We start from the raw sequence: 56438 nt of genomic DNA, 5'->3' as shown, positions 1-56438 counted from the left end.
ACCGCCGCGTTGCCCCAGTACACGCGCCGGTACTGCCGAGCGAGGAGCGGCACGGGCGCCTTCCGCCAGTGCTCGTTCTCGTCGTCGACCCGCAGGTGCTCGACCACGCGTCCGTCGTCGAGCACGACCGCCGGGCCGTAGCCGCACGTCGTCACGTCGTGGTCCTGCGCGAGCATGCGCACCTGCTTGAGCACGCGCGCGTCCGACGCGATCGGCGAGAACGACAGGATCAGCAAGGTCGGGCGGACGGTCATCGTGCACCTCCCTCGGCCGGCGCCGCGACGAGCGCGTCGACCGCCCGCTCCCACACGAGCACCTGCTGCTCGGCACTCAGCTCCCGCGCGACCGCGTGTGACGCCGCCCGCTGCTCCGCGACCTTCTCCGGCGTGAGGCCGTCGAGCACGTCCGCGAGCGAGCGCGCGTCGAAGCCCGACGCGACCGACCCGATACCGTGCCGCTCGACCGCGGCCGCCATCTCGGGCGTCGGGCCGACGACGAGCGCGAGCCGCGCCTGCACGTAGTCGAACAGCTTGTTGGGCAGCGCGTTCGCGTTGTTGAAGTTCACGGGCGGCAGCACGTGGATGCCGACGTCGTACCCGGCGAGAGTGTCCCCGAGCCGCGCGTACGGCACCGGGTCGAGGACACGCACGCCGTCGATCTGCGCCGCGCGGTCGCGCAGCTCGGCGATGTACGCCGGGTCGTTCGGCATGAGGAACAGATCGAGCGTGACGGGCGTCGTCGTGAGCGCGACGGCGTCGAGCAGCACCATGAGGTCGCGGTTGCGCAGCGCGGCACCCGAGTGGACGAGCCGCAGCGGCAAGCCGACCTCGGTAGGCGTGCGCTCGGCGTACGGCGCGGCGTTCGTCACGACCTGCGCCCGCACCCCGACCTCAGACGCGTACGCCTGTGCGAGCCCCTCCCCGACCGTCGTCGCGGACGCCGCGCGTCGCACGTAGCGGCGGCACAGCCACCGCACGTACGGGCCGATGCGCCGCGCCCACGCCGGGTTGTCGTCGTGCAGCCGCGGCGAGTACTCGTGCAGGTCCGCGTGGACGGGCGCGCGCAGGCTGAGCGCGAGCGGGACGGTCTCGACGTCGTTCGCGAGCACGACGTCGAACCGGCGGCCCGCGAGCGCGGCCCGCGCCGCGACGACGGCTGGCGTGCGTGTGTAGACGAGCGGGTAGGCGCGCAGCGTGATGAGGCGCCCGTCGAGCTTGATCGTCGCGTCGTCCGGGAGCTGCAGGTGCTCGACGACGCCCGCCGGCGCTGGCCCGTAGCCGCACGTCGTGACGTCGTAGCGGGCCGTGAACAGCTCGACCTGCTTGAGGACGCGGGCGTCCGACGCGATCGGCGAGAACGACAGGATCAGCAGGCGCGGGCGGTTCGAGGCAGGCACCCGTCCATCCTTCCAGGTGCCGCGGTCTGGTACCGCGCCACGGCGCGGCGCGTCAGTGCGTGCGTCGTCATGCCGCGTCAGTGCGCGGCGGCGTCGGCCTCGTCCGGCTCGACGCCGAGGAACGGCGCGAGCACGCGCGCGGACGCCGCGCCGTCGTGCAGCACCCGCACGAACTCCGGACCCAGGCGCGCCGCGCGCCCTCCCGCGCCCGCACGATCGTCGAGCAGCGCGGTGAACACCTCCGCCAGGTTGTCGGGCGTGCCCTCGAGGATCGGCAGGTCGAGCCCGCTCACGGCCCGCGCGGCGTCGCGGGACTGCTGCGTCACGTGCGACACGACGACGCGCCCCGCGGCCATCGCCTCGCACGCCGCGACGCCGTAGCTGCCGAGCGCAAACTGGTCGAGCACCACGTCTGCGTCGCGGTAGAGCGCAGGCATCTGCGCCGAGGTGAGCCCCTCGAGGCGGCGATAGGTGATCCAGCCACGCCGGTCGAGCTCCTGGAGCACCGGCTCGACCAGCTCGGTGCCCTTGAGCCTCGAGGCCGACGGCGCGTGCACGACGAGCGGCACCGTCCGCTCGAGCGGCGGGGCGTCCGTGCGCCACGCCTCCGGGTCGACGACGACGGGCAGCCACGTCGCCTCCGGCTGGTCGAGCAGCAGGTCGGCGGTCGAGACGAACGTGGGGATGCCCGCCGCGCGCAGCTCGACGAGCGCAGCCTCCGCGTCGCGCGTCTGCCGCTCGAGGTGCCCCACGAGCTCCCAGTCCGGGTCGCCGAACGGCGACCACGGCGTCGCGCCGGCGAGGTGGCGCGACGGCACGCGGATGTCGGAGCCGTGGCACAGCATCGCGACCCGCGTGCCGCGCGCCGCGAGAGCGCGGGCCTCGGCGTACGCACCGTTGCGCTGCCGCGCGGTCGCCATGAGCGTCCCGAACAGCGCACGCTGCGCCTCGACGACGACGTGCGTGAACTTCTCGACGTACGCCTTCTGCCGGCGCTGCCATCGGCGTGACGACCCGTAGACCGCGATCGGCACCGGGTAGTCGGTCGCGAAGCCGAAGCCGCCCGGGCGCTGCGCCGTCATGCTGACGGCGCCCACGCCCGGGAGCCGCTCGGCGGCGCGGGCCCACGCGTAGCCCTGGCCCGCGTAGTTCGCCGGACCGAGGTACAGCCGCACAGGTGTCGCGGGCACGGGCGGCGTCGGCGGGACGTCCTGCGGGCTGAACGGCAGGAGGCTCGGTGCGAGCCGGTGCAGCACGGGCTCCGGCACGCGGCGCACGACGGCGCCCGCGAGTCGTGAGACGGGAGCGGGGAGCTTGGGGGTCACAGCACGGTCCTTGTCACCACGGCATCCGGTAGCGGACGTACCGGCGCAACGTGCTCTCGGGGTCGAGGACGTCGGGCAGGTCGCGCGGCAGGAGCGTCGCGACGCGTCCGGCCTTCGCTCGTCGTTGCGCGGCCGCGGTGAACGCGTCGGCGAGCACGCCGTCGTCAGGCTCGACGCTCACGGACTCAGGGCCTACGAGCGTGTCGAGGGCCGCGCGGTCGGCACGCGCGAACGCGTGCACCGCCGTCAGCGCGAGGTCGAGCCATGCGCGCGCCGCAGCGCGCAGGGCGGTCGCGTCACCGTCGCGCCAGTCCTCACGGCGCGAGCGGCGCGACAGCGCCCCGAGGACGTGGATGCGCAGCACCTTCACGGCGAGCGCCCGGCGCTCGGACGGCCGCATGCGGTCGGCGAGCCCGCCGTCGCGCAGGACGCGCACGAGCAGGTCGTCGAGCGCCGCGAGCTCGTCCGCGACGGGGCGGACCACCTCGGTCACGCGGTCCTGAGCGCTCCCGCCGACGACGTACGCCGGGCCCGCCGGCACCATGTCGATGCGCGCGCCCGAGAACCACAGCGGCACGGAGAACGCGAGGTCCTCGCCCGTCGCGAGCCCCTCCGTGAACCGCAGACCGAGACGTCGCACCGTCGCCCGCCGCAGCAGGCCGAGCGGAGCGGAACGGTAGGCGAGCCGGTCGGCGACCGGGTCGAGCGGCGTCGCCGCGCGCCGCCCCGCGCGCCCGGTGCCCGGACGCACGAGCGGGTTGCGCAGCCGCTCGCCGTCCGGGCCGCGCAGCGGCGCGAGCACGACGTCGGAACCTCGCTCGCGCGCGACGTCGAGCCACGCGCGGACCGCACCGGGCTCGAGCACGTCGTCGGACCCGAGGACCGCGAAGAGCTCGGCGGAGGTGTTGTCGAGGCCGAAGTTGAACGGGCCGGCAGGGCTGCGGACGTGGTCGCTGTAGCCGAGCAGCCGCACGTGCTCGTGCTCCTCGGGCGTGAGCGCGAGGCGCTCCTCGATCGTCGTGATGCCGACGTCGTGGCACACGACGGTGACACGCACGAGGCCGTCCGAGCCTGCGAGGGCGCTCCGGACGGCCCGCTCGACCGGCCGCGCCGGGGAGTGCACCGCGATCACCACGTCGACCGCGTGGTCAGCTCTCATCGTCATCCCCCTCCATGTCCTCAGCGTCGTCGACGAGACCCGCGAGCGCCGCCTGGACCTGGAAGTCCGGCACCTGCGCGACGAGCTCGTCGAACGTGCCCCGGGCGGCGATCGTGCCGTCCGCCATGAAGCACACCTGGTCCGAGTGTCGGATGGTCGACAGGCGGTGCGCGACCGAGATGAGCGTGACCTGCCCGCGCAGGCCGGCGATCGCCGCCGAGACGCTCGCCTCCGTCTGCGTGTCGAGCGCGCTCGTCGCCTCGTCGAGGACGAGCACGAGCGGGTCGGAGTACAGGGCGCGCGCGATGCCGAGGCGCTGGCGCTGCCCGCCCGAGAGCGCCATGCCCCGGTCGCCGATGCGGGCGTCGAGGCCGCCGGCACGCGCGTCGACGACGTCGAGGAGCTGGGCGCGCGCGAGGCAGTCCCGCACCCTCTCGCGGTCGATGTCGTCGGTCCACGTGAGGGCGACGTTCTGCGCGACCGTCCCGTCGAAGAGCGACACGTCCTGCGGGACGTAGCCGACGCGGGCGCGCCACGCGCCGAGCACGTCCTCGAGCCGCTGACCGTCGACGTCGATCGAGCCTTCCGACGGCACGAGCAGGCCGAGCAGGATGTCGACGAGCGTCGACTTCCCCGCGCCCGAGACGCCCACGAGCGCGAGCGAGGAACCCATGGGCAGGTCGAGGTCGACGTCGCGCACCGCAGGCTCGGCGCTGCCCGGGTACGTGAACGCGACACCGCGCAGGCGCAGGTGCTGCGGCTCCTGCGCGAGCGGCTCGCGCCCCGTCTCCTCGGCGCGGCGCAGGTAGCCCTCGGCGGCCTCGATGTCGGTGATGACGGCCTCGACGTTGGGGATGTTCGCGGCCGTCGTCGCGATGACCGACTGGAAGCTCGTGATCGCCGGGACCATGCGGAACCCGGCGACGCCGAACATCGCGAGCGCGGCGAACGCCTGCTCGGGGCCGTCCATGAGGTACGCCGCGCCGCCGACGAGGACGAAGCCCCCGACGACCGCCGACTCGATCACGTACCGCGGCACGGCCGACAGGAACGACAGGTTCGCGCGGGCCCGGACGGTGTGGCGACGGTTGCTGCGCACGACGTCGGCGACCTCACCGGCCTTGTCGCGCAGCGTGATCTCCTTGAGCGCCCCGACCATCTCCGTCATGAGGCGCGCGACCTTGAACGAGTAGTCGCGGTTGACGAGCCCCGCCTGGATCGAGCGGCGCGACACGAACACGTACATGACCGCGCCGATGAGGCCCAGGTACACGAGCGTGATCGCGGCCGTGACGGGCTGCGCGACGACGAGGACGACGAGGACCGAGCCGAACGTCGCGCCGAGCGCGGGCAGGCCCGCGACCGGCAGCAGGAAGCCCGCGGTCGCGTTCGCGATGCCGACGTCGGCGAGCCGCACGAGCTGCGACGTCGAGCGCGACAGGCGGTCCGTCCAGGGGGCGCGGATGTACGCGTCGAAGAGCCGGTCGCCGATCTCGAGCTCGTACCTCGCGAAGCGACGCGTCGCGACCCACTGGAGCGCGACCGCGAGGATGCCCTTGACGACGATGAGGCCCGAGACGACGCCGATCACGGCGACGTTCCCGACCTCGCCGAGCAGCGGGAGCGACGCGGTGCCGCCACCGCCCGTGAGCATGGGCGTGAGCGCGAGCGCCAGGAGGCCGAGGGCCGCGACGTCGAGCAGCGACAGGCACGCGCTCGCGACCATGTACCAGGTCAGGAACCGGCGCGCGCGGCCCGGCAGGAGCGGCATGAGCCGCGCCCACGTGCGCCAGATGACCTTCACGGCGTGCTGTCCCCGTCCTGCGTCGTCCTCGCGGCCGTGGCCGCACCGTCGCGCCATCGTCGCACGTGGGCGGCGACCGCCTCACCCACGCGGGCGATGCTCGCGTTGTCGCGCGCCCACGCGGCGAGGCGCTCGCGCTGCGCGGCGCGCGCGTCGTCGTCGGTCTGCAGGACGGCGACCATCGCGTCGGCGACGGTCGCGACGTCGTGCTCGACGGCGTGGCCGAGGTCGTTCTCGCGGACGATCGGCACGGCGGGCCCGGGGCCTGCGAAGACGACGGGGGTGCCGCACGCGGCGGCGGCGAAGGTCTTGGTCGGCAGCGCCATGTCGTAGCCGACACCAGGGCGCACGCTCACGAGCGCGCCGTGGGCGGCGCCGAGCCACGCGGCGGCCTCGGCTGCGGGGACGAGCCGGCGGACGTGCACCGCGCCCGGCGCGAGCTCGGCTCCGAGGGCGGCGAGGTCGTCCCAGTCGCTGCCCTGTCCCAGGATCACGAGCTCGGCGTCCGGCACGGCGTCGCGGACCTTCGGCATCGCACGGACGAACACGTCCGCTCCCTGCCATGCCGACGTCGTGCCCGCGTAGACGAGGTAACGCCCAGGCCCGTCGTCGGGCCGGGGCAGCCCTGGCCGGAACACGTCGGTGTCGACGCCGTTGCGCACGACGACGACCTCCGGACGGCGGCGCGCAGCCGCACGCGGGCGACGCTCGACGAGCGCCTCGACCCGTTCGGCGACCTCGGGCGACACCGCGACGATCCCGGCGGCGCCCCGCATGGCCCAGCCCTCGACCACCGCGAGCAGGCGCGAGACGAGGCCCGGCGTCGTGCCGTCCCCCGCCGTCGCGTCCGACCACACGTCAGCCGCGTAGTACACGTACGGCACGCGGCGCAGCGCGCACACGACGCGCACGACCGCACCCGTCGTCGGCGGCGGCTCGCACACGGCGACGTCGGGGCGCGGCTCTGCGAGCAGCCGCACGAAGGCGGGCACGTCGAAGCTCAGGTACGGCAGGTACCCGCGGACGTAGCCGGTGCGGTCGCGCAGGACCGGCGCTCGGTCGACCTCGACGCGCGCCTCACGCAGGTCCTCGTCGACAGCGGCCGCCGCGGCGCGCAGGTCGCGCCGCGCCGACGTCGTCAGGACCGACACCCGGGCGCCCGCGCGCCCGAGGGCGCGTGCGAGCGCCTCGAGCCGGAACGACGCCGCGGCGGGCTCGGGCGCGAAGATGCGGGTGACGAGGGCGACCCGCAGGCGAGACGCCGCCGTCACAGGCGGACGGTCTCCTGGGTGACGGCCGAGCGCTCGATCGCCTCGGCGACGCGGATTGTCGCGAGGCCCTCGGTCATCGACACGGTGCGGTCCTCGAGGCCGAGCACCGCGTCACGGAAGGCCTCGGCCTCGGCGCGCAGCGGCTCGCGCTTGCCGATCGCGTACCGGATGACGTCGCCCTCGGTCACGCCGCGGAAGTTCGCCATCGAGTCCCACTCGGTCTGCACGGTGCCGTTCTCGAAGAACGTCACGTCCGCCGTCGACGTGTCCGCGATGAGCGTGCCGCGCTCGCCCGCGACGATCGTCACGCGCTCCTTCATCGGGGAGAGCCAGTTGACGGTGTGGTTGGCGTTGATGCCGCCTGCGAGGCGGCCGGTGACGAGCACCATGTCCTCGTGCTCGCGGCCCGAGCGGAACGCCGTCTGGGCGGCGACCGACTCGTAGGAGCTCTGCGTGACCCATGCGGTGAGGTCGATGTCGTGCGTCGCGAGGTCCTTGATGACGCCGACGTCGGCGATGCGTGCGGGGAAGGGTCCCTGGCGGCGCGTGGAGATCTGGTAGACCTCGCCGAGCTGGCCGTCGGCGATGCGGCGGCGCACCTCCTGGATGGCGGGGTTGAACCGCTCGATGTGGCCGACGGCGCCGATCAGGCCGGCGTCCGTGAACGCGGCGGCGAGGCGCTCGCCCGCAGCCGTGTCGACCGCGATCGGCTTCTCGACGAGCGTGTGCACGCCCGCCGCCGCGAGGGTGAGCGCGACCGGCTCGTGGAACTTGGTCGGCACGGCGACGACCGCCATGTCGATGCCCGCCGCGACGAGCGACTCGACGTCGCGGAGCACCTCGAGCGGGCCGGCGACGCGGTACGGGTCGCCACCTGGGTCCGCGACCGCGACGACGTCGACGCCGTCGATCTCGCGCAGGACGCGCACGTGGTGGCGGCCCATGGCCCCCAGGCCGATGACCCCGGCCCGCAGCGCGGCACCCATCACGCACCCGCCTTCGCGACGGCGGCGACGGCCGAGACTATGCGCTCGAGGTCGGCCTGAGTCAGGGACGGGTGGACCGGCAGGGAGACGACCTCGCGCGCGGCGCGCTCCGTCTGCGGCAGGTCGAGGTCCGGCGCGTACTTCTCCAGGCTCGCCAGGCGGTGGTTCGGGATCGGGTAGTACACGCCCGCGCCGACGTTGTGCTCGGCCTTGAGGGCCGCGACGAACGCGTCGCGCTCGACGCCCGACGCACCGTCGAGACGGATCGTGTACTGGTGGTAGACGTGCTCGGCGCCCGCGCGCACGGGCGGCGGAGTCACCCCCGCGACCTCCGCGAGACCGGCGTCGAGGAACGCGGCGTTGGCGCGGCGCTGCTCGGTCCACGCGCCGACCTTCGTCAGCTGGACCCGGCCGATCGCGGCGTGGATGTCGGTCATGCGGGTGTTGAAGCCGATGACCTCGTTCGCGTACTGCTTCTCCATGCCCTGGTTGCGCAGCAGGCGCACCTGGCGGGCGATGTCGTCGCTCGCGCACGAGACCATGCCGCCCTCGCCCGACGTCATGTTCTTCGTCGGGTAGAGGGAGAACATCGCGAACGTGCCGAACGTGCCGACCTTCTGACCGCCCAGGCTCGCGCCGTGCGCCTGCGCGGCGTCCTCGAACAGCTGCAGGTCGTGCTCGGCGGCGAGCGCCTGGAACGCGGGCGCGTCGAACGGGTGGCCGTACAGGTGCACGGGCATGATCGCCCGCGTGCGGTCGGTGATCGCCGCAGACGCCGCCGCGGGCGAGAGGTTGAACGTGTCCGGCTCGATGTCGACGAACACCGGCGTCGCACCTGTCAGCGCGACCGAGTTGCCCGTCGCGGCGAACGTGAACGACGGCACGATGACCTCGTCGCCCGGGCCGATGCCCGCAGCGAGCAGACCGAGGTGGAGCCCGGCCGTGCCCGAGCTCACCGCGACGCAGCGGCGCCCGGCGACCATCTGGTCGGCGAACTCCTGCTCGAACGCCGCAACCTCAGGTCCCTGGGCGACCATGCCCGAACGCATCACACGGTCGACCGCAGCGCGCTCCTCGTCACCGATGATCGGCTTGGCTGGTGCGATGAACTCGCTCATGCGTTCTCCACCTCTTCGAGGGTTCCGTTGTCAGTCTCTTCGTAGCGCTGCCCCGTCGCGGGGCACCGCCACCCGTCACCGTCCGCCACCAGCGGCTGACCCGCCCGGCCGACCCAGCCCACGCGACGCGCGGGCACGCCGACCATGAGCGCGTGCGCGGGCACGTCCTTGGTCACGACCGCGCCCGCGGCGACCGTCGCCCACGCACCGATCGTCACCGGCGCGACACACACCGCGCGCGCACCGATCGACGCACCCTGCTCGATCGTCACGCCGACCGCGTGCCAGTCCGACGCGTCCTTGAGCGACCCGTCCGGGTTCACAGCCCGCGGGTACGTGTCGTTCGTCAGCACCGCAGCCGGGCCGACGAACACGCCGTCGGCGAGCGACGCCGGCTCGTAGACGAGCGCGTAGTTCTGGATCTTGCAGTGGTCACCCACCTGGACGCCCGTGCCGATGTAGGCACCGCGGCCCACGATGCAGCCCTCACCGAGGACCACCTGCTCACGCACCTGCGCGAGGTGCCAGACGGACGAACCGTCTCCGATCGTGGCGTCCGGGGAGACGTCGGCGGTCTCCGCGATGCGCACACCCATGCTGTTCTCCGTCTGTCGTCGCGGCGCAGGTGCTGGTCCTGCGGGGCGGGCCGGGGCCCGCGCGGCCTGCGGCGCGCCTCGCCACCGACCTCGGCCAGAGTACCGCCCTGCTCCCGGCCGGGTGGGACGATCGTCACCCGTCCCTGGTGCAAGAATGTCCCTCATGCCCACCCCCCGGATCAGCGACGCGTGGCTCGTGGTCCCCCTCTTCAACGAGGCGAGCGTGATCGGGGACGTCGTGCGCGGGGCCCTCGAGCGCTTCGAGCACGTGGTGTGCGTCGACGACGGATCGACCGACGGCTCGGGCGACGCGGCTCGGGCGGCGGGCGCGCGCGTCCTGCACCACCCCGTGAACCTGGGTCAGGGCGCGTCGCTGCAGACGGGCATCGAGTACGCGCTCGGCGCAGGCGCGAGGTACGTCGTCACGTTCGACGCCGACGGGCAGCACCGCGTGGACGACGCCGAGGCGATGGTCGGGCTGGCCCGCCGCGAGGACGTCGCGATCGTCTTCGGATCGCGCTTCCTCGACGACCGCACGGACGCAGGGCTGCTCAAGAAGATCGTGCTCAAGGTCGCCGTGTGGTTCACGAACCAGTCGACCGGCCTGCGGCTGACCGACGCCCACAACGGCCTGCGTGTCATCCGCGCGGACGCGGCGCGCGGCGTGCACCTGCGCCAGGACCGCATGGCGCACGCGAGCGAGATCGTCCTGCACCTTGGGCGGACGGGCCTGCCGTGGCGCGAGCACCCGGTGCACGTGCTCTACACCGACTACTCGCGCGGCAAGGGTCAGTCGCTGCTCAACTCGGTCAACATCCTCGTCGACCTCGTCTTCCGGTAGGCCACCATGTGGATCCAGCTCATCCTGCTCGCCGCGATCGTCGGCGTCGCGCTGACCCTCAACCGGTCGACGGCGGACGCTCGGCACCAGGCGATCCGTCGCATCCTGCTCATGCTCTTCGTGGCGGGAGCGGCGGCGTCGGTCCTGTTCCCGCAGATCCTCACGCGCATCGCCAACCTGATCGGTGTCGGCCGTGGTGCGGACCTGCTCCTGTACGCGCTCGTGATCGCGTTCCTGAGCTTCATGGCGACGTCCTTCCGGCGGATGAACCAGCTTCAGTCGCGCATCACGGTGCTCGCCCGCGAGCTCACGCTCGCGCAGGCGCGCGCTGAGGACGCGGAGGCGCGGAACCGCGCCGCACAGGATCGTCCTGCGACGGCCGTGGACGACGAGGAGGGGCCCGCGGGCACCGTCCGCTGACGCTCGCGCCGGGCGGGGCCATCTCCACAACAACTCCACCCGATCGCTGCCCGCCGAGCCCGCGTGCCCCGAGGTGCTTCCCTAGGATCTTTCTCGTGACGTGCACCGCCAGACCTTGCCCCACGCCCGCACGCCGTCCCCGGCCGGTGCTGAACGAGGTCTGCGCATGAACGACGAGACGCGCCGCATGCCCGCGGCCGGGAGCCAGCCGCCGCCCAGCTTCACGCCCCAGAACACCCCGGGGGGCCGCCCCCGCTCGACGCAGGACGCGGTCCCTGTCGGTGGCGAGCACGCCCCCGTCTCGCACGTCCCGTCGCGCCCGACGACGCGTCGCCCCTCGGGCGAGCAGCGTCCGCCGTCGTCCGTGCCCCCGGCTCGTTCGGGTGCTCCGGCGTCGCGCCCGCCGTCGGCCCGTCCCGCTCGCGTCTCGTCGTCCCCGCACGCGGCGGTCCGGCCCGCACGCGCGACCGCGGCGTCCCCGGCCGGCCCGGGCGGGCCTGCCGGCCCCGGCGGTCGCAGCGACGCGACCGGGCCCGGCGGCGAGGGCCGCAAGCCGCGCCTGCGCCTGCGCAAACGCCGTATCATCGCGGCCGTCCTGACTCTCCTGCTCGTCCTCGTGATCGCGTGGCCCGTCGGCCTGCTCATGTGGGCGAACTCGAAGGTCGAGCACGTCGCGGCCCTTTCGGGTGCGCCGGACACCCCGGGCACGACGTACCTCCTCGCGGGCTCCGACTCGCGAGAGGACGGCGCGATCGCGTCCGACGGCACGGAGGGCGCCCGCACCGACACGATCATGCTGCTGCACGTCCCGGAGTCGGGGCCGACGGCGCTCGTCAGCCTCCCGCGCGACACGTACACCGACGTCCCCGGGCGCGGCCCCGCCAAGCTCAACGCCGCGTACGCGTGGGGCGGCCCCGAGCTGCTCGTCGCGTCGGTCGAGAAGCTCACGGGCATCACGGTCGACCACTACGTCGAGGTAGGCCTCGGCGGTGTCAAGGACCTCGTCAACGCTGTCGACGGCGTCGACCTGTGCCTCGACTACGACGTCGACGACGAGAAGTCGAACCTCAAGTGGAAGGCCGGCTGCCACACGGTCAAGGGCAAGAAGGCGCTCGCGTTCATCCGCATGCGCTACTCGGACCCGAAGGGCGACATCGGCCGCGCCGAGCGCCAGCGCCAGCTCGTCTCCGCCGTGACGAAGAAGGCCGCGAACCCGGGCACCCTCGTCAACCCGGGCAAGCAGGTCGACCTCATCGACTCCGGCCTCGGAGCGGTCCGGGCGAGCGACGGCACGGGCATCGTGAACCTCGGCAGGCTCGCGCTCGCGTTCCGCGCCGCGTCCGGCGAGGACGGCATCACCGGCACGCCGCCGATCGAGTCGCTCGACTACCGTCCCGGCGGCGTCGGCTCGACCGTCCTCCTCAAGCCCTCGGAGGCGCCCGCGTTCTTCACGGGCATCCTCGACGGAACCCTGGAGCCCGGGCGCTACGACGCCGACGGTCTGGTCAAGGAGAAGCCCGCGTCCGACGAGAAGAAGTCCGACAAGAAGTGACCTGACCGGCGGCCTCGCGCCGGGTCGGGCTCGTCAGCCTCGAGGCCCCTCGGTCACTCCTGCTCGCTGACCTCCGCGGCGTAGGCCTCGCGCAGGCGCTGCCCCTTCTCCTGGGCGACGTCGCGCAGCTCCTCCTGGAAGCCACGCAGCCGCGCGCGGAGCACTTCCGCGTCCTTGCCCTCGCCCGCGGCGAGGATGCGCGCCGCGAGCAGGCCCGCGTTGCGCGCTCCCCCGATCGACACGGTCGCGACCGGCACGCCCGCAGGCATCTGGACGATCGACAGGAGCGAGTCCATCCCGTCGAGGTACTTGAGCGGCACGGGGACGCCGACGACCGGGAGCTCGGTCACGGCGGCGAGCATGCCCGGCAGGTGGGCCGCGCCACCAGCGCCCGCGATGATGACGCGCAGCCCGCGCGCGGACGCGTCGCGGCCGTAGTCGATCATCTCGGTCGGCATGCGGTGCGCGGAGACGACGTCGACCTCGACGGGGATGTCGAGCTCGGCGAGCGCGTCGGCGGCGGCGCGCATGACCGGCCAGTCCGAGTCCGAGCCCATGACGATGCCGACGACCGGTGCTGCGCTCATTGCTGTGTCTCCTCGATCTGGGTCTGGTGAGGCGCGGTCACTCGCCGCGCAGGATCGCCGCGGCCGCGAGGGCCCGACGCCGCACGTCCGCGAGGTCGTCCCCGCTGACGTTCACGTGGCCCAGCTTGCGACCGGGGCGCACGTCCTTGCCGTACAGGTTCACGCGCACGCCTGGGTCGGCGGCGAGCACCGCGGGAAGCGCGTCCGCGAGCTCGGCGTGCGTCGAGCCGAGCACGTTCGCCATGACGGTCCACCGTGCGCGCGGAGAGGTGTCGCCGAGCGGCAGGTCGAGCACGGCGCGCAGGTGCTGCTCGAACTGGCTCGTGACCGCCCCGTCGATCGTCCAGTGGCCGGAGTTGTGGGGACGCATCGCGAGCTCGTTGACGAGCACGCGACCGTCGACCTCGAACATCTCGACCGCGAGGACGCCCGTCACGTCCAGGCCCTCGGCGATCGTCAGCGCGATCCCGCGAGCCTCCTCGGCGAGCGCGTCCGACAGGTCGGGGGCGGGCGCGACGACCTCCGCGCACACGCCGTCGCGCTGGACGGACTCGACGACGGGGTAGGTCACCGCGTCGCCCGAGGGGCGGCGCGCGACGAGCACCGCGAGCTCGCGCGTGAACGGCACCTTCTCCTCCACGAGGAGCGCGGGGCCGCCTGCGACGACGCCGTCGAACCAGTCCGTCGCCTGCTCGGCCGCAGCGACGAGGCGCACGCCCTTGCCGTCGTAGCCGCCGCGCGAGGTCTTGAGGACCGCCTGTCCGTCGTCACCGCTGTGCTCGGCGAGGAAGGCCGTGAGGGCGGCCGCGGCCTCCTCGGGGTCGCGCGGCAGCGCGGCCCACGCGGGGCACGGGACGCCGAGGGCCGTGAGGCGCTCACGCATGACGATCTTGTCCTGGGCGTGCACGAGGGCGTGCGCCCCGGGGTGCACGGGAACGCCGGAGGCGACCGTCTCGGCGAGTATCTCGCCGGGCACGTGCTCGTGCTCGAAGGTGAGGACGTCGGCGCGCGCGCGCCCGAGGGGCGCGTCCCACCCGTCCGTGCTCGTCCCTGCGACGAGCGCACGCACGGCGGCGGCGTCCGACGCCGCGCCGACGGGGGTGTCCGCGACGACCTGCCCGGCGGACGCGCCGGGCGCCTCGACGAGGACCCGCAGGTGCACGCCCAGCTCCCCGGCGGCCGGCGCCATCATCCGGGCCAGCTGGCCCCCACCCACGACTGCCACGACCGGTGTGCTCACGGGAACCCAGGGTAGACGACAGCCCGTCACGCCACCGGGCAGTCCGCAGGACGGCGTACGCTCGGTCACCATGGTGACCCGTTCCGCCGTCGTGAGCCGCCTGGCCGAGCTCTTCCGCTTCGGTTCCGTCGGCGCGGTCGCGTTCGTCGTGGACACGGGCCTGTTCAACCTGCTCATGTTCGGCCCCGGGCAGGTTCTCGGCCACAAGCCGCTGACGAGCAAGGTCGTCTCGGTCGCGGTCGCGACGCTCGTGTCGTGGCTCGGGAACCGCTACTGGACGTTCTCCGCGCGACGCCAGAAGCACCATGGTCGCGAGCTCGTGTCGTTCGTCCTGGTCAACGTCGGCGGCATGCTCATCGCTGTCGCGTGCCTCGGCGTGAGCCGCTACGTCCTGCGGCTCGACTCCCCGCTCGCGGACAACATCGCGGCCAACGTCGTCGGCCTGGTGCTCGGCATGGTCTTCCGGTACGTCGCCTACCGCACCTTCGTGTTCACGAACGTGCGCGACGACGCCGCCCCTCAGCCCGCCGCCGCACTGGCGACCGAGGTGCCGGCGCCTGCCTCGCCGACGCCCGCGCCTCCGACGCCCTGAGCACGAGGCCCTGCGCCTGACGCACGGGGCCTGACGAGCTGCGCGTGACGCACTGAGCGTGCCCGGGAGCTGGGCGGACGGGCGTCAGCGGCGTCCAGCGCGGGCGGGGCAGGGCTGGGGCGCGCTGCCGATCAGGTCGGCGGACGCCGACGACGGCTCCACCCCGACGAGACGACCGACCCCACGGGAAGGACGACCGACGGGTCGAGCGACTTCGGGACGCCTGACAGGAACAGCGAGAACACCGGCGGGCGGCGCTGCGACAGCTCGAGCCGACCGCCGTCGGCCGCCGCGAGGTCGCGGGCCAGCGCGAGGCCCAGGCCGGTGCCGGCGCCCGACGTCACCTCACGCTCGAAGATGTGCGGGGCGAGCTCGTCCGGGACGCCAGGCCCCTCGTCCGACACCTCGATCACGACAGCGCCGCTCGTGCCGCTCGCGCGCGAGCGGACCGTCGTCGTGCCGCCGCCGTGCTTGAGCGAGTTCTCCACGAGCGTCGCGAGGACCTGGGCGAGCCCGCCCGGCGTCGCGAGCACCATGGTCGCAGGGTCGACGTCGACGACGAGCTCACGGTCGAGCGCCTCGAACGTCGGGCCCCACTCCTCGACCTGCTGGTTCACGATGTCCGCGAGACGCACGGCCTCGTTGTTGCCCCCGAGCGCGCGGCGCGTGCGGGCGAGCAGGTCGTCGACGACCGTGACGAGACGCTCGACCTGCTCGAGGGAGACGCGGGCCTCCTCCTGGATCTCCTCGTTGTCGGGGGCCGCGAGCGCCATCTCCTCGATGCGCATCGTCAGTGCCGTCAGCGGGGTCCGCAGCTGGTGCGACGCGTCCGACGAGAACTGCCGCTCCACCGCGAGGCGCTGCGCGAGACGGTCCGAGCTGCGCACGAGCTCGGCGGCGACGAGGTCGATCTCCTCGACCCCGGACGGCTCGACGCGCGGCCGCACCTGGCCGGAGCCGATCTGCTCGGCCGACGCCGCGAGGTACAGCAGCGGCGCGGAGAGGCGGTTCGCCTGCCAGATCGCCACGAGGATGCTCGCGCCGAGCGCGACGACGGCCGCGACGACGACGAGCATGATGATCTGCACGGAGCGCAGGTACAGGTCCCAGTACGGGACGTACACGTAGACGAGCGTGTTGCTGCTCGAGCCGAGCGCGCCAACCATCTGGCGGCGACCCTCGACCTCCTCGCCCGCCGTGACGCGCTCGCCCGTGGGCAGCACGACCTCGATGTAGGCACCGAGGCGGCCCTCGCCGCCGACGTACGGCTCGAGGACGTCAGGGGTGACGGGGTCCTCACGGCCGAGCCGACCCTCGACCGCGCGCGCGATGTTCGTCGCGCGGATCTGCAGCTCGCGCAGCTCGTTGTCCTTGACGAGCTGTGCACCGAGGAAGGCCAGCGGGAAGCCGAGGAGGATGACCGCGACGGCCACCGCCGAGACGGTGGCCAGGATCATCCGGCGACGCAAGGTCAGTGCTCTCCGGTCTCGAAGCGGAAGCCCATGCCCCGGACGGTCGAGATGTAGCGCGGCGCGTTCGCGTCGTCGCCGAGCTTGCGGCGCAGCCACGAGACGTGCATGTCGAGGGTCTTCGTCGAGCCGACGAGCTCGGAGCCCCAGACCTCGCGCATGAGCGCGTCACGCACGACGACGGAGCCCGCGTTCGCGACGAGCACCCGCAGGAGCTCGAACTCCTTCGTCGTCAGGTGCAGCTCGTGCTCGCCCTGGAAGGCGCGGTGCGCGGAGACGTCGACACGGACGTCCTGGGCACGGAGCTCCTCGTCCGTCTCGACCTCGCCGTGCGTGCGGCGCAGGAGCGCCCGGACGCGGGCGAGCAGCTCGGCGAGCCGGAACGGCTTCGTCACGTAGTCGTCGGCGCCCGCGTCGAGGCCGACGACGAGGTCCACCTCGTCGGCGCGCGCCGTCAGGACGAGCACTGGGGTCGTCAGGCCCTGCGAGCGGATCGCGCGGGCGACGTCGAGGCCGTCCATGTCCGGCAGGCCCAGGTCGAGGACGACGAGGTCCACGCCAGGCGCAGCGTCGATGGCACCCTGCCCGGTCCCCTGCACCACCACGCTGTAACCCTCACGGGTCAGCGCACGCGCGAGAGGCTCCGCGATCGCCGGGTCGTCTTCAGCCAGCAGCACATGGGTCATTCGTTCATGTTAGGTCATGGATCGTTGAAGACCAGTCCTCGCTCGCGGAAAGAGCCCCGGTTGTCGTGCGTCTCACGGGCGTGGTGTCGCGCACGTCACGACGTGCGTCCCGGGGCGTACCACCACCGCCCGCACGTCGGCCCCCAGGATGACGCCGCGACGCGTCGCCCCACCTACGCTGGACGCGTGCCGGAGCCGACCTATTCCACGCCCTGGCGGGCAGCGCCCGCCCCGGCCCGCCCCGTGCCCTGGCACGAGCGCAACGCCCTGTGGATCGACTCGATCCTCACCCTGACCGTCCTGTTCTTCACGGTGCTCCTCTACGGAAGCTCCGGCCGCGAGCTCGTCTACAGCATCGCCCTGCTCGCACCGCTGGCCGTACGCCGCCGCTTCCCCGTCACCTCGGTCGTCCTCGTCTACCTCGCCGGCCTGCCCCTCGCGTTCTCGAACGCGTCCGTCGCACTGCCCTTCGGCGTCGTGGCCGTGCCGGTCGCGCTGTACTCCGTGACCCTCCACGGACCGCGCTGGTCCTACCTCACCGCGTTCCTGAGCGGCCTCGTCGGCTGCGCGATCCTCTCCGCGAACGCGGCGCTCCTCAGCAGCGACCCCACCGGCGAAGGCATCGTCACCGCCTTCGTCGTGATGTTCACGTCGTCGATGGTGCTCGTCACCTCGTGGGCGTTCGGGCTCATGCGCCGCTCCCGGCGCGACACGATCGCAGCGCTCGTCGACCGCGCCGACCGCCTCGAGCGGGAGCGCGACCAGCAGGCCCAGCTCGCGACCTCCGCCGAGCGCACCCGCATCGCACGCGAGATGCACGACATCGTCGCCCACTCGCTCTCCGTGATCATCGCGCAGGCCGACGGCGGCCGGTACGCGGCCGCGACGGACCCCGACGCCGCCGCGCGCACGCTCGGCACGATCGCCGAGACGGGCCGCGACGCCCTCGCCGACATGCGCCGTCTGCTCGGCGTGCTGCGGGCCGACGACCCGTCGTCGTCCGCCGGTCGCCTCGGCGGGCAGCCCGGGCTCGAACACACGGGCCCCGCCGGCACGCCCGCCCCCGACGGCGCCGAGCGCACACCGCAGCCCGCCTCGGGCGACCTCGAGACCCTCGTGGAGCAGGTCCGCGCGAGCGGCGTCGACGTGTCCTACGTCCGGATGGGCACCCCGCGCCAGCTCCCGCCCGGCGTCGGCCTGAGCGTCTACCGCGTGTGCCAGGAGTCGCTCACGAACGTGCTCAAGCACGCGGGTCCCTCTGCCTCGGTCACGGTGCTCCTGCGCTGGGACGCCACCCAGCTCACGCTCGACGTGACCGACGACGGACGCGGCGCCGCCGCCGCGAGCGACGGCGCCGGGCACGGCCTCGTCGGCATGCGCGAACGTGCCACCATGTTCGGCGGCAGCCTGTCGGCCGGGCCCAGGCCCGGAGGTGGCTTCCGCGTCCACCTCGAGCTCCCCGTCCCGCCCGTCACCGTGCGGCCAGGAGCCGCACCGGCCTATCCCGACGCCGCTGGCGTCCCGAACCCCGGGAGCACACCGTGACCGTCCCGCCCTCGACCGACGCCACCCAGGTGCGGGTCGCCCTCGTCGACGACCAGCAGCTCGTCCGGGCCGGCTTCCGCATGGTCATCGACTCGCAGCCCGACCTGCGCGTCGAGATCGAGGCGGGCGACGGCGCGCAGGCCGTGCGCCTGCTCTCCGACCACCCCGTCGACGTCGTGCTCATGGACGTGCGCATGCCCCAGCTCGACGGCCTCGCGGCGACCGCACAGCTCACCGCCGCCTGGCACGAGCGCCTTCCTGCCGACCGGCAGCCCAAGATCATCGTCCTGACCACGTTCGACCTCGACGAGTACGTCATGGAGGCGATCCGCGCAGGCGCGAGCGGCTTCCTCCTCAAGGACGCCCCGCCCGAGGAGATGCTCGCCGCGATCCGCACCGTGCACCAGGGCGACGCCGTCATCGCGCCGTCGAGCACCCGCCGGCTCCTCGAGCACATGGTCACCGCGCTCACCCCCGAGACCGCCGCAGACCCTGCCGCCGCCGACGCGGTCGCGACGCTCACCGAGCGTGAGCACGAGGTCCTCGTGCTCATGGCGCGCGGCCGCTCCAACACCGAGATCGCCAGCGAGCTGTTCGTCGCCGAGGCGACCGTCAAGACCCACGTCGGCCGCATCCTCGCCAAGCTCGGCGCTCGCGACCGCGTCCAGGCCGTCGTCGTCGCGTACGAGGCGGGCGTCGTCCGGCCAGGTACCTGACCCGTCGTACCCCCGCCGCACGCGGGGGTACGACCACGGGATGACGGGACCCTCGCGAGGACCCGCCCGAGGCGGGACGCGGCCGCCACCTGGGGATCCGTAACGTCGTCAGCGTCAGGGAGCTTGCCGCCGCGAGCACCCACCACAGCACGACGATCCTCAGGGAGAACGACCCATGCAGACCACCCCCGCCCCCAGCGCGACGGGACTGTCGCACGACGCCGCGGTGCGCGCCCGGTCCCTCACCAAGATCTACGGTTCCGGGGCGAGCCAGGTCGTCGCGCTCGACCACGTCGACGTCGACTTCACCGGCGGTCAGTTCACCGCGATCATGGGCCCGTCCGGCTCGGGCAAGTCGACCCTCATGCACCTGCTCGCAGGCCTCGACTCCGCGTCGGCCGGCCAGGCGTTCCTCGGCGACACCGAGATCACGAGCCTCAACGACGACGGCCTGACGAACCTGCGCCGCACGCGCCTCGGCTTCGTCTTCCAGTCGTTCAACCTCCTGCCCATGTTCACGGCCGAGCAGAACATCACCCTGCCGCTCGACCTCGGCAGCACCAAGCTCGACAAGCAGTGGTTCGACACGCTCGTCCACACGCTCGGCCTCCAGGACCGCCTCGACCACCGGCCGTCCGAGCTGTCCGGCGGCCAGCAGCAGCGCGTCGCGATCGCCCGCGCGCTGATCGCCAAGCCCGACGTCGTCTTCGCCGACGAGCCCACCGGCAACCTCGACTCGCGCTCCGGCGCCGAGGTCCTCAGCTTCCTGCGCACCTCCGTGCGCGAGCTCGGCCGCACGATCATCATGGTCACCCACGACCCGGCCGCCGCCGCGTACGCCGACCGCGTCATCCTCATCGCCGACGGCCGCATCGCCGGCGACATCTCGAACCCGACGCCCGAGTCCGTCCTCGCCGGGCTCGACGCGCTCCGGTCGCTCGACACCGTCACCACCGCGCCCCAGGGCGTCGACGCTGCCGCAGGGGGGCAGCGCCGATGATCCGCCTCACCCTCTCCCAGATGCGCAAGAGCGTCGGCCGGCTGGTCGCCGCCGGCGTCGCCATCATGATCGGGACCGCCTTCGTCGCCGCGACCCTCGTCGCCGGCGAGACGATCACCCGCACGTCGACCGACGCGATCGCCGCCGTGTACGCCAAGTCCGACCTCGTCGTCGTCGGCCTCGGCGATCGTCTCACCCCCGACGAGGTCGCCAAGGTCGCGGCAGTCGACGGCGTCAAGGCGACGGCCGTCCACGCTCAGCTCGGCGTCCAGCTCGAGACGGACAAGCGCAACATCTGGGCGCGCGTCGTCCCGACCGCGAGCGACCCGCGCCTCGACGCCCAGGTCGTCCTCCGCGGCGCGCTGCCCACGAGCCCCGGCCAGGTCGCACTGCCGGTCGACATGGCCAACCGCCTCGGCGCGACCGTCGGCGGCACCGTCACGACGCCCGCCATCGCCACGGACGGCTCCGACGCGGCCGGCGCCGAGACGCTCACCGTCGTCGGCATCCTCGACGACCCGAACGGTGCGTTCGCGATGGAGGGCGGCGCCGTCATGGCCAGCCAGGCTGACGTGGACCGCTGGCTCGTCTCCTACAACGGGGGCGAGCAGGCGCCGGCCGACGCCGTCGGACTCACCCTCGCCGACGACGCCGACCGTGCCGAGGTCGCCCAGACGATCGAGTCGACCCTGTCGACCGACGGCCGTCAGGTCGTGGCCCGCACGCTCCAGGAGCAGGCGGGCGAGATCGCCCGACAGCTCACGGGTGACGCCCACACGGTCACGTACGTCGTCCTCGCGTTCGCGGCGCTCGCGCTCATCGTCGCGGGGCTCGTCATCGCCAACACGTTCCAGGTGCTCGTCGCGCAGCGCACCCGCACGCTCGCGCTCTTGCGCTGCGTCGGCGCGAACAAGCGGCAGCTGCGCACGTCGGTCCTCCTCGAGGCGACGATCCTCGGCCTCCTCGCGTCGCTCTCCGGCATCGCGCTCGGCCTCGGCGCCGCCCAGGTGACGCTCAGCGTGCTCTCGACGCGCGACGTCGGCGTGCCCCTACCCACCGTCGTCCCCGTGTCCGTGGCCGTGTTCGCCGTGCCGCTCCTCGCCGGCCTGCTCGTCACCGTCCTCGCCGCGACGTCTCCCGCACGTGCCGCGACCCGCGTCGCGCCCCTCGCCGCGCTCCGCCCGGCGGACGCCCCGTCGGTGCGACACGGCTCGACCGGTCGCCTCGTCACGGCGACCCTCATGACCGTGACCGGCTTCGTGATGCTCGGTCTCGGCGCCGCCGCAGGCCTCATGAGGGAGCCGATGATCGGGCTCCTCGTGGGCATCCCGGGCGGGGCGCTCAGCTTCGTCGGGGTCGCCGTCGGATCCGTGTTCTGGATCCCGAAGGTCACCGCCTGGGTCGGCAGCCTCGCCGCCAGGACCGGCCCGAGCGCGCGCCTCGCCACGGCGAACACGCTGCGCAACCCGCGCCGCACCGCGGCGACGAGCACGGCCCTGCTGATCGGCGTCACGCTCGTCGTCATGATGACGACGGGTGCCGAGAGCGCACGCCAGACGTTCAACGCGTCGTTCGACGAGCGCTACTCGGTCGACGTCGCCGTCCTCGGCGGTCACCAGCTCAGCGCGGACGGCAAGAACACGACCCAGCTCGACGCCGGGGTCACCTCCCAGATCGCTGCCGTCGACGGCGTCACCGCGACCGCCACCATCACCCGTGGCCTCGTGGAGGCGAAGGGCGACGACGTCCCGTTCGACGTCGCGATGGGCGACGGCGAGGCACGGCCGATCATCGACGCGATCGACCCGGCGACCGCAGCCACGGTCATGCGGGACACGACGGACCTCGCACCGTTCACCGACGACGCGCTCGTGATCAGCAAGAACTGGGCGTCCGGCTCGAACGTCACGGACGGGCAGAAGGTCACCCTGGTGGGTGCCGGCGGTGCCACCGCCGACCTCACCGTCCAGGTCGTGCCGTCCATGCCTGCCGGCCTCGAGATCGCCGTCACCACCGCGACGCTGCTCAAGCTCGACCCGGGGGCCGTGACGAACTCGCTCCTGGTCCGGGTCGCCGACCCGGAGAACCCCCGGAGCACGGTCGCCGACATCCAGGACGTCGTGGACGACCTCGGCGTGTGGACGACAGGTCCCGTCGTCGAGCGGGCGATGTTCGACCAGGTGATCGACGCGCTGCTCGCGGTCGTGGTCGGCCTCCTCGCGGTCGCCGTGTTCATCGCGCTCATCGGAGTGACCAACACGCTGTCCCTGTCGGTCCTCGAGCGGCAGCGGGAGAACGCCATGCTCCGTGCGATCGGCCTGACCCGCAAGCAGCTGCGCCTGACCCTCACGGTCGAAGGTCTGCTGATCGCCCTGGTCGGCACGGGCCTGGGCGTGGTGCTCGGCACCGTGTACGGCTGGGCCGGCTCGGCCGCCGCGCTGGGCACGTTCGGCGACATCGCCCTCGCGGTGCCGTGGCGCGACCTCGGTCTCGTCCTGGTGGTCGCCGTCCTGGCCGGGCTCGTCGCGTCGGTCCTCCCGGCGCGCCGCGCGACCCGCACCTCCCCCGTAGAGGCGCTCGCCGTCGACTGACGGACGCCGCCACCGCACGACGCCGGGCCTGTGGACCGGTGGACCTCGTCCACCGGCTGCGGGCCCGGCGTCGTCGCTCCCGGGACCTGCACGCACGCTAGGTCCCGTGCCACGCTCCCCGCTGTCCCCGATCGGCCGTCCCGCTCCCCCGCGGTCCGGGCCCTCGCCGTCGTACGTCCGCCTGACCCTCGCCCCCGACGAGGACGTCGAGGTCCACGCGGGGATCCGGCTGGCCGACCTGCGGCCCACGCTCGCGCGGACCCTCGGCCGATCCGACCTCCTGCACGTGCCGCTCCGCTGCGGAGCCACGCCGCTCGACGCCGACTCCCTGACGGGGCACGCACCGCTGCTGGACGGCGCACGCATCGAGACCGGCCTGGCGCCGGAGACCGGGGACCGCGCGGCGTCGGTGGGCCTGCGGCTCGGCGCCGTCGAGCTTGCGAGGCGCGCGCACGACGACGCGCACGTGTGGCACGTCGTCGACGGGCCGCACTCGGGGCTCGTGCTCGCAGCGGACTCTCTCGCGGAGCTTCCCGGCGCGCCGCGGGTGCGGGCGGCGCCCGGACAGCGCGGCATCGTCGTCCGGCGTCTCGCGCTTCCCACGAGGGCCGGCTCGTGGCTCGGGACGACTGCGCGGCGGAGCGAGCGTGGTGCCCCAGCGACCGGCCCTCGTGGCAGCGACGTGCGACGGAGCGACACCGCCGGGCGTCGGCCCAGCAGTCGCGGGTTGCGCATACGCACCGCGCGAGGGCGCGCGCGTCGCTGGACCGGCAGACCCGTGCTGCTGCGCCCCGGTCGCGCCCTGGCGTGGCAGGCTGGCGGCGCGCGGCACGTCGCCGTCGTGACCCCACGCGTCCCCGCCCCTGACAGCGGGCGGACCGCGGGGCCGGCCTGGGCGATCCTCGTCGCACCCGCCGTGACAGGCCTCGCGCTCGCGCTCATGACCGGCCGCCCCGCCTACGCGCTCCTCGCGCTCGCCGGCCCTCTCACCCTCGGACTGCAGGGCCTGCTGCGCTCCCGCGCGAACGCGCCCAGCGCCCCGACCCGGGCGACGGCGGGCCAGCCGTCCCGACTCCTCCCGGACCTGCCGCTGCCCGCCACCGCAGACCACGGCGGAAGCGACCCGCTCGTCGACCTCGGCGCCGTCCCCTGGCCGACGCTGCGGGACCAGCCCGCCGCCCTGCTCGACGCGCTCCTCGGCGCGCCCGCGGACCACGCGACCCTCGGTCCCGGTCCCGCGACCGCTCCCCCTGCTCGCGCGACCGCCGCGACAGGCCCCGACGCCGTGCGCCGTGCCCGCGCGCACGTGTGCGCATGGTCGGCGGCCCACCCGCGCGGACACATCGTCGTCGCCACCACCGACGCCCGCGCGGCATGGTCCTGGTGCCGCTGGCTGCCGGGCGCGAGCGTCGCCGGGCCCGCCACCCTCTCGACGTCGCGAGGGCGCGACGCCGACGGACCGGCGCTCGTCGTCGTCCGCGCACGCGACCTCGACGACGGTGCGCTCAGCCGGTGGTGGGCCGACGCACCTCCCGCCACGTCGCTCCTGCTCATCGCCGACGAGCCGGACGTGCCGGCGTGGTGCGCGGGCCGCGTCGGCGGCCCGGGCGTCGACGCCACGTGGGCCGACGACGTCGCCCGACACCTCGCAGGTCGCGCCGGGACGGGAGGCGCGCTGCCCGCCGTCGTCCCGCTCGCAGGCCTGCTCGGCCTGCCCACGGCCCAGGACCGCGAGGCCATCGCACAGGCCGTCACGCACCGCTGGCACCGCCCGGCGCCCGGCCTGCGCACCCCGCTCGGGCTCGCCGCGATCCCCGACCGACCGCCCGAGCTCCTCGAGCTCGACCTGACCCGCGACGGACCGCACGGTCTCGTCGCCGGGACGACCGGTGCAGGCAAGTCAGAGCTGCTCCAGACGCTCGTGTGCGGCCTCGCCCTCAGCCACCCGCCCTCGGAGCTCGCGATCGCGCTCATCGACTACAAGGGCGGCGCGTCGTTCGGCGCGTGCGCCGACCTGCCTCACGTCGTCGGCATCGTCACCGACCTCGAGCCCGGGCTCGCGGCGCGAGCCCTCACGGGCCTGCAGGCGGAGATGCACCGCCGCGAGGCACTGTTCGCCGCCTCCGGCGCGACGACGCTCGACGAGCACCGCGCGCTCGCGCGCCCGGGCGACGAGCCGGTGCCGAGGCTGCTCGTCGTCGTCGACGAGTTCCGCTCGATGACCCAGGACCTCCCCGACTTCGTGCCGTCGCTCCTGCGCCTCGCTGCCCAGGGGCGCTCCCTCGGCATGCACCTCGTGCTCGCGACACAGCGCCCGGGGGGCGCCGTCAACGCGGACATGCGCGCCAACCTCGGGCTGCGTGTTGCGCTGCGCGTCAACGATCCCGCGGAGTCGCGCGACGTCGTCGACACGCCCCGCGCCGCCGAGCTGCCCGCGAGCGCGCCCGGCCGCGCCGTCGTCGTCACGAGCCGCGCCGGCGCACGCACCGTCCAGGTCGCCCACGCCGCGAGCGCGGCGACCGTCGCCGGGCCTGACGTCCGGCGGCTCCCCGCGTGGGGGACGCGCCCGGTCCGACCGATCGCTCCGCCGACCGCGCCCGACGACGTCCTGCGATCCCTCGTCGCTGCCGCGCAGGCGGCGGCACGGCTCACCGGCGAGGCGCCACCGCGCCGCGTATGGCTGCCCGGCTTGCCCGAGCGCGTCACTCTCGAGGACGTGGACGGGGCGGCGGACGCGAACCCCGCCGGGTTCGCCGTCGCGCTCGCGGACGTCCCTGCCGAACAACGGCGCGCTCTCGTCCGCTGGGACCCTGCCCGCAACGGGCACGTCGCCGTCGAGGGCGGGCCCGGCAGCGGACGCACCACGGCCCTGCGGTCTCTCGGTGTGCAGGCGCTCGCCCAGGGCTGGCACGTGCACGCGCTCGGGACGCCCCTGGCCGACGTCGACGGCCCCGGCGTCGGCACGGTCGTGGACGGTCACGACCCGCGCCGTGCCGCAGACCTGCTCGACCGGCTCGCGCGCTCGCCCTGCGGGCACCCGACGCTACTGCTCGTCGACGACCTCGAGTCCGTGCTCGCTGCGCTCACGCTCGTCGACCGCGGGACGGGGGCGGACCTGCTCGTCGCGCTCGCCCGGAGCACGCACGTGCACCTCGCGCTCGCGGCGTCGCGCGCGCTGCCCGGCACCCTGGCCGCGCACATCGGCACGCGGCTGGTCCTCGGCGACCGCAGCAGGTCCGCCGACGTCTCCCGCGGCGTGCCGACCGCGCTCGCCGGGCTCGGCGGGACGCCCGGTCGCGCCGTCTGGTTCGGGGCCGGCGGGCCGCTCCTCGCCCAGGTCCTGCTGCCGGGGTCCTGGCGGGACCCCCGGCCCGTCCCCGCCACCGCCACCGCGGTGCGGGACGTCGCTGGCCTTCCTGCGGCCGACAGCGCGCTTCTCGCGCCCCGGGCTCCGCTGCGGCTCGCCCCGGTCCCAGCGCGCGTCCGTGGGCGCGACCTCGACGATGCGCTCGCGACGTGGCGAGCGCGGACAGGGCAGGACTCGCCGGGCCCGTGGCACCTCCCGGTCGGGATGGGTGGGGACGACGGCGACGTGCGCTTTCTCGACGTCAGCCGGGGCGCCCTCGTCGTGGGCCCGCCCGGCTCGGGCCGTTCGGCCGCCGCCGCGCACCTCGCCGAGCTGCTGGTCGCCCGGCACGGCCCCGACCGGGTCGTCGCGGTCGCTCTCGACGGCCCGCTCCTCGCGGTGCGGACGACCCGCCGGGTGACCGGAGGCTCGCCGGCAGACCTCGCGCGGCTCGTCGCGGAGCTCGAGGAGGGTGCGGCGTCGGGTGCCGTTCGCGATCTCGTCGTGGTGGTCGACGACGTCCCGCTCCTCGCGCAGACCGCGCCGGTCGAGATCGAACGGCTCCTCACCGGCCCTGCCGTCGCGCGAGCGGTGCTCACGGCGGCGACCGGCGCTGCGCTCGGCGCCTCCCGCGGGCCGCTCGCGACGGCACGAGCGCGCCGCACGGGGATCGTCCTGGACCCTGGGAAGCCGGGAAGCGCGGACGTCCTCGGCAGCCCGCTCGGCCGCGCGACCGAGCCGGGACCGAGCAGTCCCGGGCGTGGCGCGCTCGTGCACGGGCGGCGCGTCGAGCCGGTCCAGCTCGTCGAGCCGGTCCAGCTCGTCGAGCCGGTCCTGGGCGGCCGGACGGACGCGGGCGGCCGGACGGACGCGGGCGGCCGGACGGACGCGGGCGGCCGGACGGACGCGGGCGGCCGGACGGACCTGGGCGCGCAGCCGGAGCCCGCCGACCGGGACGATGTCGCTGCGGGAGCGTGAGCTCAGCGCGGCGGTGCGGACCGCACCGCCGGGGTCAGGCCTCGGGGGTGCGCGCGTCGCGCGTGGTCGCCTCGACGACCGACGGGAGCAGGAGCCCGACGACGATCCCGAGAGCGAGCACGAGGAGCACGATCGCGAAGGGGTTCACCGCCGCCTGCAGCCAGGTGATCGCGATGACCACCTGGAAGAGCTGCCACGTGATCACGGGAGAGCGCCCCCAGCGGCGCCCCGCCCGCAGGCCCCGGGTGGCCGCGAACAGCACGGCCGCGATGCCCCAGGCGAACGCGGCGAGGAAGAGGTTGACCCCGACCGCGCCGATGCCGCGCGCCAGCTCGACGATCGCGAAGCCTCCCGCCGCGACGAGGGCAGCCACCTCGACGAGCACGGCTGCGAGCACGACGCGCAGCGCGGTCGGCACAGCAGGGCCAGCGGTGGGCTCGTCGAGCGGTGATCGATGCACGGTCCCACCCTAGGGGAACGCACAAGCGCCGCTGTAAAGGCTTGTGGTCTGTGACAAAACCCTCACGTCCGGGTGCAAGATATTCCCCGCGACACTCTTGTCATCAGGCCGCCGCGGTGTGAACCTTGATGAGGTCGATCTTTCGTCGCCGCAACTTTCCCCCACCGTTGGAGCCCTTGGGCAGGACTGTGCCCAGGAGCGTCCACATTTCGAGGAGTACCCATGGATTGGCGTCACCGCGCCGCGTGTCTGACCGAGGACCCCGAGCTCTTCTTCCCCATCGGCAACACCGGTCCGGCGCTCCTTCAGATCGATGACGCGAAGGCGGTCTGCCGCCGGTGCGACGTCGTCGACACCTGCCTCAAGTGGGCGCTCGAGTCCGGACAGGACGCGGGGGTCTGGGGCGGCATGTCCGAGGACGAGCGCCGCGCGCTCAAGCGCCGCACGGCGCGCGCTCGCCGCGCTGGCTGAGCCCTCCGCACGAACGTCCGACGAGGCCGGTCCCGCATGGCGGGGCCGGCCTCGTTCGTCGTCCGGCCTCGTCCGTCGTCCGGCCCGCTACGGCACCCGACCGGTCTCGGCACCTGCTACCGGGACCGCGGCACGTGCGGTCCGTCATGGACCGGTCGTGCGCCTGCCGGAGGAACACCGACATCGGCGACGGGATGCTCGTCGCACGGGGTCGCCGTCACGCTCGCGCGCTCGATCCGTTCGACGAGGAACCAGCGCATCGCGTCGCGAAGACGGCACCACCCGATCAGGTACCAGCCGCCGGCGGCCTGAGCGAAGAGGACGGGGTCGACGTCGCGCGTGGTCGTGGCTCCGTCACGCGCCACGAAGCGGATCCGCACGACCCGCCGTTCCGCCATCGCTCGTTCGAGCGCCGACCACGTGCGGCGCGACGCACGGGCGGAGTCCACCCAGATGCGCCCCGCGAGCTGCTCGGCCCGCGCCTGCGTCACGGGGTCCAGGACGTCGAGGATCCTGCGGACGCCCGTCGCGGCCAGGTCGGCGAACGGCGCGTCACGCGCAGCCGACACGGCAGCGAGCAGCGCGACCGCCTGAGCCGGCGAGAGGCTCACGGGCGGCAGGTTGGCGCCATCGACCAGTCCGTAGCCGCCCCCGGGTCCAGGTCGGGACCAGACGGGCGCGCCGGCCGCGTCGAGAGCGGCCAGGTCCCTCTTGATCGTCCGCACGGAGACTCCGAGGTCGGCCGCGAGACGTTCGGCGCTGCACCCCCGGCGACCGCTGCGCCGCAGCATCTCGGACAGCGCGTGCAGCCGCTCCGCCCGCTTCACGCCGCGCTCTCCCTCACCCGCGCGATCCGATGATCATGACAGAGATGGTGACACACCGTTGTCGTCAGCCGCTGCGAGCATCGAGCCATGACGACACCCCAGAACGCTCCGACCATCCTGATGATCGCCGGCCACTGGCTCGGCGCCTGGGCGTGGGACGAGGTCTCGGCCTGCCTGGACGCACTCGGTCACCGAGCCGTGCCACTGACCCTCCCGGGACTGGACAGCGACGACCCGGACCGGTCAGGACGAACTCTCGACGAGCAGGCCGCCGCGATCGAGGCCGCCCTCGCCGCCGACGCGGCAGGCAAGCTGCCCGTCGTCGTGGCGCACAGCGGTGCCAACCTGCCCGTGAGCCTCGTGCTAGACCGCAACCCACAGGCGGTCGGTCACGTGGTGTGGGTCGACAGCGGGCCGGTCGCGCCTGGCAGCGTGCTCGCCCCGAACCTCCCCGAGGAGGTGGCCGCTGTGCCCCTGCCCCCGTTCGACGTCCTCGGCGCACGGGCGAGCCTCGAGGGGCTCGACGCGGCCGCACTCGCACGGTTCCGGGCGCGCGCCGTGCCGCAGCCTGCGGCGGTCGTCCGCACACCTGTCGACCTCGCGAACGACGCTCGGCACGACGTGCCGACCACTCTCGTGTGCTGCTCGATCTCGGTCGAGCAGGTGCTCGAGCTCGCGAACAGCGGGCACCCGATGTTCTCCGAGGTCAGCCGACTGTCGCAGGTGGACATGATCGACCTGCCGACGGGGCACTGGCCCATGTGGAGCCGCCCGGCCGACCTCGCACGCGTCATCGCCGACGTCGCGAGCGGCGCCTGACGCGGGCATCGGCCGCGCGCGCCGCCCTAGTCCTGGCGGGCCCCACGCAGGTCGACCGAGACGACGACCTCGGTCCCGCCCTCGGGTCGCTCGTGCCAGTCGATCGAGCCGCGCAGCTCGTTGCTGACGAGGGTGCGCACGATCTGCGTGCCGAGCCCGGAGCCCGGGGCGGTGCCACCCTCGAGCCCGACGCCGTCGTCCGCGATGCGCACGACGAGGTGCGCGCCCTCGCGCTGCGCGTCGATCGTCACGGTCCCCGACGACCGCCCGACGAACCCGTGCTCGACAGCATTGGTCACGAGCTCGGTGAGGATGAGCGCGAGCGCGGTCGCGTCCTCCGCCGAGACCTTGCCGAACGTGCCCGTCGAGACCGTGCGCACGTACGTGTCCGCCGACGCGATGTCTGCCGCGAGGCGCAGCGCGCGTCCGAGCATGTCGTCGAACTCGACCTCCTCGTCGATCGTCTGCGACAGCGAGTTGTGCACGAGCGCGATCGTGTCGACGCGGCGCATCGCCTCCTCGAGCGCGGCCCGCGCCTCGGGGACGTTCATGCGGCGGGCCTGCAGGCGCAGCAGAGCTGCAACCGTCTGAAGGTTGTTCTTCACGCGGTGGTGGATCTCGCGGATCGTCGCGTCCTTGGTCAGGAGCTCGCGCTCACGACGCCGGACCTCCGTGACGTCGCGGCACAGCAGCACGGCGCCCATGCGGCGGCCGTCCTCGGTGATCGGCAGCGAGCGCACCGAGAGGCACACCGTGGAGGACTCGAGCTCCGTGCGCCACGGCGCCCGGCCCATCATGACGAGCGGCATCGACTCGTCGACGGGGGCCTTCTGCTCCACGAGGTCCGCAGTCACCTCGACGAGGGACTCCCCGACGAGCGGGCCGAGGACCCCGAGGCGGTGGAAGCACGAGAGGGCGTTCGGGCTCGCGTAGAGGACCTCGCCCTCGGAGTTGAGGCGGACCAGCCCGTCGCCGACGCGCGGCGCGCCGCGACGCGGCCCGGCGGCCGAGTCGGGGTGCGGGAACTCGCTGCGCGGGATCATGCCGAGCAGGCCGTCGGCGGCCTCGACGTAGTTGAGCTCGAGCCGGCTGGGCGTGCGGCCGGAACCGAGATACGTCTGCCGGACGAGGACGGCGAGCGGCCGGCCCTCGTGGACGACGGGGACGGCCTCCTCGCGCACGGCGTACGCGCCGAGCCAGCGCGGCTCGCGCTCGCGCTGGGACCGCACCTCGTCGAGGGCGCGCCGGAGCCAGGCGACCTGACCGGCAGGCGGGCGGGAGCCGACGATGTCGTCGTAGTGGACGGTCGCTCCGGTCGAGGGGCGGCAGTGCGCGATCGCGACGAAGTCGCCCTCACGGGTCGGCAGCCAGAGCACCAGGTCGGCGAACGCGAGGTCGGAGATGACCTGCCAGTCACCGACGAGCAGGTGGAGCCAGTCGACGTCGACCGGGTCGAGGTCGCCGTGGCGGGAGATCAGGTCGCTCATCGTGGACACCAGGCCAGCGTAACGAGGCGGGCCGCCAGTCCGTGCCGCGCGGGTGTCCACGCACTAGGCTCGTGCTGACCGAGCCCCGCAATCGAGGAGCGACCGTGCGTCTGTCCGTCGAGCAGAGCCTTCCCGTCCGTCCGGACGAGCTCATGGAGCTCATGTCCGACGAGGAGTTCGTCGTGTACCGCGCGTCGGTCGAGTCGACGACCGTCGAGGGGAGCGTGGTGGACCCGGCCTCGGACGGTTCGTTGACGATCACGCTGCGTCGGACCATGCCGGCGACCCAGATCCCCGCGCAGGTCCGTGCGTTCGTGGGTTCACGCCTCGAGGTGCGTCACGTCGAGGTGTGGGAGCCCCCGCAGCCGGGCCGGTGGTTCGGGACCGTCGCCGTCGAGATCACGGGCACGCCCGTGCGCATGTCGGGGACCGTCTCGCTGGCCGAGGCTCCGGAGGGGTGCACGGTGACGTACGACGGCACCGTGACGGCTTCCATCCCGTTGTTCGGTGCGGCGGTCGAGGAGGCCGCGGTGGCGACGCTCCGCACGGTGCTCGACGCCGAGGAGGGCCGCGTACGCGCGTGGTTGGCGGGTTCCCGCTAGCCGCGTGGACGCGCTCCCACCATAACGATTGCGCAACACAGCTCATGATCGCGCCCGCTTGACCTGCGCTTTTACGGTTTCGGCAACTCTCGACGAGGCCTAGGTCACACCCCGCCTTGACAGCGCTCCCACACCCCGGCCACGATGACACCAGCGGCATGGGAACGCTTCCACACTCGAGCCAGACCGGCGCAGGTCTGCACATGGGAGCGCTTCCACCTCGGATCGCGCGATCCGGGGCCGTCGGACATCGTGTCGGACCATCAGGGGCAGGCACGCGGACGGCACGGCGACGACGCCTGCCAGGACGAAGGAGTCACAGTGCGCAAGAACAGCAAGAAGTGGGTCGCCGTAGCGGGGATCGCCTCGATCTCGCTGCTCGCCTCGGCATGCGGCGGCAACGACCCGGAGACGCCCGCGACGAACAGCTCGGGCGGCAGCACTTCCGGTGAGACGAAGGACATCACGCTCACCGTCGCCACGTTCAACAACTTCGGCTACACGGACGAGCTCCTCAAGGAGTACATGGACGCCAACCCGGGCATCAAGGTCGTCCACACGAAGGCCGCGGAGTCGAAGGACGCACGCGCCAACCTGACCACCCGTATCGCTGCGGGCGGCGACGGCCTCGCCGACATCGAGGCCATCGAGATCGACTGGATGCCGGAGCTGTCGCAGGTCGAGGACGCGTTCGCCGACCTGACCGACCCCGCCGTCGACGGCCGCTGGCTCGAGTGGAAGCTCAACCAGGGCAAGACGCCGTCCGGCAAGCTCATCGGATACGGCACCGACATCGGCCCGGAGGCCGTCTGCTACCGCGCCGATCTGTTCGAGGAGGCCGGCCTGCCGACCGACCGCGAAGAGGTCGCGAAGCTCCTCGAGGGCGACTGGGCCCACTACTTCGAGGTCGGCAAGACGTTCGTCGAGAAGTCCGACTCGGCCTGGTATGACGACTCCAACGCCATCCTCCAGGGCATGATCGGCCAGGTCGAGGCCCCCTACGAGGACCCGGCCACCGGCGACGCCAAGGACCTCGCGTCCAACACCGAGGTCAAGGCGCTGTACGACCAGATCCTCTCCGTCGCTCCCGACCTGTCGGCGCACCTCAAGCAGTGGCAGGGCGACTGGGACACCGCGTTCCAGAAGGACGGCTTCGCGACGATGCTGTGCCCCGCGTGGATGACGGGCCCGATCGAGGAGCGCTCCGGTGGCGTCGAGGGCTGGGACGTCGCTGACGTCTTCCCCGGCGGCGGCGGCAACTGGGGCGGTTCCTTCCTGACCGTCCCGGCCTCCGGCAAGAACGTCGACGAGGCGAAGAAGCTCGCCCAGTGGCTGACGTCCCCCGAGGTCCAGATCAAGGCCTTCAACTCGGCCGGCACCTTCCCGAGCCAGATCGAGGCGCAGTCCTCGCAGGACCTGCTCGACGCCAAGAACGAGTTCTTCAACGACGCCCCCGTCGGCTCGATCTTCTCGAACCGCGCGAAGGCCATCGACGGCATCCCGCAGCCGTTCAAGGGCAAGAACTACTTCGCGATCCACCAGACGGTCCAGGACGCCATCGAGCGCGTGGACGTCAACCAGAACACGGACGCCGCGGCGTCGTGGGAGAAGGCTCTGAGCGACTTCAAGGCCCTCGGCCTCTGATCCGCCTCACCAGCCGCACCGCGGCCTAGCCGCACGCGTCGCCCCCGCCCTCGGGCGGGGGCGACGCACCCCACGAACTGGGGCCGCTGAGCGTCACCGCCGACGAGCCCCCCGCGCTCCGAAGGAAATCCATGTCAGTCCTCGCACCAGACAAGCCTGCGCCCGCGCCCGTGCGCCCCCCGCGGCGGGTCGCGTTCAGCCAGAAGATCGGCCGGTGGGACGTCAAGGTCTCGCCCTACCTCTACATCTCGCCGTTCTTCATCCTGTTCGCGATCACGGGTCTGTTCCCTCTCCTCTACACGGGGTACGTCTCCCTCCACGAGTGGAACCTGCTGACCGGGCAGGGCGACTTCGTCGGGTTCGAGAACTTCACGTCCGTCATGGAGCAGCCGAACTTCTGGCTCGCGCTGCGCAACACGATCTCGATCTTCCTGCTCTCGTCCGTCCCGCAGGTCATCGCCGCGATCCTCATCGCGGCCGTCCTCGACGCGAACCTGCGGATGAAGACCTTCTGGCGCATGGGCGTGCTGCTGCCCTACATCGTCGCCCCCGTCGCGGTCGGCCTCATCTTCTCCCGCCTCTTCGGCGACCAGTACGGCGCGATCAACGAGCTGCTCGGCATCCTCGGCATGGACCCGGTCATGTGGCACGCTGAGGTGCTCCCGTCGCACCTCGCGATCGCGAGCATGGTCAACTTCCGCTGGACCGGCTACAACGCCCTCATCTTCCTCGCGGCGATGCAGGCCATCCCGCGTGACCTCTACGAGGCCGCGGTGATCGACGGCGCCGGCCGGGTCCGCCAGTTCTTCTCGATCACGGTCCCGCAGCTCAAGGCCACGATCATCTTCGTCGTCATCACCTCGACGATCGGTGGCCTGCAGATCTTCGACGAGCCGCGCGTGTTCGACTCGACCGGCCGCGGCGGCGCCGACGGCCAGTGGCTCACCGTGACGCTCTTCCTCTACGAGCTCGGCTGGGGCAACCAGAAGAACCTGGGCCGCGCCTCGGCGGTCGCCCTGCTCCTGTTCGTCGTGATCGTCATCATCGGCGTCCTCAACTTCCTCCTGTCCAACCGCATCGCGGCCTCCGACCAGATGGTCAAGAAGTCCAAGAAGATCGGGGGTAAGCGATGAGCTCCGTCGCCTCCATCGCCCAGAGCGTCGGCCCCGGCGCGGCCAAGGCTGCCGCCCGCAAGCGCAACCGCAACGTCGGCGGCGCGAACAAGCGTCCGGGCTGGGTCACGTACCTCCTGCTGGGCGCGGTCCTCCTGGTCTCCGCGTACCCGCTGTACTACGTCGTCCTGCTCGCATCCTCGACGCAGGAGGTCATCTCGCAGTCGCCGCTGCCTGACCTCATTCCCGACGGCCACCTGCGGGAGAACATCGAGCGCGTCTTCAACAGCGACATCCCGCTAATGAAGGGCCTCGTGAACTCCTTCATCGTCGCTGCCGTCCAGGTCGCGTGCGTCGTGATGTTCTCGACGCTCGCGGGCTACTCGTTCGCGAAGCTCCGCTTCCGCGGCCGCGGCCCGCTCCTCGTGTTCGTCATCGCGACGATGGCGATCCCGACCCAGCTCGGCGTCGTCCCGCTGTTCATCGTCATGAAGAACCTCGGCTGGTCCGGCGACCTGCGCGCGGTGATCCTGCCGGGCATCGTCACGGCGTTCGGCGTCTTCTGGATGACGCAGTTCCTCGAGAACGCCCTGCCGTACGAGCTGATCGAGGCGGCACGCGTCGACGGCGCGTCGATGATCCGCACGTTCTGGCACGTCGCGCTCCCCGCGGCGCGCCCGGCCGCCGCGATGCTCGCGCTGTTCACGGCGATCGGCTCGTGGACGAACTACTTCTGGCCGTCGATCATCCTGACGAACCAGAACCCGACGCTGCCCATGGTGGTGCGTCAGCTGCAGGCGTCGTACTTCCAGGACTACTCGCTCATCATGGCGGGCGTGCTCCTGGCGACGCTCCCGCTGTTCATCGTGTTCGTGATCGCGGGCAAGCAGCTCGTCGCCGGCATCATGGCCGGCGCCGTCAAGGGCTGACAGACCTCGGGGCGGCGCGGCAACACATCCCCGCGCCGCCCCGAGCACCCGAAGATTCCTGGGATGGGCGCAGCGACGCGCTACCCTGCCGTCGACACAACTCGACGGAAACCGCACCGGAAGCAGGAGCCAGTGACGACTCGAACTCTGGTCACGGCGAACGACTCCAGCATGCCCACGCTCGACGAGGTCGCGGCTGCCGCAGGCGTGTCGCGCTCGACGGCGTCGCGCGCCCTCAACGGCGGCGCCCGCGTCTCCCCCGAGGCGCAGGCCGCGGTCGACGACGCCGCTCGTCGTCTCGGGTATGTCCCCAACCGCGCCGCGCGGTCCCTCGTGACGAGGCGCACCGACTCGATCGGGCTCGTCGTCCCGGAGCCTGACGAGCGCCTGCTGACCGACCCGTTCATCGGCGCGACGCTGCGCGGGGTGAGCGCGGCCCTGGCCCACACGGAGCTCCAGCTCGTGCTGCTCATCGCCCGCCAGGGCGAGGGGGCCGCGAACGTGGCAAGGTACCTGCGCTCGGGCCACGTCGACGGCGCGGTCATCGTGTCGCACCACCGTGAGGACGGCCTCGAGAAGACGCTCGAGACGTCGCCCGTGCCGGCCGTGTTCGTCGGGCGGCCGTTCGAGCGCGCGGACCGCTTGTTCTACACGGACGTCGACAACATCTCCGCGGGTCGGATGGCGACGCAGCACCTGATCGGGCTCGGGCGGCGGCGCATCGCGCACATCGCCGGCCCGCAGGACATGGCGGCGGGCATCGACCGCCGTGCGGGCTGGCTCGAGGTCCTCACCGAGGCCGGCATGCGCTCGGACGCGACCGTCGAGGTGGACTTCTCGGTCCCCGAGGGCGAGCGCGCGATGGCGCGCCTGCTGCAGTCGCACCCGGACATCGACGCGGTGTTCGCGGCGTCGGACGCCCTCGCGATCGGTGCGATGCGCGTGCTGCGCGCCGCGGGCAAGTCGATCCCGGACGACGTCGCGGTCATCGGCTACGACGACCTGGGCCTCGCGGCGACGGCGCTGCCCCCGCTCACGACCATGCGCAACCCGGTCGTGGAGATGGCGTCGAGCGCCGTCGAGCAGCTGCTCGCGCTGCTCGAGAAGGGCACGCACTCGTCGGTGCGCGACGACGTCCCGCCCGTGGTCTTCCCGGCTCGGCTGATCAAGCGCCTGAGCGCCTGAGCCCCCGGCGCTCGTGGCCTGGGGCGTAGCCTGTCGTCGTGTCGCGTCCCCGCCCTGACCTGCCGCTCGGCTGGTCCCTCGCCCTCGTCGCGCTCGGCGGCGCTGCTGGCGGCAGCGCGCGGTACGGGCTCACGCTGGCTTTTCCCGACGGCGGCGGGTTCCCGTGGACGACGTGGGCCGTCAACGTCGTGGGGTGCTTCGCCCTCGGGCTGCTCCTGAACGCATGGGTCCGGCCCGGGCACGCCCCGCGCTGGTGGCGCCCGCTCATGGGGACGGGCTTCCTCGGGGCGTTCACGACGTTCTCCGCGGTCATGCACGCCGTCGCGGGGCTCGAGCGCTCAGGCTCGGCCGGCACGGCGCTCGCGTACCTCGGGCTGTCGTTCGTGGTCGGTGTCTCGGCTGCCGCCGCGGGCAGCATTCTCGGGTATCGCGTGGCGAGGGGACCGCGATGACGGCGCTGCTCGTGGTCGCCGTCGGCGCGGCCGTCGGCGCGGTGCTGCGCGCCCTCGCGGAGCGTGTGCAGGGGGCCGTGCTCGCCCGGGCCCTCGCGCAGCACGGCGAGCGCTGGTACCTCTCCCCCGGGTGGTCGACGCTCGTCGTCAACCTCGTCGGCACGATGCTGCTCGGCTGGGCCGCGGGCAGGTACGACGTCGGGCAGCTCGGCACGACCTGGCTGCTCGCCCTGGGCACGGGGGTCGCGGGCGGCCTGACGACGTTCTCGACGCTCGGCGTCGAGATCGTCGACCTGGCGCGGGACCGCGCACGGGCCCGGCTCGCCCTGCTCGTGACCACGCACGTGCTGCTGGGTCTCGGCTGCGCCACGATCGGGTATCGGCTCGGCACGGTCGTGTGACCTCTCGCGGGGCCGCGATATATGGTGCAGGTCCGACGACTCGACGAGGAGTTGTGCATGGGGAACGTGACCCTGACGCGCGCGGACGTGATGAGGCTCCGCGTGACGCGTCACCAGCTGGACCGGGTGCCCGGCGACGCGCAGAACCCGCGCGACGTGGACATCCTCGACCTCGGCGTCCCGGACACGGGGACGCCCGCGGGCGCGTGGGCGCTCGCGAACCGCGGCGCTCCGCCCGCCGGGCCGGACGAGCTCGCGCGCGTGTGGACCCTGCGCGGCACGCCGCACCTGTACCGCCGGTCGGACCTCGCTCGTGTCTCGGTCGCGACGGCGCCGTTCTCGGAGGCCGACGCGGCCAAGCGCGTGCTCGCTGCGGCGAAGCCGCTGCGCGATGCGGGCATCCCCGTGCTCGACGCGCTCACGATCGTGGCTCGACACCTGCGCGAGATCGCGCGCGACCCGGTGCCGAAGGGCGAGGCGTCGACGCGCCTGTCCGCGATGGTCGGCGACCCGTACCTGCACGACTGCCAGGGTTGCGGGGCGCGGCACGTGTACGAGCTGCCGTTCCGGCTCGCCGCGTCCCAGGCGGGCCTCGAGCTGCGCCCGGACACGTCGCCGCCGGAGCTGCGGCGGGTCCCGGGCCTGGAGCCGGCGATGTTCGGCCACCTCGCCGGGGAGGCGACGCCGAGGTTCGACGTCGTGCGGGGCTACCTGCGCTTCTACGGCCCGGCGTCCCCCGCGCAGGTCGCGGCGTTCCTCGAGGCTCCCGTGCGCGAGGTGCGCGCGGCGTGGCCCCAGGACACGATCCCGGTGACGGTGCAGGGCGTGGCCGAGGAGGGCGTCGAGATCCTGGCGGAGGACGAGGCGGCGGTGGGCCGCGCGCGCCGCGGCGACGCGCCCTCGGGCGTGCGCCTGCTCGGACCGGGCGACCCGTTCCTCATGGCGCGCGACCGCGAGCTGCTCGTGACGGACGCGCACGCTCGCAAGGACCTGTGGCGCTCGATCGGGCGGCCGGGCGCGGTCCTCGCCGACGGCGAGATCGTCGGGTCGTGGCGCAGCGAGGTCTCGGGCCGGCACCTCGACGTGACGGTCCGGCCGTGGGGCCCGTGGCGGACGTCCCTCGGTCACCTCGTCGAGGAGCAGGCCCAGCTGCTCGCGGCTCACCGTGGTGCGACCGACGTGCGGCTCGCGGTCGAGGGGGACCGGACCGCCGTCGCGGTGTGACCCTCAGCCGATGAAGGCGAGGCGCCAGTCGACCGGTCCGCGCTCGAGGTACTCGAGAGAGAACCTGCCCGGCCACCGCTGCTCGACCTGAGCGAGCAGCGGCACCGGGTCGTGCGGGGCGACGAGCACGAGGCCCGAGCCTGGCCGCACCGAGTCGAGCGCGCCGAAGATCGTCGCGTGACGGATCGCGTGCGGGATCGCGCGTGCGTCGAGGACGGGGAAGCCGTCGTCGTCGTGCCCGCCGCACCCGCACGTGCCGGGGACGGGCGCGGTCGCGGGCTCGGGCAGCGCTGCTGCGGCAGCCTCGGCGGCGGTCGTCAGCTCGATCGGTTCGGTGGTCATGGCAGGCCTCTCGTCGGGCGGCTGGGAGGGCGGTCGTGCCGCGCTTCCCTCGGGCTCGCAATATTAGTACAGTTTATTCCGTGGAAATTCGACGGACCCCGACCCCCAGACCCGGGTACGGCCCACCCCCGACGGCGACGCTCCCGCCGACCGCTCGCCTCTCGAAGGCCCGCATGCAGGTGCTCGACGTCCTCACCGCGCAGCCCGAGCCCTGCACCGTCGCCGCGATCGCGACAGCGCTCGGCCAGCACGGCAACACCGTGCGCGAGCACCTCGACGCGCTCGTCGACGCGCGTCTCGCCCAGCGTCACCGTGCACCGGCGCGCGGCCGCGGCCGCCCCGCCTGGCTGTACGAGACGTCGGTCCGGCAGCGCGACGTGAGCGACGGGGCGGTCGAGTACGCCGCGCTCGCCTCCGTCCTCGCCGACACGATCGCGCGCACGAGCTCCGACCCGGCAGGCGACGCGATCGCCGCAGGCCGACGCTGGGGCGCTGAGCTCGTCCGCACGCGGCGACCGCAGTCCCCCGACGACGGCCCCGAGGCACCGGGAGAGAACGACGTCCGAGCCGGCGACGCACCGCCGCCCGTCGCGCAGACCGACGACGCGGCTGCCCGGCGCGAGGTCGTCGCCCTCCTCGACGACCTCGGCTTCGCGCCGTCGACCGACGACGCTGCCGCCGACGTCGCCCTGCGACGCTGCCCGCTCCTCGAGGCCGCGTACCGGCACCCCGACGTCGTGTGCGGTGTCCACCTCGGTCTCGCACGCGGGGCACTCGAGACCCTGGGGGCCCCGACGGACGGCACCGCCCTCTTCCCGTTCGCGGAGAAGGGCGCGTGCCGCCTCCTGCTCGCAGGCGGCGACCCGTTCCGCGAGGCGGAGAAGACCCTCGCCACCGACCTGCCCGACGAGGGCGGCGCGCTCGCATGACCCGTCGCGCCGCGCTCCTCCTCCCCGCAGGGCTCGCGCTCCTGGCCGGGCTCGACGCCGGCCTGCTCCTCCTCGGCCTGCCCGCACCCGTCACGACCGCCCGCCTGCCGCTCGTGCACGGCATGCTCATGACGCTCGGCTTCGTCGGTACCGTGATCGCGCTCGAGCGCGCGGTCGCGCTGCGCCGCCCGTGGGGCTTCCTCGCCCCGGCTCTCCTCGGCGCCGGCGGTCTCGCGCTGCTGACCGGGCTCCCCCTTGCCGTCGGGCAGGGACTGCTCGTCGCCGGGACGGGCGCGCTCGTCGCGCTCTACGTCCCGCTGTGGCGCCGCACGCGCGACGACTCCGTCGTCGTGCAGCTCCTCGGCGCGGTCCTCGCGCTCGGCGCGGCGCTGCAGTGGTGGGGCGGCGCCGCGATGCCCGACGTCGTGCCCTGGCTCGCGGCGTTCGTCGTCGCGACGATCGCGGGCGAACGGCTCGAGCTCGCCCGGGTCGCGATGCTCGGCACGCGCGCCGAGGGTTCGGTGCTCGCGCTGTGCCTCGCGATCGCGGGCGCATGCGTCGCGACGACGCTCTGGCCCGCGACCGGCTACCCGCTCCTCGGCGCGGCGCTCCTCGCCCTGTGCGGCTGGCTCGCGGTGCACGACGTCGCCCGTCGCACCGTCCGAAGCACCGGCCTGCCGCGCTACATGGCCTGGAGCCTGCTGGCCGCCTACGCGTGGCTCGCGGTGGCCGGGCTCGTGTGGCTCCTCGCGGGTCGGCAGCCGAGCGGCCCCGGGTACGACGCGGTGCTCCACAGCATCTTCCTCGGCTTCACGATCTCGATGATCATGGCGCACGCACCGGTCATCCTGCCCGCCGTCCTGCGCGTCCGGCTCCCCTACCACCCGGCGATGTACATCCCCGTCGTCGCCCTGCACGCGACCTTGCTCGTGCGCGTCGCGGTGGGCGACGCGCGCGGCCTCGCGACGGTCGTCCAGGTGGGCGGCGTCGGCAACGTCGTCGCGGTGCTCCTGTTCGTCGCGACCATGGTCACGGCCGGCGTATGCGGGCGCGACCGCACGCCCGCGACATCGCCCCAGGCAGCCACGACCGGCCCCACCCTTGCCACGACCGAGGACGTCCCGCGATGACCACCCCCGCAACTGCGCGCCCCCTCTCCGCCCGCTCGACGTGGCACCTCGGGGCGAACGCCCCCGTCGTGGGATGGCTCACCGCGACCGTCGTGGTCGCGGTCGCGCACCGTGAGATCCCCGCGTCGACCTGGCTCCTCGTGCACATGACGCTGCTCGGCGCCGTGACGAACGCCGTGTGCGTGTGGAGCGCGCACTTCGCCGACGCTCTGCTGCGGCGCCGCGTGACACCGGCGTCGCGCCGCTGGCAGGCGGCGCGCCTCGTCGTCCTCAACGTCGGTGTCGTCACGACAGTCGTCGGGATGGTCGCGAGCCGCTGGACCGTCACCCTCGTCGGCGCCGTGCTCGTCGGCCTCGCAGTCGCGGCGCACGCCGTCACGCTCGGGGTCCAGTCCCGCAGCGCGCTCGCGCCCCGCTTTCTCGTGTGCGTGCGGTTCTACGTCGCCGCGGGTGCCCTCCTCCCGCTCGGCGCGGCGCTCGGCGTGCTCCTCGCGCGGGGCGGGCTCGGCACGGGCTGGCACGTCCGGCTCGTCCTGGCGCACGCCGGGCTCAACCTGCTCGGCTTCGTCGGGCTCACCGTCCTCGGCACGCTCGTCACGCTGTGGCCGACGATGCTGCGCACAGCGATGGACGCGGCGGCGCCGCGCGCTGCCCGTCGCACGCTCGTCCTCATGCTGGCTGGGCTTGCCCTCGGCGTGGCCGGCGCCCTCGGCGGCGTGCGACTCGTCGCCGCTGCGGGCGTGGTCGCGTACGTCGCCGGTGTGGCCGTCTCGCTCGCACCGATGGTCGCGAGCGCGCGACGCCGCCCGCCGTCGTCGTTCGCGACGTGGTCGGCCGCTGCCGCGACGGCGTGGTTCGTGGGCTCTCTCGTCTGGCTCGCCGCGCTGTTGGTCGCAGGGCCCACGTGGGACGCCGTCTCGACGCGGGTCGGTGCGCTCGTCGCCCCGCTCGTCGGCGGCTTCGCCGCGCAGCTCGTGCTCGGTGCGCTCACCTACCTGGTCCCCGTCGTGCTCGGCGGCGGCCCTGCGACGGTCCGCGCGACCGCGGCACGCCTCGAGCGCGGCGCCGTCGTCCGCGTCGTCGTGGCGAACGGCGGCCTGCTGCTGTTCGTCCTGCCCGGTACCAGCACGCTCGCGGCGCTCGCGAGCATCGCGGCGCTCGTCGCGCTCGCGACGTTCCTGCCACTGCTCGGGCTCGCGCTCCGGGACCACCGTCGCGCACGTCGCGCCGCCGCTGCGGCGCCCGCTCAGCCCCGACCGGCGCCCGCTGCGGCCGCCCCGCCCCGCAAGCAGAGCGGCGCGCTCGTCGCGGGCGTGAGCGTCCTGCTCCTCGTCGTCGCGGGCGCGACGGCGATCGACCCGCCGGTGCGTTCGACGACCTCCGCGGCGGGGCAGGCTCCTGCGGCGGCCGTCGCGCCGACCGGTCGGACGACGACGGTCACGCTCGAGACCCGCGACATGACGTACACGCCCTCCCGGGTCTCCGTCCCCGCCGGGGACCGGCTCGTGCTGACGATCACCAACACCGACACGACGACGATCCACGACCTCCTCCTCGACACGGGCGCACACTCGGGCCGGATCGGCGTCGGCGAGACCGTCACGGTCGACGTCGGGGTCGTCGACCGGACGATCGAGGGATGGTGCACGATCGTCGGGCACAAGCAGTCGGGCATGCGGCTGACGATCGTCCCGACGGGCCTGCCCGCATCGGGCGGCCCGCACACGGCGACCGACGGCGGGGCCCACACCGGGCACGAGCCTGCCGCCCCCGACGGGAGCGCGCAGCCCGCCGCGAGCGCCGCGGCCGACGTCGACCTCTCCCGCACCCCCGCTACCGGCTTCGCAGCCCGTGACCCGCACCTCGCTCCGGCGACGGACGACACGGTCCACCGCTTCACGCTCGAGGTGGCCGACGAGGTCACCGAGGTCGCGCCCGGCGTCACGCAGACCCTGTGGACGTTCGGTGGCTCAGCGCCAGGTCCGGTGATCCGGGGCAAGGTGGGCGACCGGTTCGAGATCACGCTCGTCAACGACGGCAGCATCGGCCACTCGGTCGACTTCCATGCCGGAGCCCTCGCCCCGGACGAGCCCATGCGCACGATCGCTCCGGGCGATACGCTCACCTACCGCTTCACCGCGACCCGCTCGGGCATCTGGATGTACCACTGCTCGACGGCGCCCATGAGCGCGCACATCGCGAACGGGATGATGGGTGCGGTCGTCATCGACCCGCCGGACCTCGCGCCGGTCGACCACGAGCTGGTGCTCGTGCAGTCGGAGATGTACCTCGGCCCGCAAGGCGGCGAGGTCGACGCCGAGCGGGTCGCGTCGGGCCAGCCCGACCTGGTCGTCTTCAACGGGTACGCGGACGGGTATCTGCACGACCCGATCGAGGTCGGCGTCGGGGAGCGCGTGCGCGTGTGGGTGCTCGCCGCCGGCCCGAACGTCGGCTCGTCGTTCCACGTCGTGGGCGGGCAGTTCGACACGGTCTTCCACGAGGGCGCCTACCGGCTGCGCCCGGGCGGCACCGAGCAGGGCGGCTCGCAGGCGCTCGGTCTGACGGTCGCCCAGGGCGGGTTCGTCGAGCTCGAGCTGCCGGAGCCCGGCACCTACCCGTTCGTCACGCACGCCATGTCGGACGCCGAGCGCGGCGCGCGCGGGGCGTTCGTCGTGACGCCGTGACGGTCAGCGCCCGAGGCGCCGGTCGCGCGTGACGTAGGAGCGCAGCGCACGCAGGAAGTCGACGCGACGGAAGCTCGGCCAGTAGGCCTCGCAGAAGTAGTACTCGGAGTGCGCGGACTGCCACAGGAGGAAGCCCGAGAGGCGCTGCTCGCCCGACGTGCGGATGACGAGGTCCGGGTCGGGCTGGCCGCGCGTGTAGAGGTGCGCGGCGATGTCCTCGACGTCGACGACGTCGGCCACCTCGGCGAGCGTGAGCCCTGCTTCGGCGCGGTCGCGCAGGTAGTCGCGCACGGCGTCGGCGATCTCGTGGCGGCCGCCGTACCCGATCGCGACGTTGACGTGGAGCCCCGTGTTGCCCTCGGTGCGTGCCTCCGCCTCGCGCAGCGTCGTCGCGACGTCGGCGGGGAGCAGGTCGAGCCGGCCCATGATGCGCAGCCGCCAGCGGCCGCACGCCGCGAGCCCCTCGACCGCGGAGACGATGATCGCGAGGAGCGCCTCGAGCTCCTCGGGGTCGCGCGTGAGGTTGTCCGTCGAGAGCATCCAGAGCGTGACGACCTCGGTGCCGATCTCCTCGCTCCAGCCGAGGAACTCGGTGATCTTCTCGGCGCCGCGCTGGTGGCCGGTCGCGGTCGACTCGCCGAAGGTGCGCGCCCAGCGGCGGTTGCCGTCGAGGATGACGCCGATGTGGCGGGGCAGGGCCTCGCGCGGCAAGGTCCGCACGAGCTGGCGCTCGTAGAGCCCGTAGAGCTGCTGGGGTAACCGCACTGGTCCTCGCTCGTCGTGCTGGAGGTGGTGCCGCCCGCGAGGTCCTGCGGCGCGACGAGGATCACGGTACCCGACCGCCCCAGGCCGCAGACCCGTCCCGACGAGGCTGTCCTCGAAACTCTCACAGAACTGCGCCGCGCAACCTACGGAACCGTAGGTTACGCTGACGCCATGGCCCAGGACACGAGCCCGACCGACGCGACCCCGCACCCCGTGGGCCCCGCGGAGGACCTCCCCGGGCCGGTAGACGCGGTCAAGCCGCGCCTGCGCGGCTGGATCCACGCGATCAACTTCCCCCTCGCCCTCGTCGGCGGGATCCTCCTGACGATCGCCGCACCCCCGACCGCACCGCGCGTCGCGACCCTCGTCTTCGCGATCACCGCGGCCCTCCTGTTCGGGACGAGCGCCGTCTACCACCTCGGCACGTGGCGCCCTGCCGTCAAGGCGGCGCTGCGCCGCGCCGACCACTCGAACATCTTCCTGATCATCGCGGGTACCTACACGCCGCTCGCGGTCGTCATGCTCGACCCGCGCCCCGCGACGATCCTCCTCGCCATCGTGTGGGGCGGCGCCGCCCTGGGGATCACCGCGCGCATGATCTGGCTCAGCGCGCCCCGGTGGATCTACACGCCCGTCTACATCGCGCTCGGCTGGGTCGCCGTCGGCTACATGCCGACCTTCTGGAAGGCGGGATTCTCCGACGTCGTGTGGCTCCTCGCGATCGGCGGCCTCGCCTACACGGTCGGCGCGGTCATGTACGCGACCAAGCGGCCGAACCCGTCGCTGCGGTGGTTCGGCTTCCACGAGCTGTTCCACGTCGGCACCGTGATCGGCTACTGGTGCCACTTCGCGGCGGTCGCCGTCGCGCTCGGCACGCTCTGACGCTGCCGTCCCGGCACGTCTCGGGCCCGCGCCTGACCTGTCGCGTGCTCTCGCGCTCGGCCCGTCCGCGCTGCTGAGCCCCGCACCGCTGGTCCCCCCGCAACGAGCGCTGCGGGCTCCCCGCTATGAGGTTCCCGCGGCGATCCCCTGCAGCGCGGGCTCAGCCGTCAGCGCGCTCGCGCGGCACGACGGCGAAGCGACGGTTCGCGAGCGACGGGTTGCGCTCACGCGCGCGGACGACGTCCGCGTGGTCCAGGTCGACCGTCACCTGACCGGGCTCGAGGCCGAGGCGCGCCCGGACCGACCCGTCCGGGCCGATCGCCGCGCTGCTGCCGCACACGCCGCGCCCAGCCATCCCGACCGCGACGACGAACGCCGTGCTCTCGATCGCCCGCGCCCGCGCGAGCACCGACCACTGCTCGACCTTGCCCGGCCCGGCAGCCCAGGCGGCGGGGCACAGCAGGACGTCGGCGCCGGCGTCGACCACGCGTCGCGCGGACTCGGGGAAGCGCAGGTCGTAGCAGGTGATGACGCCGACGGTCGCGTCGCCGACGCGCATCGTCGGCGGCTCGTCGAACGGCCCTGGCGCGAAGCGGTCGGACTCGCGCTCGCCGTACGCGTCGTACAGGTGCACCTTCCGGTAGACCCCCTGCAGGTCGCCCGTCGCGTCCACGAGCACGACGCCGTTGCTCGCCAGACCAGGCTCGTCGCTCCCGAGCGTCACGCCCGCGACGACCGCGACGCCGAGGCGTCGCGCCTCCGCGCGCAGCGCCGTGACGAACGGACCGTCCACGTGCTCCGCCGCGGCGACGTCAACGCCGCGCGGGTCGAAGAACGACGCGTACTCGGGCAGGACGACGAGGTCCGCGCCGTCCTCCGCCGCGCGCGCGAGCGCCGCGAGCGCGAGCTCACGGCACGCGGCAGCGTCGGCGACCGCTGCGACCTGCGCGAGGGAGACGCGCACGTCAGCCGTCGGTGCGGTCCGGCGTCGGGCCCTGGTCGGCGGCCGAGCCTGCGTCTGCGGACCCCTCGCCCTCGCCCGCGCGCGCCGCCTCGGCGCGCTCCGCGAAGCGCAGCCGGCGCACGCGGCGGTTCATCGAGAACCAGCCGAGGATGCACACGACCGCGATGAAGAAGATCGCGAGGAAGCCGATCAGTCCCGGCGTCACGTCGTACTCGTTGAGGTCGCCGCGCAGGACGTCCGTCGGCGACGGGCTCGGGGTCACGGTCTCGAAGGTGAGCACCACCGGGTGCGGGGCGAGCTGGACGGTCATGCGATCTCCTCGTGGCGGATCCCGGCGAACAGGTCGTCCTCGGGGAGGGTGGTGGGGACGCGGGAGTCGGCGAGCTCGAACTCCTCGACCGGCCAGACCTCGACCTCGAGGTCGCGCGGCGTGCCGAAGAAGAACCCGTCCGGGTCGATCTGCGTCTCGTGCGCGATGAGCGCGCGGTCACGTCGGTCGAAGTAGTCGGAGCACGGCACCGCGGTCGTCGCCTGTCGTTCGACGATCTCGCGCGCCGCACGCGTCTCGACCCACTCGCCGAACGGCGACTCGAGGCCGGCGTCCGTCATCGCCTCGTGGACCGTGCGGATGCGCTTCATCGAGAAGTCGTGGTTGTAGTACAGCTTGAGCGGCGTCCAGGGCTCGCCCTGGTCGCGGTACCGCTCCGCGTCGCCAGCGGCGTGGTACGCCTCGAACGCGACCCGGTGGCACATGACGTGATCCGGGTGCGGGTAGCCCCCCGACGGGTCGTACGTCGTCATGACGTGCGGGCGGAACTCCCGGACGATCTCGACGAGCGGCGCTGCCGCCTCCTCGAGCGGGACGAGCGCGAAGCAGCCCTCGGGCAGCGGCGGGAGCGGGTCCCCCTCCGGGAGGCCCGAGTCGACGAACCCGAGCCAGCGGTGCTGGACGCCGAGCGCCTCCGCTGCTGCGGCCATCTCGACGCGGCGGATCGCCGCCATCTCCTCGAGCGTCGACGGACGCAGCGTGCAGCTCGGGTTGAGGATCGAGCCGCGCTCACCTCCCGTGCAGGAGACGACGAGGACCTCGACACCCTCCGCGGCATAGCGGGCGGTCGTCGCCGCCCCCTTGCTCGACTCGTCGTCCGGGTGCGCGTGCACCGCGAGCAGGCGCAACGGCGTCGAGGACATAAGCCACTTCCCTTCGAGGTGAGAGACAATGATTCTATGTCCGAGACCTCCCCCAGCGGCCCGTCGACCGATCCGGCCCCGGCGCCGCTCGCCGAGCGGTACGGGACCGTCGCGCCCGACGCCCGCGCCCGCCGCCTGCGCGTCGCCGCCCTGTGGACGATCGGCGTCGTCGGCACCGTCCTTGCCGCGTGGAGCGGCTGGAGCATGGTCGCGAGCGAGAAGTTCACGACGCAGGACGTCGGCTTCTCGGTGCAGAGCTCTGAGGTCGTGACCGTCACGTTCAACGTCACGAAGGACGCCGACCTCACGCTCGACTGCCGCGTCGTCGCGCTCAACACCGCGTACGGGCAGGTCGGCTACCGCGACGTCACGATCGGCCCCGGCACGTCGGAGCGCGAGACGTTCACGGTCGAGGTGCGCACGTCCGAGCTCGCGACGACCGGCATGGTCGACAGCTGCACCGCTCGCTGACGCCCTCGGACGTGGCAGGGCCTCGCGCCGGACGCGGGGCACCGGCTATGCTGAGTGTTTCGACCGCTGTCCTGGACCTCGCGCGGGCTCGCGCAGGAGACACGGCAGCACATCTGGCGCACGGTGACTGACCGTGCGCCTACTTCTTTACTGACGGAAGGAGCGATCGTGGCCGAGACCACCGCCGCCACGTGGCTGACCCAGGAGGCCTACGACCGGCTGAAGGCCGAGTACGAGCACCTCACCGGCGAGGGCCGCATCGAGATCGCCACGCGCATCGCCCAGGCACGCGACGAGGGCGACCTGAAGGAGAACTCCGGCTACCACGCCGCCCGCGAGGAGCAGGCGAAGCAGGAGGCGCGCATCCGCGAGCTCAAGGCGAAGCTCGAGAACGCGCAGATCGGCACCCCGCCGGACGACGGCGTCGTCGAGCCCGGCATGGTCGTCGTCGCCGAGGTCGCGGGTGACGACATCGAGTTCCTCCTCGGCTCGCGCGAGATCGCCGGCACGACCGACATCGCGGTGTACTCCGACAAGTCGCCGCTCGGTTCCGCGATCAACGGGCGCGCCGTGGGCGAGACCGTCTCGTACAACGCGCCGAACGGTGCCGAGATCACCGTCGTGATCAAGAGCGCCAAGCCGTTCCAGGGCTGACGCAGCGCTGTCGAAGGCCCCGGTCACCTCGCGGTGCCCGGGGCCTTCGTGCGTGCGGGGCGGGCGCGCCGGGAGGGCCGCACGTGCGCCGCACGTCCGCGCCGGGCGCCGCCGCGTCAGCGCTCGTCGGGCAGCACGTACCCCTGGCGGCGCAGGTGGTCGAGGAGCTCGGCGCAGTGCTCGTGGCCCTTCGTCTCGACCTGCGCGACGACCTCGACCTCGTCGATCGCAAGGTGCGGGCCCGTGCGGACGTGCTCGACGTGCATGACGTTCCCGCCGACCTCCGCGAGGTCGAGCATGAGGTTCGCGAGCGCGCCCGGCCGGTCGGTCAGCAGCACCCGGACCTGGAGGTAGCGGCCCGCGGACGCGAGGCCGTGCCGGACGACGCGCAGCAGGACGACAGGGTCGATGTTGCCGCCGGACAAGACGCACACGACCGGTCCCTCGACGCTGTGCGGCTCGGCGATGAGCGCCGCCACGCCCGCCGCGCCGGCAGGCTCGACGAGCAGCTTCGCGCGCTCTGCGACGAGCAGCAGGCCGCGCGAGAGGTGCTCTTCGGATACCGTGCGCACCTCCGCGTTCCCGTGCGCGATGACGTCGAACGGGACCTGCCCGGGAAGCCCGACGGCGATGCCGTCCGCCATGGTCGAGCGCGGCTCGACCGCCGCGGGGGCGCCGTCGTGCAGCGAGCGCGGATACGCGGCCATGCGCTCGGCCTGGACGCCGACCACGCGCACGTGCGGGGCGAGGTGGCCGAAGGCCGCCACGAGACCCGCGGCGAGGCCTCCCCCGCCCACAGGAACGAGGACCGTCGCGACGTCGGGCACCTGCTCGAGGATCTCGCACGCGATCGTCGCCTGGCCCGCGACGATGTCAGGGTGGTCGAACGGGTGGATGAGCACCGCGCCCGTCGCACGCGCGTGCTGGTGCGCCGCCGCGAGCGCGTCGTCGACGCTCGACCCGACGAGCCGCACCTCCGCGCCGTACTCGCGCGTCGCCGCGACCTTCGGCAGGGAGGCGTCGGTCGGCATGTAGACGACGGCATGGATCCCAAGGTTCTTCGCCGCGACCGCGACGCCCTGCGCATGGTTGCCGGCGCTCGCCGCGACGACGCCGTGGCGTCGCTCCTCCTCGCTCAGCCGCGCCATGCGGACGTACGCGCCACGCACCTTGAAGGAGCCGGCGCGCTGGAGGTTCTCGCACTTGAGCAGCACACGCTGCCCGGTCAGCTCGCTCAGGACCCGGCTCGTCTCGACGGGCGTGCGTACGACGACACCCTCGAGCATGCGCGCGGCGTCGAGGATCGACTCGCGCGTCACCGCGCCCGTCGCCGTCACAGGTCGCCCTTCCGAGCCGCTTCCGTGGCGTCGTCCTCCTCCGCCGCGGAGTAGTCGGGGCCGTCGTCCGCGCCACGGCGCAGCGCGCGGGCACGCGCGCGCAGCTCCGCCTCGGCCGTGGGTCTCACGGTGAGGCGGTCGTCGATGCCGAGGTCGGGGAACTTGTCGTGCCCGTGGAAGAACAGGATCACCGTGTTGAGCACCGCGGCGACCGGCACGGCGAACAGCGCACCCACGATGCCGGCATACATCGTCCCGCCGGTCACGACGAGCAGGACGGCCACCGGGTGCAGCGCGACCGCGTGGCCCATGAGGAACGGCTGGAGGACGTTGCCCTCGATCTGCTGGACGGCGAGCACGATCACGAGCATGATCACCGCCGTCACCCAGCCCTTGACGACGAGCGCCACGAGCACGGCGATCGCGCCCGTGACGAGCGCACCGACGAACGGGATGAACGAGCCGACGAACACGAGGATGCCGAGCGGGAGCGCGAGCGGCAGGCCCAGGATCGCGGCGCCGACGCCGATGCCGGTCGCGTCGACGGCGGCGACGAGGATCTGCGTGCGCGTGTAGGCCGCGAGCGTGACGAGGCCGCGGCGGCCGGCCTGATGCACCTGCTGGCGCGCCTGGCGCGGCAGCAGGCCGACGACCCAGGTCCAGATCGCGCGACCGTCGAGCAGGAAGAAGAAGGTGCAGAACAGGGCGATGACAGTGCCCGTCAGGACGCCCGTGACGGTCGCGGTCACGCTCGCCGCGCCCGCGAGGATCGTGCCGAGGTTGTCCTCGATCGCGGTCCGGGCGCTCTCGATCGCCTCGTCGAGCTTCTGCACGTCGAGCTCGAGCGGGCCCGTCGACAGCCAGTCGATCGCCTGGTTGAGGCCCTCGGACGCCTGGTTCGACAGGTCTGCGAAGCCGGTGACGATCGAACGTCCGGCGATGAACACGAGCCCGAAGATCACGGCGAGCAGGCCGACGACGGCCACCGCGGAGGCGAGCGCACGCGGGAAGCGCAGGTGACGCTGCAGGCCCTTGACGAGCGGCGCGAGCAGCACGGTGAACAGGAGCGCGACCGAGATCGGGATGAGGAGCGGGCTGAACGTCTGGACGAGCCAGATGGACGCCGCGACCCCGAGGCCGATGAGGAGCAGGCGCCACGTCCACGCGGCGGCGCTCTGGACCACGGGCGGGATCGTGTCGACGGCCCGGAACTCCTTGGGCCCTGGCACCGGGCGCTCACGCACCTCGACGGCACCCGCACCGGCATCCGTCCCGCCGCTCGTGACCTCGTCCGTCGTCCGGCTGTCCTTCGCGCTCACTTGACCTCCCCGCCTGCCGCTCCGCCGCTCGGGAGCACCCGACCAGCCTACGGTCCAGACGGGCTCCTGACAGGCGGGAACATCCGCGCGCGTCTCCGTGTTGTCGGAAGGTGCTGCCACCGCCGTGCGTGCGCAGCGAGCGAGGGAGGTCGTCATGCTCGAAGGTCTGTTCGGTTCGTCAGCGAGGTCCACGATGGTCAGCCGCGAGCGCGCGCTCGCAGGACGCGACGCGTCGGCGTACCCGGTCCCCGGCACGCACGCCGTCCTCGGCACCTCGCTGCAGGGCCCCTGGCCCGAGGGAACCCGCGTGATCTACCTCGCGCTGGGCTGCTTCTGGGGCGCGGAGAAGCTCTTCTGGGAGCTGCCCGGCGTCGTGACGACCGCGGCCGGCTACCAGGGCGGGTACACGCGCTTCCCGACGTACGAGGAGACGTGCACGTCGCTGACCGGCCACACCGAGACGGTGCTCGTCGCGTACGACCCGTCCGTCGTGAGCGACGAGGACGTCCTGCGGGCGTTCTGGGAGAACCACGACCCGACGCAGGGCTACCGCCAGGGCAACGACGTCGGCACGCAGTACCGCTCGGCGGTCTACTGGACGACGCCGGAGCAGGAGGAGGTCGTGCGCCGCACGCACGCGCTGTTCCAGGAGCGTCTGCGCGAGCGCGGGTACTCGGACATCACCACCGAGCTGCGCCCGGCGGACGAGGCGGGGCCCTTCTACTACGCCGAGGAGCACCACCAGCAGTACCTGCACAAGGTGCCGAACGGTTACTGCCCCGTCCACGCGACGGGAGTGCGCTGCGGCTGACGCGCTGGTCCTCCGAGGGTCGGAGAGCGGACGCCTCGGAAATGGCATTGCTCGAGAGTGCCAGAATGGCTCATGCGCTCCATCACACAGAGCAGGAAGCTCAAGAACGTCCGGTACGACGTCCGAGGCCCGATCCTCGTCGAGGCGCAGCGCCTCGAGGCGCTCGGCCACAAGATCCTCAAGCTGAACATCGGCAACCCGGCGCCGTTCGGCTTCGAGGCACCCGCGACCATCGCGGCAGACGTCATCCACCATCTTCCTGAGGCGCAGGGCTACTCGGACTCGCGCGGCATCTACTCGGCGCGCACCGCCGTCGCGCAGTACTACCAGGCCGAGGGCCTGACGGACACGCACGTCGAGGACGTGTTCATCGGCAACGGCGTCTCCGAGCTCATCACGATGGCGCTGCAGGCGTTCGTCGACGACGGCAACGAGATCCTCGTGCCCGCTCCCGACTACCCGCTGTGGACCGGCGCGGTGACGCTCACGGGCGGAACCCCGGTGCACTACCGGTGCGACGAGACGAACGGCTGGAACCCGGACCTCGAGGACATCGAGTCGAAGATCACCGAGAACACGTACGGTCTCGTGCTGATCAACCCGAACAACCCGACGGGCGCCGTCTACTCGGAGGAGACGGTCAAGGGCATCGTCGACATCGCGCGGCGCCACGACCTCGTGATCTTCTCCGACGAGATCTACGAGAAGATCCTGTACGACGGCGCGCAGCACCACCACACCGCCAAGTACGCGGGCGACGACGTGCTGTGCCTGACGTTCTCCGGTCTGTCGAAGGCGTACCGCGTGTGCGGCTACCGCTCAGGCTGGCTCATGATCTCGGGGCCCAAGCACCTCGCGACGGACTTCATCGAGGGCCTGACCCTCATGGCGAACATGCGCATGTGCGCGAACGTCCCGGCGCAGCACGCGATCCAGACCGCGCTCGGGGGCTACCAGTCGATCAACGAGCTCATCGTCCCCGGTGGGCGGTTCTACGACCAGGCGATGCTCGCGGACAAGCTGCTCAACGAGATCCCGGGCGTGACGTCGGTCAAGCCGCGCGGTGCGCTGTACTGCTTCCCCAAGCTCGAGCCCGAGGCGTACGACATCAAGGACGACGAGGCGTTCGCGCTCGACCTGCTCCGGTCGAAGCACATCCTCGTGACGCACGGGACGGGCTTCAACTGGTTCGAGCCGGACCACTTCCGGCTCGTCGCGCTCCCGGACGTGAAGATGCTCGAGGAGGCGATCGGCCGCATCGCCGAGTACCTCGAGGAGATCCGGCTCTAGGACGGGGCGGCCCGCGCCGCTACCTTCCGCCGTCGGACGCCGCCTTCGGACGCCGCGGTCGGACTCGGCCGCCGGCCTTCTCCGCCGAGGTAGGGGCGTGCACGCGAGACAGGGCCCTGCAGCCCCTACCTCGCGTCGAAGGCCCTACCTCGCGGGCATGGCCCGACGTCGAGGCTTCAGCCTCGCCCGACCCAGGTCAGCGCTTGCGGCCCTTACCGCCGCCCTTGCTGAGCTTGCCGGGCTTCTTGGCCTTCGCGGCCTTCTTGCCCATGGCCTTGGCGCGGGCGGCCTCGTTGCGCTCGGCGACCTTGCGGGCGCGCGCGGCCTTGTGGTCCTCGGCCTTGCGCGCGGCCGCAGCCTTGGCCCGGCGCTCCTTCTCGGCGCGCGTGAGGGGCGCCGCCTGGCGCTCTCCCCCGCCCGCGGCCTGCTGCGTGTCGGTCGCGGCAGCACCGCGCGAGCTGTTGACCGAGCGGCCGCGCACGATACCGACGAGCTCCTCGGCGAGCGGGTGCGCCCCCTCGACCGGCCACACGAGGCTCACGCCCGACGTCGGCCCGCCTGCGTAGGGCACGTGCACGACGTCCTTGCGGTGGTGCAGCCGCGCGACGGACATCGGCACGACGACCACGCCCACTCCCGCAGCGACGAGCGCGATCGCGGCCGCGGCGTCGGCAGGGCGCTCGACCGCCGGGAGACCGGGCGGGGTGCCGCGGTCGGCGTCGGCCGCGTCGTCCCCGACGCCTGCCCAGTCGAACGGGTCGTCGAGCGGGTGCAGCACGACCTCCTCGGCGAGGTCGACGATCGTCACCTCGTCCGCGAGGGACAGCAGGTGCTCCTTGCCCACGACGACGACGGGCACCTCGTCGTACAGCGGGATCGCGTGGAGAACCTTGGCGCGGGCGTGCGGCGTGCCGGGGCGGCCCGTGCGCACGACCGGGCGACGCACGAGGGCGGCGTCGACGACGCCGTCACGCACGCTCGCGCCAGCGTCGAGCGCGGCGATCGGCACGAGCTCGAGCGGCACCGTGAGCCGGTCGCGCCACGTGCGCACCCACTTCGCGGGGGTCACGCCCGGCGCGAAGCCGAGCCGGAACGCCTGCGGGGCGGCGGCTGCCTCGGGCTCGGTCGGCACGGTCTCGTGCGGGGTCTCGTCCACCTGCCAAGGCTACTGGTCGGTTCCGCGGCATCCCGCGGCCAGCCCGCACGCCGATAGGATGGACCCCATGACCTCACGCAAGAGCCCGCAGTCGATGAAGGCCGCCACCGCGGCGAAGAAGCTGGGCGTGTACCTCCCCGCGACCCCGGAGGACTTCCAGCAGCGCCTCATCACCCGCGACGAGCTCGACGCGCTCCAGGCGAACCCGCCGCAGTGGCTCGCCGACCTGCGCCGTGAGGGTCCGCACCCGCGACCCGTCGTCGCCGCACGTCTCGGCATCTCGATCGCGGGTCTCGCCCGCGGCGGCGTCGCCGACCCGCTGACGACCGAGCAGATCAACGAGCTGCGCGAGTCGAACCCCGCATGGCTGCAGCGCGAGCGCGAGACGGCCGCCGAGGTGCGCCGCGAGGAGGAACGGATCAAGGCCCGCGACGCCGAGGCCGCGAAGAAGGCGGCCCGCAAGGCGCCTCGCGCCTGACTGCCGCACGCGTCCGGGAGGGCGCGGCATCTGAACGCCTGAGCCGGGCGCGCGTCCAGGACGCGCGCCCGGCTCAGCTGTCGTCGGGCACGAGGTCGGGCCAGTCCGGGTTGACCGCGATCTCCCAGCGGTAGCCGTCGACGTAGAAGCGCCGCGAGCGCGGCACGTCCGCGACCCCGAGGGTCACGACCGTCACCCGCGGCTGCACGACCGCTCCGTCGTCCGCCGCGCGCTCATGCGCCACCTGCTGTCTCGCGCGAGCGCTCCGAGTGCCCGAGGGGCCTGCCCGGAGCGACGACGTCGCGCACGAGGCGCTTGAGCGTCGTGATCTCGGGGAACCCACCGTCGGTGCGCCGGTCCCAGACGAGCTGGTCGTCGACCCGGACCTGGAACACGCCGCCGCGGCCGGGGACGAGCGCCACCTCGGTCTCCTCGGGGAACGTCGTGAGGATCTCCTGGGCCATCCAGGCCGCCCGCGCGAGCCACCGGCACTGCGTGCAGTACGTGAGGGCGACGCGGTGCGCGCCGCGAGCCGGCGCGTTGTCGCTCGCCGCCGGGGCAGCCTCCCGCGCGGTGCGTGCGGCTGCCCCGGACGCAGGGCGCGCGGCCGTCGTCATCCCGACCGGGGGGACGGTCGGGACGTCGACGGGGCAGCTGTCCGTCATCGTCAGCCGAGCGCCTGGGTGAGGTCCGCGATCAGGTCGTCGAGGTCCTCGATACCGACGGACAGACGGACGAGGTCGTCCGGGACCTCGAGAGCCGAGCCGACGACCGACGCGTGCGTCATGCGGCCCGGGTGCTCGATGAGCGACTCGACGCCGCCGAGCGACTCCGCGAGCGTGAACACGCGTGTGCGGTCGACGACCTCGAGCGCCGAGTCGAGCGAGCCCGTGCGGAAGGAGATCATGCCGCCGAACGCGCGCATCTGTCGGCTGGCGACCTCGTGGCCGGGGTGCGACTCGAGGCCCGGGTAGAGAACCTCGGTGACGGCGGGGTGCGTCTCGAGGAACGTCGCGACGGCGAGCGCGTTGGCGCTGTGGCGCTCCATGCGGACGCCGAGCGTCTTGAGGCCGCGCAGCGTGAGCCACGCGTCGAACGGGCCCGCGACGGCGCCCGCCGCGTTCTGCAGGAAGCCGACGGCGTCCGCGAGGCTGGTCGTGCCCGTCGGGCCGACGACGCCGCCCGGGAGCTCGGCGCCCGCCCC

55 protein-coding genes (2 of these 55 only partly in view) are annotated in these 56438 nt (G+C 73.3%); 28 read left to right on the top strand and 27 right to left on the bottom strand.

Translation table 11 applies throughout. The features are described from left to right. From ATL41_RS11600 to ATL41_RS11560, 9 genes are all read right to left on the bottom strand, one after another. A protein-coding gene (locus tag ATL41_RS11600) for a glycosyltransferase (RefSeq protein ID WP_098458609.1) crosses the window boundary here: on the bottom strand, window positions 1-254 show its 5' end (the start). 883 nt of this gene lie to the left of the window's left edge; 254 of the gene's 1137 nt are visible here — the first part of the coding sequence; it begins with the start codon at window positions 252-254; its stop codon lies beyond the left edge, outside the window. After that, window positions 251-1396 (bottom strand): glycosyltransferase family protein, encoded by a 1146-nt coding sequence (locus ATL41_RS11595; protein ID WP_245854805.1) that lies wholly within the window; start codon window positions 1394-1396, stop codon window positions 251-253. Before ATL41_RS11595 ends, ATL41_RS11600 begins: the two co-directional genes overlap by 4 nt. Before the next feature lie 77 nt (window positions 1397-1473). Next, a complete protein-coding gene (locus ATL41_RS11590; RefSeq protein WP_098458608.1) occupies window positions 1474-2721 on the bottom strand; it encodes a hypothetical protein in 1248 nt (415 codons plus the stop codon). 13 nt (window positions 2722-2734) lie between these two features. Continuing rightward, window positions 2735-3880 (bottom strand): glycosyltransferase family A protein, encoded by a 1146-nt coding sequence (locus ATL41_RS11585; protein ID WP_143556621.1) that lies wholly within the window; start codon window positions 3878-3880, stop codon window positions 2735-2737. After that, on the bottom strand, window positions 3870-5684 hold the full coding sequence (locus ATL41_RS11580; protein WP_098459080.1) for an ABC transporter ATP-binding protein: 1815 nt from the start codon (window positions 5682-5684) through the stop codon (window positions 3870-3872). The genes ATL41_RS11585 and ATL41_RS11580 overlap by 11 nt, the downstream gene beginning before the upstream one ends. Continuing rightward, entirely contained in the window at window positions 5681-6955 is a 1275-nt protein-coding gene (locus ATL41_RS11575) for a glycosyltransferase (protein ID WP_245854804.1), read from the bottom strand. The genes ATL41_RS11580 and ATL41_RS11575 overlap by 4 nt, the downstream gene beginning before the upstream one ends. Further along, a complete protein-coding gene (locus ATL41_RS11570) occupies window positions 6952-7941 on the bottom strand; it encodes a Gfo/Idh/MocA family protein (protein WP_098458606.1) in 990 nt (329 codons plus the stop codon). The genes ATL41_RS11575 and ATL41_RS11570 overlap by 4 nt, the downstream gene beginning before the upstream one ends. Further along, window positions 7941-9059 carry a DegT/DnrJ/EryC1/StrS family aminotransferase gene (locus ATL41_RS11565; RefSeq protein ID WP_098458605.1) on the bottom strand — a complete coding sequence of 373 codons (1119 nt, stop codon included), beginning with the start codon at window positions 9057-9059 and terminating at the stop codon, window positions 7941-7943. The genes ATL41_RS11570 and ATL41_RS11565 overlap by 1 nt, the downstream gene beginning before the upstream one ends. After that, window positions 9056-9655, bottom strand: coding sequence for an N-acetyltransferase (locus ATL41_RS11560; protein WP_098458604.1), 600 nt, complete (start codon window positions 9653-9655; stop codon window positions 9056-9058). Before ATL41_RS11560 ends, ATL41_RS11565 begins: the two co-directional genes overlap by 4 nt. 163 nt (window positions 9656-9818) lie before the next feature. Between ATL41_RS11560 and ATL41_RS11555 the strand changes: the two genes are divergently transcribed. The 3 genes from ATL41_RS11555 (at window position 9819) to ATL41_RS11545 (ending at window position 12468) form a co-directional block, all read left to right on the top strand. Further along, window positions 9819-10496, top strand: a complete 678-nt coding sequence (locus tag ATL41_RS11555; protein WP_245854803.1) for a glycosyltransferase family 2 protein — start codon at window positions 9819-9821, stop codon at window positions 10494-10496. A 6-nt stretch (window positions 10497-10502) separates the two neighbouring features. Then, window positions 10503-10916, top strand: a complete 414-nt coding sequence (locus ATL41_RS11550) for a DUF2304 domain-containing protein (protein WP_098458602.1) — start codon at window positions 10503-10505, stop codon at window positions 10914-10916. Window positions 10917-11082: 166 nt separating this feature from the next. Continuing rightward, window positions 11083-12468: an LCP family protein gene (locus ATL41_RS11545; protein ID WP_245854802.1), complete on the top strand. Its 1386-nt coding sequence runs from the start codon at window positions 11083-11085 to the stop codon at window positions 12466-12468. Window positions 12469-12521: 53 nt separating this feature from the next. Here ATL41_RS11545 and purE read toward each other — a convergent pair whose 3' ends face one another. Together purE and ATL41_RS11535 are read right to left on the bottom strand one after the other, a co-directional pair. Next, window positions 12522-13055 carry a 5-(carboxyamino)imidazole ribonucleotide mutase gene (purE, locus tag ATL41_RS11540; RefSeq protein WP_098458601.1) on the bottom strand — a complete coding sequence of 178 codons (534 nt, stop codon included), beginning with the start codon at window positions 13053-13055 and terminating at the stop codon, window positions 12522-12524. Window positions 13056-13092: 37 nt separating this feature from the next. After that, the gene (locus ATL41_RS11535) at window positions 13093-14295 is read right to left on the bottom strand and encodes a 5-(carboxyamino)imidazole ribonucleotide synthase (RefSeq protein WP_245854800.1); all 1203 of its coding nucleotides are present in this window, start codon (window positions 14293-14295) and stop codon (window positions 13093-13095) included. A gap of 70 nt (window positions 14296-14365) precedes the next feature. Between ATL41_RS11535 and ATL41_RS11530 the strand changes: the two genes are divergently transcribed. Next, a complete protein-coding gene (locus ATL41_RS11530) occupies window positions 14366-14887 on the top strand; it encodes a GtrA family protein (protein ID WP_098458599.1) in 522 nt (173 codons plus the stop codon). Window positions 14888-15018: 131 nt separating this feature from the next. On the opposite strand, the gene ATL41_RS11525 is transcribed toward ATL41_RS11530, so the two are convergent. Continuing rightward, the gene (locus ATL41_RS11525; RefSeq protein ID WP_098458598.1) at window positions 15019-16356 is read right to left on the bottom strand and encodes a sensor histidine kinase; all 1338 of its coding nucleotides are present in this window, start codon (window positions 16354-16356) and stop codon (window positions 15019-15021) included. 2 nt (window positions 16357-16358) lie between these two features. Then, window positions 16359-17042: a response regulator transcription factor gene (locus tag ATL41_RS11520; RefSeq protein ID WP_098458597.1), complete on the bottom strand. Its 684-nt coding sequence runs from the start codon at window positions 17040-17042 to the stop codon at window positions 16359-16361. 186 nt (window positions 17043-17228) lie between these two features. Between ATL41_RS11520 and ATL41_RS11515 the strand changes: the two genes are divergently transcribed. From ATL41_RS11515 to ATL41_RS11495, 5 genes are all read left to right on the top strand, one after another. Continuing rightward, the gene (locus ATL41_RS11515) at window positions 17229-18587 is read left to right on the top strand and encodes a sensor histidine kinase (protein ID WP_245854798.1); all 1359 of its coding nucleotides are present in this window, start codon (window positions 17229-17231) and stop codon (window positions 18585-18587) included. Further along, window positions 18584-19303 (top strand): response regulator, encoded by a 720-nt coding sequence (locus ATL41_RS11510; protein WP_098458595.1) that lies wholly within the window; start codon window positions 18584-18586, stop codon window positions 19301-19303. The genes ATL41_RS11515 and ATL41_RS11510 overlap by 4 nt, the downstream gene beginning before the upstream one ends. Window positions 19304-19478: 175 nt before the next feature. After that, on the top strand, window positions 19479-20303 hold the full coding sequence (locus ATL41_RS11505) for an ABC transporter ATP-binding protein (RefSeq protein ID WP_098458594.1): 825 nt from the start codon (window positions 19479-19481) through the stop codon (window positions 20301-20303). Next, window positions 20300-22894: an ABC transporter permease gene (locus ATL41_RS11500; RefSeq protein WP_098458593.1), complete on the top strand. Its 2595-nt coding sequence runs from the start codon at window positions 20300-20302 to the stop codon at window positions 22892-22894. Before ATL41_RS11505 ends, ATL41_RS11500 begins: the two co-directional genes overlap by 4 nt. Before the next feature lie 106 nt (window positions 22895-23000). Beyond that, on the top strand, window positions 23001-27218 hold the full coding sequence (locus tag ATL41_RS11495) for an FtsK/SpoIIIE domain-containing protein (RefSeq protein ID WP_098458592.1): 4218 nt from the start codon (window positions 23001-23003) through the stop codon (window positions 27216-27218). 34 nt (window positions 27219-27252) lie between these two features. Here the strand turns inward: ATL41_RS11495 and ATL41_RS11490 are convergent, their stop codons facing one another. Then, a complete protein-coding gene (locus ATL41_RS11490; protein ID WP_245854796.1) occupies window positions 27253-27678 on the bottom strand; it encodes a hypothetical protein in 426 nt (141 codons plus the stop codon). 222 nt (window positions 27679-27900) lie between these two features. Here ATL41_RS11490 and ATL41_RS11485 point away from each other — a divergent pair, with 222 nt between their 5' ends. Then, window positions 27901-28149 carry a WhiB family transcriptional regulator gene (locus tag ATL41_RS11485; RefSeq protein WP_098458591.1) on the top strand — a complete coding sequence of 83 codons (249 nt, stop codon included), beginning with the start codon at window positions 27901-27903 and terminating at the stop codon, window positions 28147-28149. A gap of 116 nt (window positions 28150-28265) precedes the next feature. Here ATL41_RS11485 and ATL41_RS11480 read toward each other — a convergent pair whose 3' ends face one another. Further along, a complete protein-coding gene (locus ATL41_RS11480; protein ID WP_098458590.1) occupies window positions 28266-28976 on the bottom strand; it encodes a helix-turn-helix transcriptional regulator in 711 nt (236 codons plus the stop codon). An 87-nt stretch (window positions 28977-29063) separates the two neighbouring features. Between ATL41_RS11480 and ATL41_RS11475 the strand changes: the two genes are divergently transcribed. Then, window positions 29064-29795 (top strand): alpha/beta fold hydrolase, encoded by a 732-nt coding sequence (locus ATL41_RS11475; RefSeq protein WP_098458589.1) that lies wholly within the window; start codon window positions 29064-29066, stop codon window positions 29793-29795. 26 nt (window positions 29796-29821) lie between these two features. On the opposite strand, the gene ATL41_RS11470 is transcribed toward ATL41_RS11475, so the two are convergent. Then, complete coding sequence (locus ATL41_RS11470) at window positions 29822-31282, bottom strand: sensor histidine kinase (protein ID WP_098459076.1); 1461 nt, start codon at window positions 31280-31282, stop codon at window positions 29822-29824. Between the two features lie 104 nt (window positions 31283-31386). On the opposite strand from ATL41_RS11470, the gene ATL41_RS11465 reads away from it, so the two are divergent. From ATL41_RS11465 to ATL41_RS11430, 8 genes are all read left to right on the top strand, one after another. Next, on the top strand, window positions 31387-31884 hold the full coding sequence (locus tag ATL41_RS11465) for a DUF2505 domain-containing protein (protein ID WP_098458588.1): 498 nt from the start codon (window positions 31387-31389) through the stop codon (window positions 31882-31884). A 321-nt stretch (window positions 31885-32205) separates the two neighbouring features. Then, entirely contained in the window at window positions 32206-33528 is a 1323-nt protein-coding gene (locus ATL41_RS11460) for an ABC transporter substrate-binding protein (RefSeq protein WP_245854795.1), read from the top strand. A 131-nt stretch (window positions 33529-33659) separates the two neighbouring features. Continuing rightward, a complete protein-coding gene (locus ATL41_RS11455; RefSeq protein WP_098458586.1) occupies window positions 33660-34661 on the top strand; it encodes a carbohydrate ABC transporter permease in 1002 nt (333 codons plus the stop codon). Beyond that, a complete protein-coding gene (locus ATL41_RS11450) occupies window positions 34658-35569 on the top strand; it encodes a carbohydrate ABC transporter permease (RefSeq protein WP_098458585.1) in 912 nt (303 codons plus the stop codon). Before ATL41_RS11455 ends, ATL41_RS11450 begins: the two co-directional genes overlap by 4 nt. 132 nt (window positions 35570-35701) lie before the next feature. After that, entirely contained in the window at window positions 35702-36754 is a 1053-nt protein-coding gene (locus tag ATL41_RS11445) for a LacI family DNA-binding transcriptional regulator (RefSeq protein ID WP_342744438.1), read from the top strand. A 38-nt stretch (window positions 36755-36792) separates the two neighbouring features. Further along, complete coding sequence (locus ATL41_RS11440; protein ID WP_098458583.1) at window positions 36793-37206, top strand: fluoride efflux transporter FluC; 414 nt, start codon at window positions 36793-36795, stop codon at window positions 37204-37206. Continuing rightward, window positions 37203-37607 carry a fluoride efflux transporter FluC gene (locus ATL41_RS11435; protein ID WP_098458582.1) on the top strand — a complete coding sequence of 135 codons (405 nt, stop codon included), beginning with the start codon at window positions 37203-37205 and terminating at the stop codon, window positions 37605-37607. The genes ATL41_RS11440 and ATL41_RS11435 overlap by 4 nt, the downstream gene beginning before the upstream one ends. A 57-nt stretch (window positions 37608-37664) precedes the next feature. Continuing rightward, a complete protein-coding gene (locus tag ATL41_RS11430; protein ID WP_098458581.1) occupies window positions 37665-38831 on the top strand; it encodes a DNA glycosylase AlkZ-like family protein in 1167 nt (388 codons plus the stop codon). Window positions 38832-38834: 3 nt separating this feature from the next. Here the strand turns inward: ATL41_RS11430 and ATL41_RS11425 are convergent, their stop codons facing one another. Beyond that, window positions 38835-39173 carry a DUF2249 domain-containing protein gene (locus ATL41_RS11425; RefSeq protein ID WP_098458580.1) on the bottom strand — a complete coding sequence of 113 codons (339 nt, stop codon included), beginning with the start codon at window positions 39171-39173 and terminating at the stop codon, window positions 38835-38837. Window positions 39174-39253: 80 nt separating this feature from the next. Here ATL41_RS11425 and ATL41_RS11420 point away from each other — a divergent pair, with 80 nt between their 5' ends. Genes ATL41_RS11420 through ATL41_RS11410 form a run of 3 tightly spaced genes read left to right on the top strand, consistent with a single transcriptional unit; the run spans window position 39254 to window position 43916 of the window. Next, window positions 39254-40102 carry a helix-turn-helix transcriptional regulator gene (locus ATL41_RS11420; RefSeq protein WP_219810396.1) on the top strand — a complete coding sequence of 283 codons (849 nt, stop codon included), beginning with the start codon at window positions 39254-39256 and terminating at the stop codon, window positions 40100-40102. After that, window positions 40099-41232 (top strand): hypothetical protein, encoded by a 1134-nt coding sequence (locus ATL41_RS11415; protein ID WP_219810395.1) that lies wholly within the window; start codon window positions 40099-40101, stop codon window positions 41230-41232. The genes ATL41_RS11420 and ATL41_RS11415 overlap by 4 nt, the downstream gene beginning before the upstream one ends. Further along, complete coding sequence (locus ATL41_RS11410) at window positions 41229-43916, top strand: multicopper oxidase domain-containing protein (protein ID WP_098458578.1); 2688 nt, start codon at window positions 41229-41231, stop codon at window positions 43914-43916. The genes ATL41_RS11415 and ATL41_RS11410 overlap by 4 nt, the downstream gene beginning before the upstream one ends. A 3-nt stretch (window positions 43917-43919) precedes the next feature. Here ATL41_RS11410 and ATL41_RS11405 read toward each other — a convergent pair whose 3' ends face one another. Continuing rightward, entirely contained in the window at window positions 43920-44681 is a 762-nt protein-coding gene (locus tag ATL41_RS11405; protein ID WP_098458577.1) for an isoprenyl transferase, read from the bottom strand. A gap of 171 nt (window positions 44682-44852) precedes the next feature. Here ATL41_RS11405 and trhA point away from each other — a divergent pair, with 171 nt between their 5' ends. Further along, window positions 44853-45563 (top strand): PAQR family membrane homeostasis protein TrhA, encoded by a 711-nt coding sequence (gene trhA, locus ATL41_RS11400; RefSeq protein ID WP_098458576.1) that lies wholly within the window; start codon window positions 44853-44855, stop codon window positions 45561-45563. 160 nt (window positions 45564-45723) lie between these two features. Here trhA and ATL41_RS11395 read toward each other — a convergent pair whose 3' ends face one another. The 3 genes from ATL41_RS11395 to mca are packed head-to-tail and all read right to left on the bottom strand — an operon-like array spanning window position 45724 to window position 47718. Beyond that, window positions 45724-46527, bottom strand: coding sequence for a nitrilase-related carbon-nitrogen hydrolase (locus ATL41_RS11395; RefSeq protein WP_098458575.1), 804 nt, complete (start codon window positions 46525-46527; stop codon window positions 45724-45726). Between the two features lies 1 nt (window position 46528). After that, on the bottom strand, window positions 46529-46837 hold the full coding sequence (locus tag ATL41_RS11390) for a hypothetical protein (protein WP_098458574.1): 309 nt from the start codon (window positions 46835-46837) through the stop codon (window positions 46529-46531). After that, window positions 46834-47718, bottom strand: a complete 885-nt coding sequence (gene mca / locus ATL41_RS11385; protein ID WP_098458573.1) for a mycothiol conjugate amidase Mca — start codon at window positions 47716-47718, stop codon at window positions 46834-46836. The genes ATL41_RS11390 and mca overlap by 4 nt, the downstream gene beginning before the upstream one ends. Window positions 47719-47754: 36 nt before the next feature. On the opposite strand from mca, the gene ATL41_RS11380 reads away from it, so the two are divergent. Further along, window positions 47755-48189 carry a DUF4307 domain-containing protein gene (locus ATL41_RS11380; RefSeq protein WP_098458572.1) on the top strand — a complete coding sequence of 145 codons (435 nt, stop codon included), beginning with the start codon at window positions 47755-47757 and terminating at the stop codon, window positions 48187-48189. Between the two features lie 168 nt (window positions 48190-48357). Further along, window positions 48358-48843, top strand: coding sequence for a transcription elongation factor GreA (gene greA / locus ATL41_RS11375; RefSeq protein WP_098458571.1), 486 nt, complete (start codon window positions 48358-48360; stop codon window positions 48841-48843). 116 nt (window positions 48844-48959) lie between these two features. Here greA and ilvA read toward each other — a convergent pair whose 3' ends face one another. Then, on the bottom strand, window positions 48960-50129 hold the full coding sequence (gene ilvA, locus ATL41_RS11370; RefSeq protein ID WP_098459075.1) for a threonine ammonia-lyase: 1170 nt from the start codon (window positions 50127-50129) through the stop codon (window positions 48960-48962). Between the two features lie 47 nt (window positions 50130-50176). Further along, a complete protein-coding gene (locus tag ATL41_RS11365; protein WP_245854793.1) occupies window positions 50177-51499 on the bottom strand; it encodes an AI-2E family transporter in 1323 nt (440 codons plus the stop codon). Between the two features lie 154 nt (window positions 51500-51653). Between ATL41_RS11365 and msrA the strand changes: the two genes are divergently transcribed. Then, window positions 51654-52310 (top strand): peptide-methionine (S)-S-oxide reductase MsrA, encoded by a 657-nt coding sequence (msrA, locus tag ATL41_RS11360; protein ID WP_245854792.1) that lies wholly within the window; start codon window positions 51654-51656, stop codon window positions 52308-52310. A 72-nt stretch (window positions 52311-52382) separates the two neighbouring features. Beyond that, window positions 52383-53600, top strand: a complete 1218-nt coding sequence (locus ATL41_RS11355; protein WP_098458569.1) for a pyridoxal phosphate-dependent aminotransferase — start codon at window positions 52383-52385, stop codon at window positions 53598-53600. 196 nt (window positions 53601-53796) lie between these two features. Here the strand turns inward: ATL41_RS11355 and ATL41_RS11350 are convergent, their stop codons facing one another. Continuing rightward, on the bottom strand, window positions 53797-54756 hold the full coding sequence (locus ATL41_RS11350; protein ID WP_245854791.1) for a LysR substrate-binding domain-containing protein: 960 nt from the start codon (window positions 54754-54756) through the stop codon (window positions 53797-53799). Between the two features lie 67 nt (window positions 54757-54823). Between ATL41_RS11350 and ATL41_RS11345 the strand changes: the two genes are divergently transcribed. Beyond that, entirely contained in the window at window positions 54824-55234 is a 411-nt protein-coding gene (locus ATL41_RS11345; protein WP_098458568.1) for a DUF5997 family protein, read from the top strand. A gap of 73 nt (window positions 55235-55307) precedes the next feature. Here the strand turns inward: ATL41_RS11345 and ATL41_RS13630 are convergent, their stop codons facing one another. The 3 genes in view from ATL41_RS13630 to ATL41_RS11335 are tightly spaced (at most 37 nt apart) and all read right to left on the bottom strand, a layout consistent with a single transcriptional unit that may run on beyond the window. Continuing rightward, on the bottom strand, window positions 55308-55430 hold the full coding sequence (locus ATL41_RS13630) for a hypothetical protein (protein ID WP_281253875.1): 123 nt from the start codon (window positions 55428-55430) through the stop codon (window positions 55308-55310). A gap of 37 nt (window positions 55431-55467) precedes the next feature. Beyond that, entirely contained in the window at window positions 55468-55899 is a 432-nt protein-coding gene (locus ATL41_RS11340; RefSeq protein ID WP_245854790.1) for an Rdx family protein, read from the bottom strand. A gap of 2 nt (window positions 55900-55901) precedes the next feature. Next, a protein-coding gene (locus ATL41_RS11335) for a cystathionine gamma-synthase (protein WP_098458567.1) crosses the window boundary here: on the bottom strand, window positions 55902-56438 show its 3' end. The gene runs 660 nt beyond the window's last position; the window shows 537 of its 1197 coding nt (coding positions 661-1197); the start codon falls outside the window, past its right edge; its stop codon occupies window positions 55902-55904.

The organism is Flavimobilis soli (genome assembly GCF_002564025.1).
Lineage (GTDB): Bacteria > Actinomycetota > Actinomycetes > Actinomycetales > Cellulomonadaceae > Flavimobilis > Flavimobilis soli.
Note: the sequence above shows the minus strand (reverse complement) of the source record. Positions and strands in the feature narration are given on the sequence as shown.

What these genes read in the sequence shown, in the direction of transcription:
- ATL41_RS11585 (WP_143556621.1), bottom strand. Translation starts at nt 3,880, where the DNA reads ATGAGAGCTGACCACGCGGTCGACGTGGTGATCGCGGTGCACTCCCCG.
- ATL41_RS11570 (WP_098458606.1), bottom strand. Translation starts at nt 7,941, where the DNA reads ATGGGTGCCGCGCTGCGGGCCGGGGTCATCGGCCTGGGGGCCATGGGC.
- ATL41_RS11565 (WP_098458605.1), bottom strand. Translation starts at nt 9,059, where the DNA reads ATGAGCGAGTTCATCGCACCAGCCAAGCCGATCATCGGTGACGAGGAG.
- ATL41_RS11560 (WP_098458604.1), bottom strand. Translation starts at nt 9,655, where the DNA reads ATGGGTGTGCGCATCGCGGAGACCGCCGACGTCTCCCCGGACGCCACG.
- ATL41_RS11555 (WP_245854803.1), top strand. Translation starts at nt 9,819, where the DNA reads ATGCCCACCCCCCGGATCAGCGACGCGTGGCTCGTGGTCCCCCTCTTC.
- ATL41_RS11550 (WP_098458602.1), top strand. Translation starts at nt 10,503, where the DNA reads ATGTGGATCCAGCTCATCCTGCTCGCCGCGATCGTCGGCGTCGCGCTG.
- ATL41_RS11545 (WP_245854802.1), top strand. Translation starts at nt 11,083, where the DNA reads ATGAACGACGAGACGCGCCGCATGCCCGCGGCCGGGAGCCAGCCGCCG.
- purE (WP_098458601.1), bottom strand. Translation starts at nt 13,055, where the DNA reads ATGAGCGCAGCACCGGTCGTCGGCATCGTCATGGGCTCGGACTCGGAC.
- ATL41_RS11530 (WP_098458599.1), top strand. Translation starts at nt 14,366, where the DNA reads ATGGTGACCCGTTCCGCCGTCGTGAGCCGCCTGGCCGAGCTCTTCCGC.
- ATL41_RS11520 (WP_098458597.1), bottom strand. Translation starts at nt 17,042, where the DNA reads ATGACCCATGTGCTGCTGGCTGAAGACGACCCGGCGATCGCGGAGCCT.
- ATL41_RS11505 (WP_098458594.1), top strand. Translation starts at nt 19,479, where the DNA reads ATGCAGACCACCCCCGCCCCCAGCGCGACGGGACTGTCGCACGACGCC.
- ATL41_RS11500 (WP_098458593.1), top strand. Translation starts at nt 20,300, where the DNA reads ATGATCCGCCTCACCCTCTCCCAGATGCGCAAGAGCGTCGGCCGGCTG.
- ATL41_RS11485 (WP_098458591.1), top strand. Translation starts at nt 27,901, where the DNA reads ATGGATTGGCGTCACCGCGCCGCGTGTCTGACCGAGGACCCCGAGCTC.
- ATL41_RS11475 (WP_098458589.1), top strand. Translation starts at nt 29,064, where the DNA reads ATGACGACACCCCAGAACGCTCCGACCATCCTGATGATCGCCGGCCAC.
- ATL41_RS11470 (WP_098459076.1), bottom strand. Translation starts at nt 31,282, where the DNA reads ATGAGCGACCTGATCTCCCGCCACGGCGACCTCGACCCGGTCGACGTC.
- ATL41_RS11455 (WP_098458586.1), top strand. Translation starts at nt 33,660, where the DNA reads ATGTCAGTCCTCGCACCAGACAAGCCTGCGCCCGCGCCCGTGCGCCCC.
- ATL41_RS11450 (WP_098458585.1), top strand. Translation starts at nt 34,658, where the DNA reads ATGAGCTCCGTCGCCTCCATCGCCCAGAGCGTCGGCCCCGGCGCGGCC.
- ATL41_RS11435 (WP_098458582.1), top strand. Translation starts at nt 37,203, where the DNA reads ATGACGGCGCTGCTCGTGGTCGCCGTCGGCGCGGCCGTCGGCGCGGTG.
- ATL41_RS11430 (WP_098458581.1), top strand. Translation starts at nt 37,665, where the DNA reads ATGGGGAACGTGACCCTGACGCGCGCGGACGTGATGAGGCTCCGCGTG.
- ATL41_RS11425 (WP_098458580.1), bottom strand. Translation starts at nt 39,173, where the DNA reads ATGACCACCGAACCGATCGAGCTGACGACCGCCGCCGAGGCTGCCGCA.
- ATL41_RS11415 (WP_219810395.1), top strand. Translation starts at nt 40,099, where the DNA reads ATGACCCGTCGCGCCGCGCTCCTCCTCCCCGCAGGGCTCGCGCTCCTG.
- ATL41_RS11410 (WP_098458578.1), top strand. Translation starts at nt 41,229, where the DNA reads ATGACCACCCCCGCAACTGCGCGCCCCCTCTCCGCCCGCTCGACGTGG.
- trhA (WP_098458576.1), top strand. Translation starts at nt 44,853, where the DNA reads ATGGCCCAGGACACGAGCCCGACCGACGCGACCCCGCACCCCGTGGGC.
- ATL41_RS11390 (WP_098458574.1), bottom strand. Translation starts at nt 46,837, where the DNA reads ATGACCGTCCAGCTCGCCCCGCACCCGGTGGTGCTCACCTTCGAGACC.
- mca (WP_098458573.1), bottom strand. Translation starts at nt 47,718, where the DNA reads ATGTCCTCGACGCCGTTGCGCCTGCTCGCGGTGCACGCGCACCCGGAC.
- ATL41_RS11380 (WP_098458572.1), top strand. Translation starts at nt 47,755, where the DNA reads ATGTCCGAGACCTCCCCCAGCGGCCCGTCGACCGATCCGGCCCCGGCG.
- ilvA (WP_098459075.1), bottom strand. Translation starts at nt 50,129, where the DNA reads ATGCTCGAGGGTGTCGTCGTACGCACGCCCGTCGAGACGAGCCGGGTC.
- msrA (WP_245854792.1), top strand. Translation starts at nt 51,654, where the DNA reads ATGCTCGAAGGTCTGTTCGGTTCGTCAGCGAGGTCCACGATGGTCAGC.
- ATL41_RS11355 (WP_098458569.1), top strand. Translation starts at nt 52,383, where the DNA reads ATGCGCTCCATCACACAGAGCAGGAAGCTCAAGAACGTCCGGTACGAC.
- ATL41_RS11345 (WP_098458568.1), top strand. Translation starts at nt 54,824, where the DNA reads ATGACCTCACGCAAGAGCCCGCAGTCGATGAAGGCCGCCACCGCGGCG.
- ATL41_RS11340 (WP_245854790.1), bottom strand. Translation starts at nt 55,899, where the DNA reads ATGACGGACAGCTGCCCCGTCGACGTCCCGACCGTCCCCCCGGTCGGG.